Consider the following 51248-nt stretch of genomic DNA (forward strand, 5'->3'; position numbering starts at 1 on the left):
CCACTTAGGCCATGGAGCCAGTTTATGTGCACTGAAACAACGGAAAAGTGTCGGTACTACCATGGGATTTTCTCCTTTGGAGGGAATGCCAATGAGTAGCCGTTGCGGTAACCTTGATCCTGCCGTATTGCTTTATCTGATGCGTGAGGAACGGATGGACATCGAATCGATTTCGGATTTGCTCCACCACCATTCTGGATTGCTGGGATTGTCCGGTATCAGCGGAGATATGCGCGAACTGTTGGCGAGTGATGAGCCACGTGCGCAACAGACAGTGCGTTATTTTGTCTGGCAGGTGAGTCGCCAAATTGGCGCATTGACTGCGATACTCGGTGGACTCGATGCTTTGGTGTTTACCGCTGGCATAGGAGAGCATGCTCCAGTGGTGCGTTCGCAGATTTGTCGGCAGTCGTCTTGGCTCGGTATGGAGCTCGATGAAGCAGCAAATTCAGCAAACCTTGCCTGTATCAGTGCTCCAGCCAGTCGTGTCAAGGTCTGGGTTTTGCCCACGGACGAAGAACGCATGATCGCGCACCATACTTATAAATTACTAGCAGATCAGCGGGTGATTACCAACGAAAAAGAGGGCCTCAATGATGACAAATAATGATTTTACCCTTGCTCAGTTACCCCCCCTATCCCCGGAAGAACTCGACAAAATCGACGCCTATTGGCGTGCCGCCAATTATTTGTCGGTCGGCCAGATTTACTTAATGGACAACCCTTTGTTGAGCGAACCACTGGAGCTGAGCCATATCAAGCCGCGGCTGCTGGGCCATTGGGGAACGACACCCGGTCTCAATTTTATTTATGCGCACCTGAACCGTGTCATCAAACAGCATGACTTGAACATGATCTATATCGCTGGTCCGGGTCATGGTGGACCGGCACTGGTAGCCAATACTTACTTGGAAGGAACTTACTCGGAGCATTATCCCGATGTATCGCAAGATAGCGAAGGCATGAAGGAGTTATTTCGTCAGTTTTCCTTTCCAGGCGGCATCGGCAGCCATGCTACACCGGAAATTCCGGGATCGATCCATGAAGGAGGAGAATTGGGCTATGCGCTGTCGCATGCATTTGGTGCGGTGTTTGACAATCCGGATTTGATTGCCGCATGTGTGATTGGGGACGGTGAAGCCGAAACTGGCCCACTCGCAACTGCTTGGCACTCGAATAAATTTCTCAACCCCCTTCATGATGGTGCGGTACTGCCAATTTTGCATCTCAATGGCTATAAGATCGCCAATCCAACCGTGTTGGCGCGAATCAGCCGGGAAGAATTGCTTCAGCTTTTTCAAGGCTATGGTTATCAACCTTATGTGGTCGAAGGCGATACTGTACCCGATATGCATCAGAAAATGGCAGGTTTGCTCGATCGGGTCGTGGACGAGATTCGCGCGATTCAAGCGGGTGCGCGTCAACAGGGGCTGGCGCGGCGACCGCGCTGGCCAATGATTGTTTTGTGTTCTCCCAAAGGTTGGACGGGGCCAAAGGAAGTGGATGGAAAGAAAATCGAAGGCACGTGGCGCTCTCATCAAGTGCCCTTGGCGAATCTTGCTAAGCAACCAGATCATGTGCAACAGCTTGAGCAATGGTTGAAGAGTTATCGTCCCGAGGAGTTGTTCGATGAAAATGGCCGCTTAATAGAAGCGTTGCGTGCACTCGCACCCGCCGGTGAGAGGCGTATGGGCGCCAATCCGCATGCCAATGGTGGGTTACTGCTGAAACAGTTGCGTTTGCCCGATTTCCGTGACTATGCGATCGATATGACGCAGCCAGGACAGGTAACGGCAGAGGCGACCCGCATCATGGGGCGTTTCTTGCGGGATGTCATGCGGGCGAATATGCAGACCAAGAATTTTCGTGTTTTCGGACCGGATGAGACCGCCTCCAATCGCCTCGATGATATATTTGATGTGACGCCGCGCACCTGGCTTGCCGATACGTTACCGGATGACGAACACCTGGCCGCCGATGGGCGTGTCATGGAAATACTGAGCGAGCATACCTGTCAGGGTTGGCTGGAAGGCTATTTGCTGACAGGCCGACACGGTTTGTTTTCTTGCTATGAAGCGTTTATCCATATCGTGGATTCCATGTTCAATCAGCATGCAAAATGGCTCAAAGTGAGCAAGGAAGTCCCTTGGCGCAGATCGATTGCGTCACTGAACTACCTGCTGACTTCCCATGTATGGCGCCAAGATCACAATGGGTTTTCGCATCAAGACCCTGGATTCATCGATCATGTCGTCAATAAAAAAGCAAGCATCATCCGTATTTATCTGCCGCCCGATGCGAATAGTCTGCTGTATGTCACGGATAAATGCCTGCGCAGCCGTGATTTCGTCAATGTGATCGTCTCAGGTAAGCAACCTCAGGTGCAGTGGCTGGATATGGATGCTGCCATCAAGCATTGCACGGCAGGGATCGGCATATGGGATTGGGCCAGTAATGATCAAAGCATTGAACCGGATGTGGTCATTGCTTGTGCGGGGGATGTGCCTACCATCGAAGCATTGGCTGCGGTCAGCATTCTGTGGGATCATGTGCCCGATCTCAGAATACGCTTGATCAATGTCGTCGATCTGATGACACTCCAACATGAGGATGAGCACCCACAAGGCTTATCCAACCGAGATTTCGATACGCTGTTTACCACCGATAAACCGATTATTTTCGCTTATCACGGCTATCCGTGGCTGATCCATCGGCTAACCTACCGTCGCACCAATCATCGCAACCTTCATGTGCGCGGTTATAAGGAGGAAGGCACTACGACGACGCCATTCGATATGGCAGTACGAAACGATTTAGACCGCTTTCATTTGGTGGATGATGTCATTGACCGGGTGCCTAAACTGGGTTACACCGCAGCCTATTTAAAACAGATCATGCGCGATAAGCTGGTAGAACACCGCGAATATATCAATACGCATGGCCAGGATATGCCCGAGATTCGCAACTGGAAATGGACGCATCACTGAATGTTATTTGCTTAATGGACAAGAATCATCGGCCGTCGTTGTTGCATAAAAGGAAGCGATATGCAAATTAAAGTGCTTTCTCAAAAAATGGAAGAAGATACGATCGCATCCTGGCCGATCCGTTTGACGGTGGGCGGGATAGTTTTGATGATAGCGGTAGGATTGCTTTATGCCATTTGGTCTTTGTCCCCTGACTATGCTGAATTGAAGTGGACGCTGGCGGCATCGATGCATGAAAGCGGGGTGAGTCACCCTGTCACAGCGGTTCTGATGAATTTCAGAGGTTACGATACGTTGCTGGAAATGGGCGTATTGCTGCTTGCAGTGATGGGAACATGGTCGCTGACGCCGATCAAGGCAGCACCAGAAACCCATCCTCCCGGTCTTGTGCAGGATGGGTTGCTCCGCCTGCTGATTCCGCTCATCACTTTGGTGGCGGGGTATGTGTTGTGGGCAGGGGCATATGCACCTGGTGGTGCTTTTCAGGCAGGGGCATTGTTGACAGCAGCGGGCATTTTGCTGCTGTTGTCCGATTGGCAGTTGCCAGCTTCATTGTTGCCCTGGCTGCTGCGATTGTTGCTGGTTAGCGGAGTGGCCGTGTTTATCGGTGCTGCGCTCAGTATGCTATGGCTAAATACTTATTTACTGGCTTATCCACCGCAATGGGCGGGTAGCATTATCTTGTTGATCGAGCTATGTGCGACCGTGTCTATTAGTGCGATATTGGTTGCGCTATTTCTGGGTGGTAGGCCTGACGAACCTGGCAGCACTATATGAGTTCAACCTTCTTTTTTGCGTTGGCGGGTATTGGCTTGTTTGTTTTGGGGCTATACGGTTTGATCATTTATGCGCATTTATTGAGAAAGATCCTGGCGATCAACATTATGGGAAGCGGGGTGTTTCTAGTTCTGGCTGGATTGGCGCACCGGCTTCCCGATGGTACGGCTGATCCCATCTCTCATGCCATGATTATCACGGGCATTGTAGTGGCAGTGGCAGCAACAGCCTTGGCATTGGTTTTGATGTTGCAAGTCCAGCATACCACCGGCCAGGCAGTATTACCGGAAAAACAAAAATACTAGTGCTTTCCTCAACTGCTCTTATCTGGGGTGTCGCCCTCATTCTGCTTCCGCTGTCAGGCGCCCTGCTGACCTTCTTGTTTCGTGCCGTGGCGACGCCAATTGGCATCTGCGTTGCATTGGCGATTAACTTATGTACAGTCCGCTTGGCTTGGCTAATTTCTACGCAGGAAGTACCGCGCTATCCGTTAGGGGGCTGGGGCGCGCCATTGGGAATCGACCTTTACGTAGACGGTTTGAGTATGACATTGCTGATCATGAGCGCGGTCGTTGGGCTCGCGATTAGTTGCTATGCGCCGTCTTACTTTCGTTCCGCCCGGCATAAGCTGATTTATTTCTGGCCATTGTGGCTGTTCTTGTGGACGGCACTAAATGCGTTGTTTCTTTCTGCTGATATTTTTAATCTTTATGTAACCTTAGAGCTACTTAGCCTGGCAGCAGTCGCTTTGGCCGCCTTGGCGGGCAGTGCTGACGCTTTGACCGGTGCCATGCGTTATTTGTTGGTCAGTCTACTGGGTTCTTTGTGCTATTTGCTCGGCGTTGCGCTGCTTTATCATGCTTATGCGACAGTCGATATCGCATTGCTGGCCGAGCGCGTCGTGGCTTCCCCGATCACCTCCGCAGCGTTTGGTCTCATGATGGCCGGTTTGCTGCTTAAAACCGCACTTTTCCCCCTCCACTTCTGGCTACCGCCTGCGCATGCCAGCGCTGCTGCGCCGGTCAGTGCGTTACTCTCCGCATTGGTGGTGAAAGCATCCTATTATTTATTGTTACGTCTATGGCTGGAAGTATTCGGCAATGTCAATGTAGGCATCGACGTTATATTGGGTGTGTTTGGCGCTGCGGCGGTGCTGTGGGGTTCGCTGCAAGCATTGCGTCAGTCCCGATTGAAACTGTTGATTGCGTATTCGACAGTGGCGCAACTGGGTTATTTGTTTGTAGTTTTTCCACTTGCGGCAGTCAATGCCAATGCTTGGCAGGGAGCACTCTATTTGGCGCTATCACATGCCTTCGCCAAGGCTGCGATGTTCTTGGCTGCTGGCAATATGCTGTTATTTTGTGGCCATGATCGCATTATCGATTTGGACCGGGTAGTGCAGCGCTTGCCACTGAGTCTCAGCGCATTTGCGCTTGCGGGTGTCAGCATCATTGGATTGCCACCGAGCGGTGGATTCATCGGTAAATGGTTGCTGCTGGAGGTGGCGGTGGCGCACGCACTTTGGGGCTGGGCTGTGGTGATCGTGGTCGGCGGAATATTAGCGGCAGCTTATGTATTCAGAGTAGTAGGTCACGCGTTTACTCCGGCAAAAAATACACACGAGGTGCACGCAGTGCCTGCGGTCATGGAATGGGTCGCTTTGGTGCTGGCCACGAGCTCGATCTTACTGGGGTTGAGTGCAGCCCAAACGCTTATGCTATTTGAAGTGGGTGATCCATTCAGGATCCTGTCTGGGGAGGCGCCGTCATGATTTGGCAAAGCTCGCTACCCCTGCTGGTTCTATGCAGTTCGCTACTGCCTGGCCTGATCATTTTTGCATTGCCCGAATCGAGTGTGCGTATTCGTACAACGCTGAATTTATTTGGCGCTGTGACCAAGCTGGCGCTGGTGGCTTGGATGGTTTGGGATGTTTATCAGGGACATCAATTTGAAACACGGCTGCAATTTCTTCCCAACCTTGACTTCACCCTGCAGATGGGACCATTGTCCGTGCTTTTTGTTACGCTGTCCGCGCTGCTATGGCTGGTAACAACGATTTATGCTATCGGTTATTTGGAGGGTTCTCCACATCGTAGCCGTTTTTTCGGGTTTTTTAGTCTGTGTGTGACCGCGACCGCTGGGGTGGCAATGGCGGGTAATTTACTCACATTTCTGCTTTTTTACGAAATGCTGACGCTCGTGACCTATCCCCTTGTGGTTCATCGTGGAACAGAGGCGGCCCGCCAGGCTGGACATACCTATCTCCGTTACACGCTGCCCGGCGGTGTCCTGTTATTGATCGGCACGGTCTGGCTATACACCGTGACGGGCACCTTGGAGTTTACTTCGCGTGGATTTTTGCAGACTGTAGATGAATCGCAGCATCCAGCGCTGATCGCAATCTTTTTTCTTCTTGTCATGGGATTTGGGGTAAAAGCCGCTTTGATTCCCCTGCATGGCTGGCTTCCGCAAGCGATGGTTGCACCTGCACCCGTAAGTGCGCTATTGCACGCGGTTGCGGTCGTGAAGGCTGGTGCATTTGGAGTAATTCGGATCGTTTACGACGTCTATGGCGCGGAGTTTGCATCACAGCTGGGGGTGACGCAACCGCTTGCGATTCTGGCGGCCATCACTATTCTCTATGGATCGCTGCGCGCTTTGTTCCAGGATGATCTCAAGCGCAGACTGGCATACTCCACGATCAGTCAGGTTTCCTATATTACGTTAGGCGTGGCCATCGTTGGGCCAATTGCGACGATCGGTGGCTTGGTTCATCTGGTACATCAGGGATTAATGAAGATTACGTTATTTTTCTGCGCAGGTAATTTGGCCGAAACCCTTGGCATCCATAAAATCAGTGAGATGCGAGGTGTGGGTAAACGTATGCCCCTTACTATGGCTGCTTTTACCGTAGGCGCGCTGGGCATGATCGGTATACCGCCTATTGCCGGTTTCATCAGTAAATGGTATCTGGGGTTAGGCGCACTCGAGGTAGGGCAGAGTTGGGTCGTTCTCGTGCTGATCGCCAGCACATTGCTCAATGCTGCTTATTTTCTGCCTGTGCTTTATATCGTTTGGTTTTGTGAGCCGGATCACCCATGGTGTGAGAATCGACACTTCGATAACAGCGAAACAAATTGGACGCTGTTGTTGCCGGCGCTCGCTACCGCTGGAATGGCCGTGGCTGCGGGTTTGTTGGCATCACTTCCTTATACGCCGTTGGAATGGGTTCGCTTCATTACCCATAATCAGTTTTATCAATGATGAGTTTTACGATACTGTTCTGGCTTGTATTGACATTGACATGGCCATTAATGCTGGTAGGCATGACCACGTGCACGGCCACGCGGGCATGGGGTTGTCGGTTGTCACCTTGGGCCGCCGTACCAGCGGTGATACTGGCCGTTTTTATTGGGCCAAGTGAGACCTTTTATTTTTCTTGGCTTTTGCTTGGAACCGAGCTCGGCCTGGATGATACCGGCCACATTTTTCTCCTATTGACCGCATTGCTCTGGTGGTTAGCGGCCGTGTATGCAAAAGGCTATCTACCTTTGATTGAACAAGCGCGCTTCTTTTCTTTTTTTAATGTGGCGATGCTCGGAAATGTCGGCTTGATATTGGCTCAGGATATGCTGAGCTTTTATCTGTTTTTCACCTTGATGAGTTTTGCTTCCTACGGTCTTGTCGTTCATGAGCGGCATGCCGCTGCCAGTTACGCAGGTAAAATCTATATTATTCTTGTTATCGTAGGTGAAGTTGCTTTGTTTGCCGCATTGGCATGGGCCGCTGTCATCGCTGAAACGCTATCTTTTGAGTTCGCCCGTCCGGTGATCGCACAATCCAGTCTGCTCGATTGGGTGATTTCGCTCGCGTTGATTGGCTTTGGCATCAAAGCAGGTGTTATCATTTTGCATGTATGGCTGCCACTCGCACATCCGGTCGCACCGACACCCGCGAGTGCGGTCTTGTCGGGCAGCATGATCAAAGCAGGCTTGCTTGGTTGGTTGAAACTGCTGCCGCTTGGCGAAGCTTTGATGCATTCCTGGGGAGGGCTGTTCATCACGCTAGGCTTGATTGCGGCTTTTTATGCAGTCGCTGTAGGGCTTATGCAGCACGACGCGAAGACATTATTGGCCTACTCCAGTATCAGTCAGATGGGTGTGCTGACTGCGGCGGTAGGATTGGGGTTGATGGTGCCTGCGGCATGGCCGGGTATTTTGGCTACCATACTCGTGTACACGCTACACCATGGTCTGGCCAAAGGCTCGCTTTTCTTGGGTGTCGGGGTATTGGGGAAGTGCAGCGGTCATTGGCGGCGGCTGGCCTGGGTTGGATTGTGGCTTCCTGCTTTGGCGCTTGCGGGCGCACCTTTTACCAGCGGCATGGTGGCGAAAACCTTGTTGAAAATGCAAACTCTGCATGCCCCTGATATCTGGAGTGCAGTTTTTCAGACATTGCTTCCCTGTAGCGCGATTGCTACTGCGCTTCTTCTTGGCAAATTTCTATTCATGCTATCTCAACCGGTTTCTACCAGAAAAACAGAACCGCTCAGTGTGCCCACGCTGATGGTGCCCTGGGTGGTTTTGCTCATGCTGGTCGCTTCACTGCCCTGGTGGCCATTAGCAAGCGAAACTGATCTTTGGTCAGGTGATATTTTGCTCGATAGTTTGTGGCCAGTGATGCTGGCTGGCTTGATCATGCTGGTTTCGGTAACCCGCAATCAGTGGTTACCGCGGCGATTCGCCATTAATTCACCTACATTCGGTGGGCAGATTTTCAGTCTAAGGATACCGCCGGGAGATATATTGGCACCCATTGAATGGATCATTCATTACATTCTCAATGGCGCCCGCCGCTTGTGTTGTGATGAGCTACCCCACCGGTACCAATCTTTGCAGTCCTTTTTGCAGCGGATTCGTACGACAATCGAATGGCAGCACCTGATCGAGCGTTTGGAATGGCAGCTATGCAGATGGCCGACCGCACTCATGGGGTTCCTGGTGCTTGGCCTGATTCTTGGGTGGGGAAAAATGAGTTTTTGAAAGGTCAGAGAAACGAAGTTTCACTCCAATGGAGTTTTATTTTATTGTGACGATCTATCGTTAATTTCTAGGTTTGAACAACAGCCTATTTTTATTGTCTTTAGCTGAATTTCACAAGGGAAAGTTGAAAATGACCGGTTACCCCAGCCGCATAAATTACGAGTGACCCATTTTAGAATTAGCCATATTTATTTCATTAAAAAAATGCTTGATTCCCTGAAAATGCAGCCTATAATTCGTACCCTTTAACAACATTACAGCATGATTAATATTAAGCGTAAGGAGGTCATCATGAAAAGCAAAGCGAATTCTTTTGTGCATGTTGATTTGGTTCATGTCCACATCCCTGAAACGTAGCGACCTTTGAAAGGAGTTAATGATGAAAGTGCGTTCCGCCACTGTACAAAAGAGAATTGAAAGCGAAGTTATCTTTGACACTCATCCAGAGATCAGCTTAGATCTCTCCCGTGTTGAAGAAGCCCTCAAGAAAGGATACAGCCGTCCTTTTTTGCTAGTCGACAGTAATATTATCCGCAATAAAATCCGTCGGTTCAAAGCGGCCATGCCGCGCGTCCACCCGCATTATGCCGCCAAGGCCAATCCTGATCCACGAGTTTTGAGAACATTGATCGAAGAAGGTGCTGGATTTGAAATTGCGTCGATCGCTGAACTTGATCTGTTGCTTAGCATGGGTGTTCCTGCAGCAGAAATTTATTATAGCAATCCGATGAAATCACGTGCTTATCTCGAATATGCCGCTGCAAAAGGTGTGGAATGGTATGTTCTGGATAGTATTGAAGAGCTTCATAAAATCGTCAGCATCAAGTCAGATGCAAAATTATATTTGCGTATCGATACACCCAATATTGGCAGCGATTGGCCATTGGCCGGTAAATTTGGTACGCATCTTGCTGATATCAAAGAGATTATCGATGAGGCAGCGCATATCGGCGCAGATCTGGCAGGTGTAACTTTTCATGTGGGATCACAATGCCGTAATCCACAAAACTGGCGAGTAGGCATCGAGCGTGCTAAAAATGTTTTCGCAGATATGAGGCAGGCTGGCTTGAGGCCTCGCTTGCTCAATATTGGTGGTGGCTATCCTGTACGCCATGTCAAACCCATTCCTTCTATCGAAGTGATCGCTGAAGTTGTCAATGCGGCTATTGCTGATCTTCCTGCAGATATTCGTGTCATGGCAGAACCTGGCCGCTATCTAGTATCCGATTCAGCCTGTTTTGTTTGCAGGGTGGTAGGGACGGCTACTCGCAATGGGAAACGCTGGATGTATTGGGATGCGGGTATCTTTGGCGGAATTATTGAAGTGAGCGAAGGCCTGCGTTATGAGATCCTGACAAATCGTCAAGGTAACAAGATACCGTGGTCTATTGCAGGCCCAACTTGTGATTCTGTCGACGTGCTGATGCATGATGAGCCTTTGCCTGATGATATCCAGGAAGGCGATTTCATCTTTATTCCAAACGCAGGTGCTTATACTACTGCGTATGCTAGTAATTTCAATGGCTTTCCATTACCCGATGTGATTGTACTATAGGGTGTGTGCCTTTCACGAATGATTAATCAAGCATGGTGATGCTGTCGATCCCTACCAAACTGGGCTTGTTGGAAATCTCGTTATTTTCAACAAGCTCAGTATTTATCAGCGTAGAACCCTAAATCCGCTTAGGTAGGTATCGTCCGATGCCTGAGTACGCTAATCCATAGCGCACTGCTTCAGCCTGTTACAATGACAGGTCGCACCCTACACGTTTTAATCACATGGCTTTAGAAAATCATACTCCCATGATGCAGCAGTATTTGCGCATCAAAGCGCAACATACGGATAAACTTTTGTTCTATCGAATGGGGGATTTTTACGAGCTGTTCTTTGAAGACGCTGAAAAAGCGGCCAAGCTGCTCGATATCACCTTGACCCAGCGGGGGTCTTCCGCGGGAAAGCCCATCAAAATGGCAGGTGTTCCGTATCATGCTGCAGATCAATATCTGGCAAAATTAGTCAAGCTGGGTGAATCGGTCGCGATCTGTGAACAGGTAGGCGATCCTGCAAAAAGCAAAGGGCCGGTAGAACGCAAAGTTATACGAATTATCACGCCAGGCACACTGACAGATGCCGCCTTACTGGATGACAAGCGCGATTGTATCGTACTGGCGATTTCACTACAAAAATCGGTATTAGGCTTGGCTTGGCTTAATCTGGCTGCAGGTCAGTTTCGTCTGCTGGAAACTTCCCCCGCTAATCTGATGAGCGAGTTGGAACGACTGAAGCCTGCTGAGATTCTTTTGCCTGAATCGCTCGAAAACCTGCCTGCTTCAACGGAATCGAGTATCTATAAGCGGTTGCCAGCATGGCAATTCGATTATGATAATGCTGTTCGTCATCTGACTCGATTGATGGGTACCCACGATCTTTCCGCTTTTGGCTGTAATGAAATGCATGCAGCCTTGCAGGCCGCTGGTGCGGTGCTCGAATATGTTCGTCTCACGCAAGCGACCGATATTGTGCATATCAAGTCGCTTCAAGTCGAACACAATGAGAACTATCTCCGTATGGATGCAGCTACACGGCGCAATCTGGAAATTTCAGAGACTCTGCGGGGAGAATCTTCACCGACATTGATGTCATTGCTAGATACGTGTTCAACCAGCATGGGTAGTCGTTTGCTACGGCACTGGTTGCATCATCCCCTGCGAGATTACACGGCGCTTCGACATCGCCTCGATAGTGTCGCTCAGTTGATTGAAGCGCCTGGTTCAGCAGCGCCTTATAAGGCGATCAAGGAGCAACTTAAGCATATCGCCGATATTGAGCGTATCAGTGCGCGTATTGCGCTTAAATCTGCGCGGCCGCGTGATCTTTCCAGCTTGCGTGATAGTTTGCTTTATTTTCCCGCCATTACACTCAAGGTGGTTGATCTTTCGAGTATGCACCTTACGAGACTGGCGGAAGCCATGCGGCCAGAGAATGAACTGGTGACAATGCTGCAGCGTGCGTTACTACCCGAGCCAGGAGTTTTGTTGCGTGAGGGAGGGGTTATCGCTGACGGATACGATGCCGAGTTGGATGAATTACGTGCACTGCAAAATAACTGCGGTGAATTTCTGTTGCAATTGGAAGCAAAGGAAAAAGCGCGCACCGGAATTCCTAATCTGAAAGTCGAATATAACCGTGTGCACGGTTTTTATATCGAAATCACGCATGTGCATAGCGATAAAATTCCACCGGATTATCGTAGACGGCAAACGCTCAAAAATGCCGAACGCTATGTGACGCCAGAATTGCAAGCTTTTGAAAATAAATCCTTGTCTGCCAGAGATCAAGCGCTTGCCAGGGAAAAACATTTATACGAAATGCTGCTTGACCACCTTCTTGGCTATATCGATCACTTACAGAGGATGGCGCAAAGTGTTGCAGAGTTAGACGTGCTCAGCACTTTTGCGGAGCGGGCCCAGTCACTTAACTATACTGCGCCGATTTTTACCGATGAGCCTGTTATAGCTATCCAAGCGGGTCGTCATCCGGTCGTGGAAAGCCAAGTCGATCATTATATTGCCAACGATGCGCAGCTCGGGTCGTGGGACGGCCGTGCTCGGCAAATGCTAATCATCACCGGCCCTAATATGGGCGGGAAGTCTACTTATATGCGGCAAGTTGCTTTGATTGTATTACTTGCGCATTGCGGGAGCTATGTGCCGGCCAGTAGCGTGCGTCTTGGTCCCATCGATCAGATTTTTACCCGTATCGGTGCATCCGATGATTTGGCGGGGGGGCGTTCCACTTTCATGGTCGAAATGACAGAGATTGCCAATATTCTACGCCACGCCACCGCACAAAGCCTGGTGCTGGTCGATGAAATTGGACGAGGGACATCCACATTCGACGGCTTGGCGCTGGCGTTTGCGATAGCGCGCTATTTGCTCACTAAAATTCAAAGCTATACACTCTTTGCTACCCACTATTTCGAACTGACCCGACTGGCAGAAGAATTCGGGCAAGCAGTCAATGTCCATTTGGGTGCGGTCGAATACAAGCAACATATCGTATTCTTACACACGGTAAACGAGGGGCCCGCTAGTCAGAGCTATGGTTTACATGTCGCTGCATTGGCCGGTGTACCGAACCCGGTCATCAAAGCGGCTAAGAAGATTTTAGTCCAACTGGAACGAGATAGTGCCATGAAGAACCCTCAACCCGATTTATTCATGGAGCTGCCTAGGGTTACATCCGATCCATTACCTGAGACAACGCACCCTATCTTTGCCTATCTAAGTCAGCTTGTGCCCGATGAACTTACGCCTAAGCAAGCGTTGGAACAGCTCTATACGTTACGATCGATGCTGGATAAGGATTGATCTCCTGCTGAACGTTGTCAAAAAATCATCGTGAATACTCCTAGCGCAAGGCAGAACACGCGTAGGAACAAAATATATCGAATAAGCAAGCGTGGAATGAGCATCACCCAACCCAATGATTGGGGTATGTTTTCATATTTGTAATTTTTTTAAAACGTTTCAGTGATCGTGACCATGTGGTCCGTGGACATGACCGTGCGATACTTCATCAGCTGTAGCCGCTCGGACTGCCATGACAGTACATTCGAATTGTAAGGCCATACCCGCCAGCGGATGGTTGCCATCGACGACTACAATGTCATCGGTTACATCGGTTACCGTATAAATCATTATATCCTCGGAATTTTCCTCTCCACCCTCAAACTGCATGCCTATTTCCACATTTTCGGGAAATGCGTTGCGGGGTTCGATACGCAGTAATTCACTATCGTATTCCCCAAAGGTTTCTTCTGGCTCCATCGCTATGGACAAGGCGTATCCTGCTTCTTTGCCTTGTAGTGCAGCTTCTACTGCGGGAAACATTCCACCATAGCCGCCATGTAGGTAGCTGACCGGTGAAGTCGATTCATCGACAATTTCACCCTGCAAGTTGGACAATTTATAATATTGGAGTGATACCACAGTATCTTTTTCTATACGCATATGTTTATGCCTTTTATTGAATTACATTGAAAACGAAGTATACGGCTGTTTGTATACTTCCACGATCAGGTCAGATTAAACTGACCGGCCAAGCAGCGCAACGGTGATGGTTGCGATGCCCAGTATAAGATTAAACCCGATCAACCAGCGAATTCTCCCTAGCGCGTCACCGGCACTTGGCCATTCTTCCTTTGCGATATGGTTTCTAAGTTTGCTGAATACTGAGAAAACAACATAAAAGAAAATCAGCGTCATCAGTAGGCCTATCGCAAGCATGAGGTGAATGGACAAACCGACATTGGCAAATCCCCCCATTTGCATGATCATATAAAACCCACTTGCCAGGATAAGGCCCACTGCTAGAAATACCCAAGGGAAGAAACGGCTAAATACTTCCTGCCACAGTTTCAATCTCAGCGCAGGCTCGAGCAATTGCACCGCGACTGGACGTAAAATCATGTAGGCAAAAAACATCCCGCCTATCCAAACGACTACACCGAGCAAATGGAGCAATAAAGGTATTTTCATCATATTTGTTACTCAGAAAATGGAAATCAGAAATTAGTTCATTTCGTGGCTAAAGCACTGATGGGCGCGAAGCTACGCCGATGAATTTCAGTAATACCGTATTGTCGTAGGGCTTGCATATGGGCTTTCGTCGGATACCCTTTATGGCGGTCTAGGCCATACGCCGGGTAGCACTGGTGTAATCGCAACATCTCTGCATCACGCGCGGTCTTTGCCAATATCGAGGCTGCCGAAATTTCTGGAACCAGACTATCACCTTTAACAATGGTTTTGACGGGGTAATGTAATTGGGGCGATTGATTACCATCGACCAGAACGAGCGAAGGTGCTAGCGGCAATTTTTCGACCGCCCGTTTCATGGCGAGTAAGCTTGCTTGCAGGATATTCATTTGATCTATTTCGGCGACAGAGGCAAACGCAATAGACCAAGCTTTGGCGTGACGAGTGATGCATTCTGCCAGTAAGGTACGTTTGCGTTCGTTTAGCTTTTTGGAATCGGCCAATCCTGTAATTGAGCAATTTGAACCCAGAATGACACAAGCTGCAAAAACAGGACCGGCAAGGGGTCCTCTCCCTGCTTCGTCCACGCCACAAATCCAAGTGGTTTCAGTCATGGGCTCAATACACCATGAATACATAAAAATGATAAATTTTGCCGCGTACCTGTTGCTATCAGATATTTCTAGCAGTACACATGAGCTCAGCTTCGGTTACGAGTTGGTCATCCACTTCGGCCCGTGCTGCGTATTTCCAGACGCCTTTTATTTGCCGGGTGATGTTTACTTTCAATACGAGTTGGTCACCTGCCGCAACTGGTTTCTTGAAGCGAACGCCGTCGATCCCAACAAAATAATAAACTTGTGCATCATTTTTTGCTGCATTTTCTGTTTTGAGTGTGAGCAAAGCGGCCGCTTGCGCCAAAGCTTCGATGATCAGGACACCCGGCATGACGGGATAATGGGGGAAATGCCCCACAAAATAGGGTTCATTGATCGATACGTTTTTGATGGCCACGATTTGTTTGCCGGGCTCATAAGAGACGACCCGATCAACCAGAATGAATGGATAGCGGTGCGGTAAATATTTTAAAATTTCATAAATGTCCATGGCGTTCACGCTTTTCTCCCTTTTGCCTGGATAATAGATGGATTTTTTGCATAAAGCCTTCGTGTGGCCGTTTCGATGAAGAAATTGAATAGGGGCTAAATAGTACAGGATCTGGCTATTTCCCGGTAGCCTGCGATGGTTCGCCCATAGCTTTAATGACTTGATTCGTGATATCGATGCGCTGACTACGATAAACCGAATCTTGTAGCTGCAAGATCAAATCATAATCTTCTTTTTCTGCAATATGTTTGATGGTTTTGTTTACCTGCTCTAGGATTAAACTATATTCCTCATTCTGGCGCATGCTCAAATCTTCTCGCATTTGCTGTTGCGCACGCTGATATTGACGGCTGAGGTGTGCAAGCTCTCGCTCCTTCACACGCCTTTCCTCGACCGTTAGATTTTGATCATTTTGCTCCAATTGATTTTGTAGGAGCTGGATTTCAGCTGCCATCTTCTTGATACGCTCATCATAAGCCTGAAATTCTTTTTCTATTTTCTTTTGTGCAAGAAGAGCCGGCGCAGATTCACGTAGAATCTTTTCGGTATTGACAACACCAATTTTGATTTCTCGTGCGAACAAGTTGAACGATGTAACAGTCAGCATTATCAAGATAGCTAACATATTGAACCAGTGCTCACGGTATAATTTGCTGCCCAACAATTTCTCCTGATTAGTTATACGGGAATCAGAACGTTTGTCCCAACTGGAACTGGAATCTTTGTATATCGTCACCCTTCCCTGCGTTCAGTGGCTGGGCAATACTGAACCGGAGCGGACCCATCGGAGAAATCCACGTGACGGCCAACCCGGTCGAGTATCGCAAAAAATCGATGCTTAAATCTGACCAGTCATTGAAAACATTGCCGCCATCAAAAAAGGCGGCCAAGCGGACAGTTTTGTTATCTTTCATGAAAGGGGCTGGGAACAAAAGCTCCACACTCCCCACAACACGCTTACTTCCCCCAACGACCGTTCCGCGTCTGCCTACTATTGGATTGCCATTGACGTCCAATAAGGGATCTCGCGGACCTAACGAGTTGATATTGTAACCACGGACTGAATTGAAGCCGCCAGCAAAGAAATTTTTAAAGAAGGGGAGCGATTCTCCTGAATAACCATCCCCAATACCGATTTCCCCATCGAGCATCAAAGTGAAAATTCTCGAAATAGGCAAAAACCATTTTTGATCATAACTGACCTTGTAGTAGGTTAATTCGGCAAAAGGTAGGCTAAATTCTCCATGCAATCGATGCGTGGTGCCGGAGGTGGTCCAGATGGCACTGTCACGGCGGTCACGTGCCCAGCTGAGCGTAAGAGGGAGGTTGGTCGTCACATCACCATGAGCCTTGATGCCTTTTTCTGGGTTTCCATCGACAAAGTCTTTATAGCGCTGGGGGCTGTTGTTTCTTAGATCGATTCCGGTACGTTCAGCACCGAACCCAAGCGAAACGATATCGTTCTCTGCGATAGGAATGCCAAAACGCATTGTGGCGCCGGCAGTATCGGTGTTGAAAATCCCTACACTTGGCAATGAACGGGTGTTGATGTCCCGCCGAAAAATGTCAAAACCAAGACTGATGCCATTGATCGTCCAGTAAGGGTTGGTAAACGACGCCGAGAAGATTTTATTAACGCTCCCTGTGTTGACTGAAACACTCAGGAAATTACCGGTACCGAATATGTTATTTTGAGAAACCGAACCATTCAGAATAATGCCTTCCAAATCCGAGTAACCCGCACCAAACATGATGGCCCCAGTCGGTTTTTCAGTCACATGGATATTGATATCGACTTGATCGGGTGCATTCGCGACAGGTGGCGTTTCTACATTCACGCTGGTGAAGAAATCCAATCGATCTACACGCTGTTTGGATCGATTGATTTGCGACGTCGAATGCCATGCACCTTCCATCTGACGGAACTCTCTACGAATTACTTCGTCTCGTGTACGATCATTACCGCTGATATTAATACGCCTCACGTAAGCTCGTCTGCCGGGATCAACATAGAACGTAAATGCAGTTTCTCTGCTATCTTTATCGATTTCCGGTGAAGCGTTGACATTGGCAAATGCGTAACCTTCATCTCCTAGCCGGTCGGTGATGAGTTTGATGGATTCTGTGAGTTTTTCCCGATTGAAGATCCCACCGGGTTCAAGTTTGATGAGTTTACGTAATTCGTCTTCAGGCAACAGGAGATTCCCTGCGAGTTTTATATCTGATACGGTGTATTGTGGCCCTTCGGTGATATTGATAGTAATGTAAATATCCTTCATATCGGGCGTGATGGAGACTTGAGTCGAATCGATTGCGAATTCCAGGTAACCGCGGTCGAGATAGTAGGATCTTAACGTTTCCAGATCAGCAGACAATTTTTGTTTGGAGTATTGGTCGTCCTTGGTAAACCAAGTCAGCAACCCGGGTGTTTTTAGTACGAACAGACCAATCAGGTCTTTATCATCAAATGCCTCATTACCGACAATATTGATTTGGCGAATACGCGTGGTTTTACCTTCTTCGATATCGAAATTTATCCCGATACGGTTGCGTTCCAATGGGGTAGTGGTGGTGGTAATTTTGACTGCGTATTTACCGCGGCTGATATATTGCCGTTTCAGTTCTTGCTCGGCTTTTTCCAGCAAGGAGCGGCTAAAAATACGCGATTCGGCCAATCCTGCTTGCTTTAGACCTTCTTTTAGTTTGTCTTTTTCGAATTCTTTAGCGCCATTGATATTTATCTGAGCAATGGCTGGACGTTCTTGAACTTGAACAATTAGGAGACCGTTTTGCGCTTTGAGTTTGACATCTTGAAAGAAACCCGTTGCATACAGTGTTTTAATAGCAGAGGTAGCCTTTGTTTCATCTAATACATCACCAACTTTTATGGGGAGATAGCTAAAGACAGTACCGGCCTCGGTACGTTGTATCCCTTCAACTCTAATATCTTTTACGATGAATGGCTCGATTGCGCCACAAGTGAGTGAATAAAAGAAACAATAAAGTATGACAAGATACTTGAACTTCATGCTTAACCAGAAATAAGCCGATAAATATCGTTGTATATCGCAAAAACCATTAGAGTGAACAGCATTGCGATGCCGATCTGCTGACCGATCGCCATCGTTTTTTCTGACAATGGCGAACCCTTGATGATTTCAATGACATAATACATTAAGTGCCCCCCATCCAATACCGGGATGGGTAAGAGGTTCAGAACTGCAAGGCTGATACTGATCAAGGCCAGGAAACTCAAATAGGCAATGATCCCCATCTGAGCCGACTGACCTGCATAATCTGCAATCGTAATGGGGCCACTCACATTTTTTAGAGAAACTTCTCCCATTACCATTTTGCCAAGCATGCGAAAAGTGAAAATCGTCATTTCCCAGGTTTTATCGAATGCTTTTAGCAATGCAGCGCCCGGCGGATAAGTCACGTTGACGTGCAGCTTATTTAAGACTTCATGATCAATTTTTGGGGCGATGCCGATCCTGCCAATTTCTGAATTACCCTCGTTGGCGCTATCAGGTGTAATGGGGATTTCCATGATATTGCCGTTACGCAAAATTTCCAGGATGAGCGGTTGCCCGGGATGAGCGCGTATAATTGTAACGAGTTCTTCCCAGCGCTCGATCTCTTTATGATCGATGGAAAGAATTTCATCTCCTGCCATTAATCCAGCGCGCTCACCAGCGCTGCCAGCCATGACCTGACCTACCACAGGCGACATGAACGGCTGGTAGACGGCCAAGCCAATTTTCTCGAGGAAGTGTGCATCCAGATCATCGGCATGCATATCACTCAAATTCATTTTCCGCCAGAAAATCTCGCCACGTTCATTGATAGTTTCTACCATGACTTCGGGGTTGCGATCTACTGCGTGCGATAATAATACCCAGCGTGCATCCTGCCATGTCGCTACAGGTTCATTCTCGATTTTTACAATCGTTTCCCCTTCCTGGAAGGCGGCCATGGCGGCAGGAGTCGATGGTTTTATCGGACCGAGCATCGGCTTGATGCCGCTGACGCCTGATATGAAAAGTAACCAGTAGAGCAAGATCGCAAGCAGGAAATTAGCGAGCGGGCCTGCTGCAACAATGGCGAAACGTTTTGACACGGATTGTCGATTGAAGGCACGAGCTAAGTCTTCGGGGGGAACTTCCTCTTCACGCTCGTCCAGCATTTTGACATAGCCACCCAAGGGAAGCGCTGCAACGACCCATTCAGTTTGATCTTTGCCTAAGTTTTTCTTGAATAAGGGTTGTCCAAAACCAATCGAGAACCGTAACACCTTTACGCCGCACCATCGTGCTACTAGGTAATGTCCAAATTCATGGAAAGTAATTAATACTCCTAAAGCAACGATAAAAGCTAGAATCGTAAAAAGTATCGACATATCAATTAAAAAGGATGGAAATAATCATCGACAGATTCATCAAATGTTGGGTTGCGAAAAAACTTTTCATTCATTGTTCTCTATTTTATTAGCAAAAAATCTTGCCATGTTAAACCTGGCAAGCCATCAGCCAATCCCGCGCAGTTTCGCGAGCCAATGTATCGGCTGCTATGACATCTTCCAGGGTATTTACTTCATTTCTACTGATACGTTGCATGACTTGCTCAATCATGGCTGGAATTGCGGTAAAGGGCATTTTGCCCGCAAGAAACGATTCAACGGCGATTTCATTGGCAGCGTTGAGTACGGCTGGCATGTTTCCACCAGCAGAGAGTGCGCCATAAGCAAGTCTCAAGCAAGGAAATCGTGCAAAATCAGGTGCTTCAAAATTTAATTGCGCGATCTCGAAAATATCTAATGATTTTACGCCACTTTCTATTCTCTCGGGGTAGCTGAGCGCATGTGCGATAGGGGTACGCATGTCAGGATTGCCCAATTGAGCGAGTACTGAGCCATCGATGTATTCAACCATCGAATGGATGACGCTTTGAGGATGAATGACGACCTGAATGTCATCTGGCGCAGCATCGAATAACCAGTGTGCTTCGATCACTTCCAATCCTTTATTCATCATCGTGGCAGAATCGACCGAAATTTTCCTTCCCATGACCCAGTTAGGGTGCGCACAAGCTTGCTCTGGCGTGACATGTTGAAATTCCGATAATGCGAGACGACGGAAAGGTCCACCCGATGCTGTTAACAGAATGCGGCGGACCCCCACCGATGTAAGATCATCATTAAAATGCTGAGGCAGTGATTGGTAAATGGCATTATGCTCACTGTCAATTGGCAATAAGGTTGCGTGATGATGCTTTACGATATCCATGAAAATATGCCCTGCCATGACTAACGTTTCTTTGTTGGCCAATAAAACGGTTTTTCCAGATCGGGCTGCGGCAATCGTCGGGCGAATGCCCGCGGCACCCACAATCGCTGCCATGACCGTATCGACTTCTGGTAAGGAAGCCACTTTCTCTAATGAGTCAATGCCTGATAATACTTCAGTACCCATTCCAGCCGTCTTGATTTTCTTGCTCAATCTTTCAGCGCTGACGGCATCGAGCATGACGGCATAACGGGGATGAAAACGCTGGCATTGCGTGAAAATTTTATCTACGTTTTGATGTGCGGTCAGCGCTGTGACATGGAATCGATCAGGGTGACGCGCGACGACATCCAGGGTATTTTCACCAATACTTCCGGTAGATCCTAGGATGGTGAGTTGACGGATAGCTGTCATAGTTCTAATGAATTAATAATGAGAAAAACCAAGATCGCGACCGGTAATGTCGAGGTAAGCGCATCGATGCGGTCGAGTATACCACCGTGACCTGGCAAAATATTGCCACTATCTTTGACGCCTGCATGGCGTTTCATCAGCGATTCGAACAGATCGCCAACGATGCCAAGCGCCGTGAGGATAAGTGATAATAGGATTAGCCCGATTACTGAAAAACCATACGCTTTATCTGCCATCAGCCCCCATATCAAAGCATAGCAGAAAACGGCAACTAAGGCGCCAGCTACACCCTCCCATGTTTTCCCAGGGCTAATGGATGGCGCAAGCTTATGCTTGCCAAACGCACGTCCGGTAAAATAAGCAGCGCTATCCGATATCCAGACCACACTCATCAATCCGAGCAACAACCAAGGATCGATAGCGCGCAATTGATACAATGCCATGCAGGTAGGCAATAGCACCAGCCAGCCGCTGAACATGAGCAAGCTAGGACATTTAATGGGCTGTGCTGTTGCTAGCAAAATCGGTGCGGCGATCACCCAAAAAAGGCAGGACAGGGCGTAGAGCCAAAGCATGCCAGAATGGTTTGGGGTATGCACCACGACTTCGCTCAGCCACAGCAGTAATTCTCCACCGAGCAAAGTTGTGATAATCAAATACAGAATGGACTGTCTCGTGGTGAAGCTGCCAAGCTTGCACCACTCGTGTGCAGCGGTTACGGTCAGTGCAAGCAGTAATATTCCCCAGAATATGGAGGGAAAATAAAATAAAGCGGACAGAAAGAAGACGATGAGAATAGCCGCAGTGAGAATTCTGGTTTTAAGCATGAAAAGAGGGTATCCCGCTGGCTAGAAAAAATGTTGCTAATTTTTTTTCTTGGCAGCAATATTAGTTATTCCTTCTTCTACAGTTCTATTCTGGAGCTGTTCACTGATTTGGCCAAAGCGGCGCTCACGCTGTTGATAAGATTTTATCGCTAAATCAAGCGCGTGCGCATCGAAATCTGGCCAAAGCGTATCGGTGAAATATAACTCTGCATAAGCGAGCTGCCACAGCAGAAAATTGCTAATACGATATTCACCTCCTGTTCGAATGAATAAATCCGGATCAGGTGCATAATTCATGGCTAGATATTTGGAAAGATCCGCTTCGTTGAGATTTTCGATTGAGTGATGCGCATTTGCCATCATTTTCTGGGCAGCTTGCATTATATCCCAGCGTCCACCATAGTTTGCTGCGACCGTAAATATCAATCGTGTATTATCGGCGGTGAGTTCCTCTCCTTGACGAATAAATGCCACGGTCTTTGCATCAAATTTGGATAAATCGCCAATGACTTTGAAGCGAATCCCATTTTCATTGAGTTTGGTGACTTCTTGTTCGAGAGTACTGAAAAAAAGTTGCATCAGAAAAGTAACTTCCTCATTTGGGCGGCGCCAATTTTCACTGCTAAAGGCAAACAACGTGAGATAGCCTACGCCTTGTTCCATGCAGGCTTTAATGACGCCCCTGACTGCTTCGACACCTTGTTTGTGTCCGGCAACACGAGGCAAATAACGTTTCTTCGCCCACCGACCATTGCCATCCATGATAATGGCGATATGTCTGGGGATGATGCTTTTTTCTGAAATATCGCGCGATGAACTCGAGCCCTGTGGCATAGATCTACACAGCCATCAATTCAGCTTCTTTGGCTTGTAACAATTTTTCAACTTCGGCAATATAGCGATCGGTCAATTTTTGTATCTCTTCTTGACCTCTTCGATCATCATCTTCAGAGATTTGCTTGTCTTTTAGCAGTTCTTTCAGCTGAGCATTGGCGTCTCTTCTAACATTGCGCATAGCTACCCGTGCTGCTTCAGCTTCATTTTTGACGATCTTTGCAAGTTCGCGTCTGCGTTCTTCAGTCAGCGGAGGCATTGGGACGCGCACCATCTCACCCACCGTCATTGGGTTCAATCCTAAATCCGAGTCACGAATGGCTTTTTCGATTGCACTCACCATTTTTTTTTCCCAGGGGACCACACCTAGGGTGCGTGCGTCAGGCAAGCTGACATTCGCGACTTGATTGATGGGAGTGGGTGTTCCATAGTAATCGACCATGACATGATCTAATAATCCCGTATGAGGACGTCCACTTCGGATTTTACTAAAATCTATTTTAAGCGCATCTAGGCTTTTCTGCATTTTTTGCTCGGCAGCTTTCTTTATATCAGCGATCATATATACTCATCGTCCTCTCTGAATTATCAACTACTCACTGAAGTACCTTCATTTTCCCCCATAATGACCCTTCTAAGTGCACCTGATTTAAAAATACTGAATACATTGATGGGCATTTTTTGATCGCGGCATAGTGTAAGGGCGGTGGCGTCCATGACTTGCAAATTTTTCGCAATGGCTTCATCAAAGGACAAGTGTTGATAACGCGTTGCATTGGCATCAATCTTGGGATCACTGGAATAGATTCCGTCCACTTTAGTGGCTTTCAGTACGATATCTGCATTGATTTCCATTCCACGCAATGCTGCCGCCGTATCAGTCGTAAAGAAAGGATTGCCCGTTCCTGCCGCAAAAATGACTATTTTACCTTCTTCTAGATATCTTATCGCTTTATTGCGGATATAGGGCTCAACTATTTGCTCGATACGCAAAGCGGATTGTACTCGGGAAATCAAACCATTCCGCTTCATCGCGTCTTGTAGAGCAAGCGCGTTCATGATGGTGGCTAGCATCCCCATATAATCCGCTGTCACACGATCCATGCCGTCACCCGCAGATTTCATGCCTCGAAAAATATTCCCTCCGCCTACCACGACAGCCACTTCGATACCGAGTTGCGTCACTGCCGCAACTTCTATCACGATATGTTCTACAATATTTCGATTAATACCATACTTGTCGTCACCCATCAGGGCCTCGCCTGAAAGCTTCAACAGAATACGTTTATAAGCAGAGGGCATAAAAAAGAATCGGTTAATTACGATACTTTATTTTCTTTGATCTGACTGACTTGAGCCATGACCTCTGCCGCAAAATCGTCAGATCGTTTTTCGATACCCTCTCCTACCACAAAAAGTGTGAAGCCATTTACTGCAGCAGATTTGGCGGTAAGTAATTTCTCTACCGTTTGATCGGGATCTTTAACGAAAGGTTGGCCTAACAGGGTGACTTCTGCCAAGTATTTGGAAATCCGGCCTTCTACCATTTTTTCAATGATATTGGCTGGTTTCCCGCTTTCGGCCGCCTGTGCAGTAAAGATCTGACGCTCATGCGCTAGCAAGTCGGCGGGTATCTCATCACCGGAGACACACAGTGGCTTGCTGGCTGCGATATGCATTGCGAGATCTTTGCCAAGAGATTCATCCCCTCCCGTGTAATCGATCATGACCCCAATTTTTTGGCCATGCAGATACATCGCAAGGTGGCCTTTGGCCGTATAGCAAGCACATCGTCTGATACTGATATTTTCGCCGAGTTTCATCACGAGTGCCTGGCGGGATGCTTCGACCGTGTTACCTGTTGGCAGCGTCATATCTCCTAATGCATCTACCTCGGCAACGTTGTTTGTCGCTATTAGCTGTGCCAAAGTTTTTGCAAAAATAATGAAATCATCATTTTTAGCAACGAAATCGGTTTCACAATTCAGTTCAACCAGCGCACCTTTTTTTCGGTCATCGGAAATAAAGGCACCTATGACGCCTTCGGCAGCGATTCGTCCTGCCGCTTTACTGGCTTTGGCGCCGCTTTTTATCCGCAAGAGATCTTCGGCTGCCTTCATATCGCCATTCGTTTCAACCAGGGCCTTTTTACACTCCATCATTCCCAGGCTGGTCAGTTCGCGTAATTCTTTTACCATGCTCGCGGTAATTTCCGCCATATTCACTCCAAGTACTGAAATCTTACAAAATTGATCAACGTGTGAAGAAAACCTTACGGTTTATCCACTTTTCCTGATACCCGTCTTTCGGTTTCATTTGCTTTCGGCGGCAGCATTACTCATTTCAATGATTTCCTGAATGGATTGATTGCGGCCTTCCAGTATGGCGTCAGCAGCTGCGCGCGCATAAAGCCGGATGGCCTGACCAGAGTCATCGTTGCCTGGAATAACATAATCTACGCCTGCTGGATTATGATTGGTATCGACCACCCCTACAATTGGGATTCCGAGCTTATTGGCTTCAGTGATCGTGCCTTTCTGGTAACCGACGTCTATTACAAACATTGCATCTGGCAATCCTTTCATTTCTTTGATGCCACCGAGACTGCCGTTGAGTTTGTCGAGTTCGCGTTGAAAGTCAAGCGCTTCTTTTTTGACGAATTTTTCAAGTAGACCATCCTGCACCATCGCTTCCATCTCTTGCAGACGTTTAACTGATTGTTTGATGGTTTTGAAATTGGTGAGCATTCCACCTAACCATCGCTGGTTTACGTAAGGGGACCCGCAGCGCGTGGCTTCTTCTCGAATGATATCGCGTGCTTGGCGTTTCGTACCTACAAACAGGATAGTACCGTTGTTTGCTGAAAGTCTGCGTAGGTACTTCATTGCTTCGTCAAACATTATCAATGTTTTTTCCAGATTGATAATGTGGATTTTATTGCGTTGCCCAAAAATGTACGGTGCCATTTTTGGATTCCAAAAACGGGTTTGGTGCCCAAAATGCACCCCTGCTTCCAACATTTGACGCATATTGACTGACATATCTTTTCCTTTAGGGTTAAACCGCCACTCGCCGCTACCTATCTTGCTTACCTAGCACCCTATTAAGGATGGCGAGTGTGTGTATTTTTTAATTGAGAAACATTCAGGATCGCTTATGAATAATCCTGATCGCGACGAGGATTATAACATGCTCAGATGCTAGCTCAACAAAAGCCGTTGCGACTGTAATGACCTGGCCTAGTCGCCGGTTTTTGTTATTTGAACCGGTGTGATTGATGAGAAGAGCCGCAGATTTTGCGATTTAGCTGGTAAATGTCATTTAATTCAATATGTCTGTTATTAACGGTGATCATGCCTTCTTCTTGTAATTTGGACAAAGATCGGCTGACTGTTTCAAGTTTGAGTCCGAGATAGCTGCCAATTTCTTCACGCGTCATTCTGAGAATGAAGTTTTTGGGAGAATAGCCACGCTTGGCGAAACGTTCAGATAAATTGAGTAAGAAAGCTGCTAATCGCTCTTCCGCTTTTCTGTTGCCTAGCAACATCATGGTGGTGTGATCCTTGACAATTTCCCGGCTCATGATTTTATGAAAATGATGCATTAATAACGGAATTTTCAAGCTAAGCTCTTCCAGTTTCTCGAAAGGTACCTCGCAAACTTCGCTGTCCTCCAATGCCACGGTGTCGCAGGTATGTATTTCTGCGCTGATAGCATCTAATCCTAATAATTCACCCGTCATATAGAAGCCAGTGACTTGCTGATGGCCATCCACATCAAGTACGTAAGATTTAAAAAAACCGTTTCGCACAGCATACAGTGATTTGAAAGCGAGTCCGGCGTGAAACAAGTATTCACCACGCTGGATTCTGTATTTTCGCTCGATTAACTTGCTAAGCGTCTCAATTTCCCGATCATCGAGGCCGACCGGCAAGCACAGTTCTCGTAAGCTACAAGTCGAACATTTCGATGTGGATCTCGATGCAAGGTAATTTCTGGGCTGTGTGGACAAAATAGCTTCCTGTTAAATACCAATTATCGATCAGGCAAAACGTTTAATACGCTCATTTATCAAAAAAATAGCCGCATAAGCTTATTCTTCGAAAATCCTTATGCGGCGTGGGGATAAACCATGATGACAGCTCGTGATTTACTTTGCTGCATCTACAAATTGATCGCTCCCGTGTTATTTGGTTTCGCTATTTTCCAAAATATACTGAGCAAGCCCTTCGACTGAGTCGCCCATGAGATTGGGAAAGGCGGGCATTGAAAAGCCTTTGCCGTTTCTGATTCTGTCGATGATGGCTTCTGTATTAGCCATGCTCGGGCTCAGCGCCATGACTTTGCCATTGACGGGAGTATGGCATTTCGCACAAGCCTCCTTGAAAATGATCTCAGGCGTTGCGCTAGCCTCAGGCATATATTTATCCCTTGAACAACCGCTCAATACGATTAGCGCACAAACCATCAACAAAGGTATTTTTCTCATTCTTTTATACTCCAGGTTATTTCTTAATTAAATCGAATACAGGATACACCGGGACACAGTTTATCATAATGAGCATGCAAAATATCTTGCAATCAACCGCCCTGCTTATTAGCGGCGCTAATAAGCAGGCAAATAATAAACTAACACTCAATCGTGCTGATCTTTACTGCTTTGGCGCTGAGGAGCTGTAGAATTAGTCTGTGATTCAGGTAATTTTGCCAGCGATGGCAGCTCGAGATGAAGTGCCGCTTTGCATAACATATGCGCACTTACCGGTGCGGTAATGAATAGAAACAGGGTGACCAGCACTTCATGCAGGCTGATGCTGTCTTCATGGAAGGTGAAGTAAAGCGTTGAAGCAACCAAGAGGCTGCCTACACCTAAAGTGGTTGCTTTGGTCGGACCGTGAATCCGAGTATAAAAATCCTGAAGTCTGGCTAATCCGAGCGATCCAATGAAGGTGAAGATTGCACCGGTCAGAATGAGGGCGGAAATGAAAAATTCAAGCATAATTTTATTCTATGATATCGCCACGTAACAAATACTTGCAGGCCGCGACCGTGCCTACAAAACCCATCACAGCAATGAGTAAGGCAACCTCAAAATACAGTGCACTGGAAAGATGGATGCCTAATAATACCAATAACGCAATCGTATTGATGTAGAGCGTATCAAGCGCAAGGATTCGATCAGGAAGACTTGGGCCGCGCAGCAAACGCCAAAAGCTCAATGCCACTGAGGCGGTGACTAGCATCAACGCGATAAAAAGCGCATAGCTCAGCATTGTTCAAAAATCTCCTTCAGTGGTTTTTCGTAGCGGAATTTGATCGTCGTAACGAGTTCGTCTGTATTGTTTAAATGGAGTGCATGCACCAATAAATAGCTGCGGTCGTCTGAGAGCCGCGCAGAAACGGTACCTGGCGTCAGTGAAATGACGTTCGCGAGAAAACTGATTGCTAAGTCTGATTTGAGTTCCAACGGTATGGAAACAAACGCAGGCTTGAGATTGCCGGGGCGGCCAAGGATAAGTCTTGCGACTGTGAAATTGGCCAATACGATATCGATTAGTATGATGCATATAAAATGGAGTAAACGGACAGGGTGATGAATGCGCACTTCCTCTGGCCAAAATTGCGTAGTAATGAGTGGGATCATCCAGCCCAGCAGCAAACCCAGCACAATTTGTCCAGGGTGAAGGCTGTTGACGAGTAACAACCATATGCCTGCCAGGGTTAAAGTGAGCAGTGGATGGGGCAACAGACGACGCATCACGCTAATTTCTCCCAGTGAGGAGCACTGCCTCGATGTAGCGCGAGGGCTGCAAAAGTTGTTCGGCAGTAAAATGAAGGAATTGCGTAATCGTTCCACCCCAGATTACCAGAATCATACATAGGCTAAGCAGGCTGATAATGGGTAACAGTTCTTGATAAATTGTAGTGATACTTGCTGTATTTGAGAGAGGATTTGGTGGTTGCGCGCGATAAAACAACAGACTACCCGTGCGCGCAAGCGCGATCAAGCTTAGCAAGCTCGTTATCAAGACGACACTCATAACCCAAGGCAGCGCGCTGTGTGCAAGGGAAGCATGCAAAATCATGAATTTTCCAATAAAACCGGATAGTGGGGGCAACCCTGCAAGTAGCATAGCGGCTACAAAGAAAAGACCGCCCAATAGGCGTGCATGTGGAATGACTGGACCCACATCTAATCGATCTTCCCATTCGGCGCGGCGGATTGCGATCGAATTGGCTAACAGAAAGAAAGCTGCGGTCGCAAAGGTTGAATGTGGCAGATAAAAAAGCCCCGCAGCAATGCTTGCTTGTGTGTTCAGGCCAAATGCGGTCAACAGTGTGCCAACGGACGCCACCACTAAAAAGGCGATTTGTTGCCGTAAGTGTGTACTGGCAACTACTCCCAACATGCCCACCAACAATGTAATCAGTGCCAGCGGAAGTAGCCAGCCCTCGATCAAATGGGCGCTCAATCCTGCTTCTGCACCAAAGATAAGCGTATAAATTCGCAAGATGCTATAAGCACCTACTTTGGTCATGATCGCAAACAGTGCTGCAATGGGTGCGGATGTATGGGCATAAGCCGAGGGTAGCCATAAATGCAATGGCACAAGCGCCGCCTTAAGTGCGAATACGCTGAATAGCAATAATCCTGCAACTTGAACTAAGGCGACATCTTCAGCCGGAAGGTGCGCCAGCTTGATAGCTAAATCGGCCATGTTGAGCGTGCCCAGTGTGCCATACAGAATACCGACTGCAAATAAGAACAGCGTGGAGCCAACCAAGTTGATGACGACAAAATGTAAACCCGCTTTTGTGCGTAAACGCCCGCCACCATGAAGGAGCAAACTATAGGATGCGATCAACAGGATTTCGAAAAATACGAACAGATTGAATAAATCGCCCGTCAAGAAAGCGCCATTCAACCCGAATAACTGTAGTTGAAAAAGGACATGAAAATGCCTGCCAGCCTGTTCCGTAATGGGAATGGCGTAAAACATCGCAAACAAGGAAAGGAGTGCGGTGATTAGCAACATCCAGGCGGCTAACCGATCAGCTACCAGAATAATGCCATAAGGTGCTGACCAGTCACCTAATGCATAAACCAGAATATCACCATGACTGACAGCTGATAGAATCTGGAAAGCCAGAAAAATTTGAGTGACGATAGAGATAATGCTTAATCCACGCTCAAGCAACTGATTGCGCTGTCGTAACAACAAAAGTATGATGCCCGCCGCAAGCGGCAATAGAACCGGAAAAATGATGAGATGTGTCATCATGGCTTATGGATTCCGTCTACGTGGTCGTTGCCCAATTCTTTATATGTCTTGAGTGCCAGCACGATTACAAAAGCAGTCATGGCAAAGCTAATCACAATAGCAGTCAGCACCAATGCCTGGGGCAATGGATCGGTATAGCCATTCGTGCCATCCACAATAATGGGCGGGGTGCCGATCACAAGTCGTCCCATGACAAGTAAAAACAAATTGGCAGCATAAGACAGCAAGGTGAGTCCCAGTACAACCGGGAAAGTGCGCCCGCGGAGCGACAAATAAACGCCACATGCGGTGAGCACACCAATAATCAGTGAAATAAGTGCTTCCATTAATGTATTTTATGACGAATTTTTGTATTGTGGCTCGAATTGTGTACCAACCCAAGGTTGACAATGATGAGCAAAGTAACGCCCACCACCACTAAATATACGCCCAAATCGAACACCATGGCTGAAGCGAGTTCGAATTCGCCGACTAATGGCCAATCAAGATGACCAAATGTGGAAGTCAGGAAAGGGTAGCCGAATAACCAGCTTCCTAGTCCTGTTGTCGCTGCAAACATCAGGCCGATCGCAATGATAGTATGCATGTCAAACGGGAACCGTGTTTGCGTCCAGGTGGTGCCATTCGCTAGATATTGTGTAATAAAGGCAACTGCCGTGATAAGCCCCGCAATAAATCCACCCCCTGGCAGATTGTGTCCACGTAACAGGATAAAAATAGCCACCAGCAAGGCCAGTGGTAACACAATGCGTGTGAGTGAAGCCATGATCAAAGGATGCTTGTCTTCGTCCCAAGAACGCTTGAAGGTATCATGGCTTGGTCCTTTCAGCTGAAGGTGCTCGAGCATTGCATAAATGCCCAATCCAGCCAATGCCATTACCGTAATTTCGCCTAGCGTATCATAGCCACGGAAATCGACCAGAATCACGTTAACTACATTGTGGCCGCCTCCCCCCGGTACACTTTGTGTCAAAAAATAATCAGCGATTGTTTCATAAGGTCGCGTCAGTACGGCCCAGGCCAACGATGCGATTCCACCGCCAGCCAGTACTGCCAGCAATACGTCACGGCCGCGCCGAAACGGCTTCGATTCTACGGGTGTGTACTGAGGTAAGAAATACAGTGCCAACAAGATCAATACAATCGTGACAACTTCTACCGAGAGTTGCGTGAGCGCAAGATCGGGTGCTGAGAATTTGGCAAAAATCAAAGCTACGCCCAGGCCAACGGTGCCGATCATGATCAAAGAAACAAAACGTTGTCGGTGAAGGATTGCGGTACCCATAGCCGCTGCGATGATAATAAGGGCGACCACGAAACTTACACCGTCGATCGGTAGCTGCTCGCGCTCGCCTATGAGTGCGGTATTCCCTGTCATGAAACTTGCCGTGCCAAGCAAAACCGCAAATAAAATCAAACAGAAAACCATTCTTTGCAAGGAGTCAATGTGAAGCAGGCGGGTAAACGATCGAGAAACAAAAAACATGCCTTCTAGCAGGAAATGGTAAAACTCTTTCATGCCAGGCCTCTCGCGTGCATGTGTTCGCAAGGACAAAAAAGCGCTGAATCCAAAATAGACACCCACGCCCCCTAGCAAAGCAATGACGCTCATCCAGAAAGCAGGATTGAATCCGTGCCAAATGGCAAGATCATATTCTGGGAGGGGTGCCTGCAGAACGGCGCCGGATGCGATCGAGAGTATTGGAGCGACCGTCAGTGCGGGTAGCATTCCTACCAGTAAGCACAGCGCTACCAATATTTCTACCGGAATTTTCATCCAACGAGGGGGCTCATGTGGAGTTTTGGGTAAATCGACTGGTGGGCCATCAAAAAAAACGTTGTGAATGAATCGCAACGAATAGGCCACGGCGAAAATACCCGCCAAGGTAGCGCCTGCCGGCATCAACCATCCCCATGTCTGATCCATGCCATGCAAGGTTTCCATAAAAAACATCTCTTTGGATAGGAACCCGTTCAGCAGAGGAACGCCTGCCATTGCAGCGGCGGCAACGATGGCCAGCATCGCAGTATGCGGCATGAAAGCCCACAGCCCTCTGAGCCGTCGCATGTCACGTGTACCCGCTTCATGATCGATAATACCTGCTGCCATGAACAAAGAGGCTTTGAAAGTAGCGTGATTGATGATATGAAAGACGCCTGCAACGGCAGCCATCGGCGTGCCGATACCAAACAACAGCGTCACCAATCCGAGGTGACTGATCGTAGAATAAGCGAGCAGACCTTTAAGGTCATGTTTCCACAAAGCGATGTAAGCACCGACTAGCAGGGTAAGGAGGCCAGTTACACTGACCAACCAAAACCATTCCGCTGTCCCTGATAACGCAGGAAACAGTCGCGCCAGCAAAAATACGCCCGCCTTGACCATGGTGGCGGAATGCAAGTAGGCCGATACCGGGGTGGGTGCGGCCATCGCGTTGGGCAGCCAGAAATGAAAGGGAAATTGTGCTGATTTCGTGAACGCTCCCAGTAGCACCAGGATCAACATCGGTTGATAAAGTGAGTGGTTACGGATGATTTCACCTGACTGTAGGATAACGGAGAGTTCATAACTACCGGTGATTTCTCCAAGCAACAGGCAACCTCCTAGTAATGCCAATCCGCCTGCACCTGTGATCGTCAGCGCCATGCGCGCACCACTGCGTGATTCGTGGCGATGCTGCCAGTAACTGATCAGCAAGAAGGAAGAAAGACTCGTCAATTCCCAAAAAATCAGGAGTTGAATGATATTCTCAGAGAGCACGATACCCAGCATGGAGCCCATGAATAGCAGCAAATAGGCGTAAAAGCGCCCCATGTCATCCTGGGTGGACAAGTAGTAGCGTGCATACAGAATGATAAGCAGGCCGATGACCAGTATCAGCAGTGCAAATAACAACCCTAGGCCATCCAGCCGGAAGACCAGATCGAGCCCGATCAAAGGCATCCAGCTCAAACGCTGAATAAGGACTTCTCCAGAGAATACATCGATCAAGCCGGGGATAAGCAATGAAATGGCGCATAGCGCAACAACCCCTGCGGCCCAAGCAGCATGCAATCGGCCAAATTTAGAGACACCCGCTGCAATCGGTGCCCCTATAAATGGCAATAAAACGATGATTAACAAATTCATGAGAATGGTAACTTTATCGGTTAGGCAGTGAAGCAGCCAATCACTTCACTGGCTTCTATTTTTTTAGCGTCAGCAAATTGTCATGATTTCAAAATTTTTGGGCGGGAACACCCGTATCCCTGACCGGTACGCGCCAGATAAATATCGCCAGCACGATTGCCAGTGAAAACAACATGAGCTTAAGCCAATATGATGACACGATTAGAATAGAACTGCCAAACGACAAAGCCATCATCAAATAAGCCCAGCGTTTGACACGGCGAGGTATGCTGCGATGGGCAGACCATTCGTAAATGATGGGGCCCGCAATACGGTGGTTGAGTAAGTAGACATGGAAACGTTCAGAGCTTCGCGCAAAACATCCTGCTGCGAGCAAGATGAAGGGTGTAGTAGGGAGAATGGGGAGGAAAATTCCAAGAATTCCCATTAGTAATGCCGTGAGGCCGATCCCAAAGTAGATCCAGCGCATCATGAGGGAGTTATGCAGTCTCAGGACATGGACACTTTCTTCGTTCTGATTCGTTTGTTCGTTGATTTGCATCGGCAATGATCGGGTTGTTAAGGACTGAAGAAATTAATATCAAATAAATAGACAACAAGAAATAAAGAAACGATCCTGGAATGAGCAGGTAAATCTTGCGTTCTTTGTTGCGCTATTTAGGGTTACTAAAATCGGAAGCATTATCTGCCTATCCGCCGTGATGCAATCATGATTGCATGATAACGCGTATAATACGCGAAGGAATTTATTTTTGATCATCCTTTCAATCATTTGTCTTTTGAGGTTTTTATGCTTAAAACAAACGTTTTATTGAGCCTAGGTGTTCTTCTGCTGGGCTTTTTGTTATTACCTTTAAATGTTATCGCCTATAAGGAGCATGCCGTGCAACCCCATGCAGCAACGTCAGAAGTCACCGAGCTACAAAAAATTGATGTTAAAGTAGGGGCTGGCGAGGAGGCCGAGGTGGGGAAAACAGTGAGTGTTCATTATACGGGCTGGTTATATGATGAAAATGCTGCTGACAAAAAAGGTAGAAAATTTGATAGCTCACGTGATCGCGGTGATCCCTTTTCGTTTTGGCTGGGGTCGGGACGCGTTATCAAAGGGTGGGATCAGGGCGTATTGGGAATGAAAGTCGGCGGACAACGTACATTAATTATTCCACCTCATATGGCTTACGGCGCGCACGGTGCGGGTAATGTAATCCCACCCAATGCTGCGCTGATTTTCGATGTTGAATTGATCGGCTTGCAGTAAGGCTAACAGTATATTTTTGACTGGCCGTTTTTAGTTAAACGCTACCATCGGGGTGCAGACAGCGCTTCCTGCACCCGGTAACAGATGCTTTAAGCGTTATTAGCTTCCAGCAAGCTCGTTTTCGAGGATGAGGTAGCATGGAAACTTCTTCAGTTTCACCCAAGGTCAAACGTCATTTCGTGACACGCAAGCGTCTTGCAATCAGCTTGGGTGTTATCATCCTGGCCATCGCAATATTTGGGTTGCTTGGCTATTATTGGCTACCTGGCTATGCCAAGACCCAGATAGAAACCATTTTATCCGGCAAACTGAATCGATCGGTCACCATTGATTCTATTGCTATTCAGCCCTATACCTTGGAGTTGACCGTTCTCGGTTTTCAAATAGCGGAGAAAAATGACGCTGGCAGCACTTTTTTTGCGTTCGATCGTTTGTATATTGATGTGAGCATCGAATCAGTCAGGCATCTTGCACCAGTTGTCAGGGCGGTTACTTTGACGACTCCACGATTGCGCCTTGTGCGTGAAGACACGCACCGTTTCAATATTTCCGATCTGATCGAACAATTCAAATCCCAGCCAGAAGATCCGGTTGAAGAGTCATCACGCGAAGCGCTTTTTTCAGTCAGTAACATCAGTATTCAAGGCGGTGCTATCGAGTTTGAGGATCGACTCAAAAATAGCCGGCAGGATATCGAAGCGATCAATCTAAACATACCTTTTATTACCAATTTTGAGAGTGCGCAAATTCATTGGGTTGAACCGCATCTCAGCGCTCATGTCAATGGCGCTCCCTTGGCGTTGGAAGGCAAACTACGCCCTTTTGCCGATAGGCGAGAAGCCACCCTGTCCCTTAAGTTTAACGATATCGATTTGACCGATATCGATGAGTATTCGCCGATTCCGAGAGGCATACGCTTGCTTGCGGGGAGTGCTGACAGTGATTTATTGCTGACTTTTGCGCAAGCCGTGAATGAGGCGCCCAGTATTCACTTGTCCGGTCAAGTTGCGCTTAAAGAGCTGATTGTTGAAAATAAAGCAGTCAAGGCGCCCTATCGAATGATGCTGAATCGGTTTGATGTGACATTGCAGGAAGCGGTGTTGACCGAACCCAGGCCGATACAAACAGCGATAAAACTGGCGGGGTTGACGCTCGCCCAGCTCGATGAAGCAGAATCGTCGATTCAGCTTCCCGAATTGGACATAGAAGTGATCAGCGTGGATCGAGCACAGCAACATATCGCATTTGGTCCAGTTATTCTGGACGGAGTCAATGCACGGGTGCGTCGTCAAGCCGATGGTCGACTCGATTTGCTCGATTTATTCGCTCCGGTAGCGGTGTCTGTGGATCATTCCATGAGCACGGTATCTCCTCCATCGAGTGGTTACAAACAGCTTCCTTCAACAATGATTCCGCTGCCGGACAAAAAGCCAATTCAAGCGACCAACCTTCCGCGCAAAACCTTTCCGTTAGATGATACGCCTTCGGCGCAGGCAGCGGTTCCCCTCCCAAATCACAAGCCTTCGATAACAAGCGCCAATCTGCAAACCACAGAATCTGAGCAGGGCGAAAAGATCGTTTCAGATGATAGGGTTGAAGCTGAGAATAGCAAAGCTTGGACGGTCCATATTGATCAGATGATATTGAAAGGAGGTGCACTCCACTTCGAGGATCACACGCTTGCCAAGCCTGTGCCCATGACAATCGAGTCACTGGACCTAACCATTGATAATATCAATCTGAGTGGAAGCGAGCCACTGGATCTCAGTCTCAAGGCAAATGTGAATCAGCGAGGCAGTATTGAGGCGCGGGGTGCATTTTCTTGGGCGCCTTTGATGGCTGATTTCGCATTTGATCTCAAGCAGATCGATTTAGTCCCGTTGCAAGGCTGGGGGAGTGACCAATTGAATGCGCTTATCAGCCGTGGTGACCTGTCTTTCCAGGGCAACGTCAATCTGGAGGGGGAGCCGCTCAAGGTGACGCTGAGTGGTAAGAGTCAGTTGACTGACTTTAACGTGCTCGATAAAACAGCCCGAGCAAATGAATTATTGCGCTGGAAAAGTATCGGGCTCGCGGGTATCCAGTTTGTCAATGAGCCATTGCGCGTTGCAGTGGCGTCCGTTGATCTTGCTGATTTTTATGCGCGTGTGATTTTACTGCCGAATAAAAAGCTTAATCTTCATAGCCTCGTTCGCCAGGAAGAGGTTGCGCCAACAGAAGCCGCTGCTTCGACTGAGCCGGCCAGCCAACCCAATCAGACTGATTCTTCTGCTAAAGCACCGTTACCCGTTTATATTGATAAAGTCGTTTTGCGCAATGGCCGCATCAATTTTGCCGATCAATTCATCAAGCCTCACTATCGTGCTAATCTGACCGGCCTCAAAGGGCAAATCGGGCCTCTTCATCCAGGAAAATCAGGGAAAATCGATCTTCGGGGATCGTTCGACCGTTCAGCGCCGTTACATATCTCAGGGACGATCGAGCCTTTCAGCGGAGAACTTTTTCTTGATATCATGTCAACCGTGTCAGGGATTGATTTGCCTACGTTTAGCCCTTATTCGGGGAGATATCTTGGCTATGTCATCGAAAAAGGAAAACTCTCTTTTGATGTTAATTATCATGTCGAGAAAGGCGAGTTGAAAGCAAAAAACAATATCTTTCTCGATCAACTTGATTTGGGAGAGGAAATAGAAAGCCCTGATGCAGCGTCATTACCCATAAAGCTTGCTATCTCGTTGCTCAAGAATCGGCGGGGTGAAATCGATATCCGCTTGCCGCTCAGCGGATCAATCAACGATCCTCAATTCAGTATCACGGGAATTATCTGGGAAGCATTCGTAAATCTGATCACCAAAGCCATTACGGCGCCGTTTGCTTTACTAGGGTCGTTGCTGGATGAAGGCGAGCAGTTATCAGAAGTTACGTTCCCGGTGGGCTATGCCACTATTGAGCCTGAGGCGGAGAAACGTTTGCAGGTGCTGTCAGAAGCCTTGAATGATCGCCCTGCACTCAAACTGGAAATAACGGGGTTTGCGGATCCGGCCAACGACCATGATGCGCTGAAAAAGGCTTTACTCGAGCGCATGATCAAAACGCAGAAAGTTTCTGAAAGCGTCAAAAAAGGCCAGGCTGTAGGCCCTGTCGATGAGATTGTGCTGGACGAAGAGGAATATGAGCGATACCTCACCATGGTATATAAAGAAACTGATTTCGAGAAACCCAAGAATTTCATAGGGTTGACTAAAAGCTTGCCAGTAGCTGAAATGGAGCAACTCATTCTTACGCATATCCAGGTTGGCGATAATGAACTGCATGCGCTAGCTCAGAACAGAGCGGGGAATGTGCTTCAATGGCTTGTCGAGCAAGGTGGAGTGTCAAGCGAGCGTGTGTTCGTATTAGGAACAAAAGTAGAAATCTCGACTACTGAACAGCCTAATAGTCGTGTTGTGTTTTCCGTCCAATAGCTTGATTGATACGCTTTGCACCTCAAAATTCGGCATTTATGCCTTCTCCCGCTACAAGGCTGGATGAGGGATGATAAAAATCGAATCTTGAGGTGCGTGAATCGATTAAAGGCAATGAGCCTTTAAACCTGGTTTCTGAAGGACGAGGTGGTGTGTTCGGTTTTACGAGTGAGGGGTGAAGCGCAACGACGCGGAATGGTACTCTATTCCAAGGAATTGCAGCGGAGCCATGTGTGCATAACATCGAGCAATCCACCCCGAAGCGGTAACACCAGAAAGATGAGTGTGAAAATGAATCATTCTATTCATAATGTTAGCATCAGAAATTAGTGATCAACCGAATCTAAGGCTGTCCGTAGTAGATCAACCTATTTTCGGTCAGCCTTAGGTTAAACCTTCGATATTTTCGATTTTAATCTCTCGAAGAGAAGTCTCCAGCACTAAAACTAAATGGTTGTTATCCGCGTCGCACTCGATGTGCCCATCGATACCCTATTTGACTATATAGCACCTGACGCCGTCTTGCAGGATGTTGGTTTTCGTGTACGTGTGCCCTTTGGTAAGCGCTTCATGATAGGCATCATTATGGCAGTCAGTCACGATACTCAGATTTCGTCGGACAAACTCAAGCAGGCAGAAACAATCCTGCGCGATATTGCCCTACCCCCGGTACTCATTGATTTGTTTGAATTCTGTAGTCGCTATTATCACTACCCGATTGGCATGGTCGTCATGAATGGATTGCCATCCCGCATGCGTAACGTTCGACCCCTTGCACGCTCATCTCATAAACTTTCTCTTTTCCGACTGACTGATTTAGGCCGCACGATTGCTCCCTCATCCCTCTCTGCTCGATATAAGGTGAAACAACGTTTGCTTACCTGGCTCAACGAAGTGGGCACCATCAATCAAATAGAGGCCAGGAAAATCTCCCCACGCGCTCCAAAAATATTACAAGAAATGCAAACCCAAGGATGGCTAAAGCCTGTATCAGGCACAGGGGAGCCCCCCCTTGAGATATCGCCCTTCTGTGCTGTTCCTCTCACAACCGAACAGACCATCGCGATTAGCGCCATACAAACAGAAATCAATCAATTCAACACTTGGTTGCTCCATGGAATAACAGGTAGCGGCAAAACTGAAGTTTATCTCCAAGTGACTTCACTGTTACTCGCACGAGGTAAACAAGTGCTTATCTTGGTACCGGAAATCAACCTGACTCCGCAACTCGAAGCGATTTTCCGATCGCGCTTTCCGTCGACATGTTTGATCAGCCTGCATAGTAAACTTACTCCGTCTGAGCGCATGGAGGGTTGGTTGCAGTCACAGCGTGGCGAGGCAAGTATCGTACTCGGAACACGCCTGGCCATCTTTACACCATTGCCCAAGCTGGGATTGATCATCGTAGACGAGGAGCATGATCAGTCATTCAAACAACAAGATGGATTACGTTATTCGGCTCGCGATGTCGCTATTTTCCGCGCAAAACAAGCCAACATTCCCATCATTCTGGGTTCCGCCACCCCATCGTTGGAAAGCTACCATAACGCGATAACCGGCCGATTCCGCTTGTTGCGCATGAGCACGCGCGCGGTGAAAAATGCTGTGCTCCCACCGATTCACTATATCGATACCCGCACCCATCCGCTCACAGAAGGATTGTCTGAGCCCCTTCTTACTGCGCTCGATAATTGCTTGAATCTACAACGGCAAAGCATGGTTTTTATCAATCGCCGGGGCTATGCACCCGTCCTATTATGTAAATCCTGCGCTTGGCTTGCGAGTTGTCCACGCTGTGCCAGCCGTCTTGTGGTGCACCTAAAACAAAAAGCTTTGTGCTGCCATTATTGCGGCCATAATGAAGCCTTGCCGATCGCCTGTCCGCAATGCGGCGATCAGGATCTCATGCCATTCGGTCATGGAACTCAACGGATTGAAACCGCATTAGAACGTTTTTTTCCCAATGCACGCATTTTACGTGTCGATCGAGATACGATCCGTCGCAAAGGGGACTGGCAAACGATCCTGGATACCATCCATGATCGAAAAGTCGATATCTTGGTGGGTACTCAGCTCTTAGCAAAGGGCCATAATTTCCCTCACTTATCCCTGGTAGGCGTACTCAATGCAGACGCTTCTCTCTATAGCACCGACTTTCGCGCAGAAGAACGACTGTTTGCCCAACTCATGCAGGTTGCAGGAAGAACAGGCCGCACTGAAATAGCTGGCGAAGTCCTCATTCAAACGGAATTCCCTGACCATCCTTTATATGGAGCCTTAAGACAACACGATTATGACGCGTACGCCCGCTTATTATTAAAAGAAAGGGAAATCACCCTCTTCCCTCCTTTTTCCTACCAAGCGTTACTCAATGCAGAAGCACCGGAAATGACGATGGCACTGGCTTTTCTTAATGACGCAAACGCACTTGCAAAGCCCAAGAATTCAATCGAAATTTTCGACCCGGTCCCGGCGCAAATGACACGACTCAAAGGACTTGAGCGCGCGCACTTACTCGTTCAATCTCCCTCACGCAAAAGGTTGCAATTTTTTCTCAGCGAATGGTATACAAAACTGCGTCAAATCCCCAACCGGAAAGTACGATGGGCGCTAGATGTCGATCCGCTCGAATTTTGATCAATAACCGGACAAAGGTTGGCAGCTCATTTCAAAAAATTTGGCAGAAGAACTGACTTCCATCAAAATTTTCCTAACCGGTGCGGGAATCGCTAAATTCAATGCTTCATCAATGGTCACCCAGGCTTGTTCTTCCAATGTGTTATTGGACCGATCAATCACTTGCAACAAGCATGTCGATATCCTCAATTTAAAATGTGTGAAAACGTGATCAATAACAGGTAAATCTGCAATGAATGCTGCATTGATCCCCCAATACTGGATACAGCACAGTTGAAGATCGATGCTAGCCGGTAGTTGAGGCAAGCACCACAACCCACCCCAGATACCAGTATCAGGTCGTTTTTCCAGCAAGATACTATTTTGATCGATCATGAGCAAAAATGTGGCTTCCCGATTGGGTAAAGGTTTCCTGGGCTTTGGTGCAGGCAGTTTTGCTGTACGATTTTCCCTAAATGCCACACAATCAGACCGCAACGGGCATACTCGACATTGGGGTTGGTGGCGCGTGCAAACAAGAGCGCCCAGATCCATCAGCGCCTGAGTGTAAGTAGCCATACAATCATGAGTATTTTCCTGTGGCAACAAGGATTCTGCCTTTTCCCATAACAATATTTCTGTTTTCTTTTCGCCAGGGTAGCCGTTGATACCGAAATAGCGGGTCAGCACGCGTTTGACGTTCCCATCCAATATTGCGCAGCGTTCTCCATATGCAAAAGCAGCAATGGCAGCCGCCGTCGAACGGCCGATACCTGGCAGTTGTTCGATTGCTGCCGCATTGGATGGAAATCGCCCCTGGTAGTGCGCCACCATCAAGCAGGCCGCTTTATGTATGTTCCGCCCGCGCGTGTAGTAGCCAAGTCCGCTCCATAACGCCAATACTGCATCTAAAGAAGCCCGGGCAAGGGTTTCAATATCAGGAAATATCCCTATGAAGCGCTGGTAGTAAGGAATCACCGTCGCGACCTGGGTTTGCTGCAGCATAATCTCTGCAATCCAGATTGCATATGGATCGCGTGTGTTTTGCCAAGGAAGATCATGCCGCCCATGCCGTCGCTGCCAATGGATCAGTGTATTTGCAAAAGTAGACACAAAATGCAGTAACGATCTTATTCTATTGGAATAGGTTAACCTAAAACCCCTGATTGATCGCTAATTTTTTGATGTTAACATTATGAATATTCTAATTTTTAGAATCATTTTACACCTAGCAGTTTGATGCTTCCGCTTCGGAGTGGATTGCTCAATGTCATGAGCAAATGGCTTCGTTGCAATTTCTTGGAATAGAGCCGACCATTCCGTGTCGTTGTCCCTCACCCTGCACTCGTAAAACCGAGCATACCCCCCCGTTCAGCAGAACTCTAGGCTTTAGCCTTGCAATCGCAATGCCGCTGAAAATCTAAGGCGCAAGAAAGCTGAAAAATGGCGAGAGCTCAAGAAGGCGCTCGCCAAAAACTAAAAGTTCAAGATAGTTTTATGTAATCGTGCTTCATTAATTGGATACGCGATATAACGTGACAGGCGCTTCGCCTTGTCTTGTTAGGATTGCAGTCTGGCCAGAGGCATTAATGTTGAAAGTAACAGGTTTGTCAGCACCGCCCGAGAGGCCCACACAGCCATTCGTATCGTAAATAAAACTTCTCGCATTCAGAATATTGGAGGTGGCATCATAGTTATAGGAGGCGAATTCAATGCCAGGATTGCCGCATTCGCTGGCTTCGGCATGGAAGGTGTCGCCAGTGGGGTCGACTAGCATCAATCTATTATTAGGGAAAAATAGGATTAATTTAGTTTTTACGCTCTGATTATCGAGTGCCCATGCGCCAATAATACCATTAGCTTGATTGTCCATTCTGGCATAGCGTTTTTCTTTGATCTCAGTTGGAATAGGTTCGTCATCGGAGCTGAGTTCGAGTGGGCGCGCAATGTGAAAGAGTTCACCAAATAAACTGCTTTTTTCTCTTTCTCTTTGTGCCACGACGATATCAGAAATGATGAGCTCGTGGCCGTCCGTATGAATGCGCCAGGTAGGGCGCGGGTGAGAAAGCCCCGCTCGAAGATTGGTGTCTACCGAAGGTGAGCTGTCGAGCTTGAAGCCACGGGCATCCAATTCCGATGCACTGGCAATACCGAATTCCACACCAGCTTTGAAGATCGTGCCGCCGCCGCATACGCGGTTCTCGTCGCAGGAGTCATCGGCGGTCGCCTCGCCTTGCAAGTATTCGCCACTCCCATCTGCTGCAATACGTATAATGCTCGCACTACTGTCATCGTATTTCACCCAGACGTGCTGGCTAAGGAGATTGACGCCCTGAGCGAGGAAATTTGCGTGCGCTTCCTCCGCTGAAACCATCTGACCAGGTATGCTGGCCGCTTCGCGCGCTGCCTGCAGGACTACCGAATTCGCAAATACGGTGGGGTCACTTTCAAGACTCATGTTGGATTTAATAGTTGATGCGGCTTCTGCAGGAATGAGTATCCCCGTCGAGAGATCGTTGTCCGAGTCGAGTGATTGGAGAAGGGTGGATAAATTTCTCAGTTTATTTTCATTCTCGCCCGCGAGCTCTATCGGAGTCGTCATTCCTGTTCCCTTGATTTCTCCAATGACCAGTCCACCCAGCTGAAACTTGATATTATCGCCATGATTATAATGATAAACACCTTGTGCGTCCGTAGTTCCGGTTGTGCCTGAAGATGTGGTATAGGCGATACCCGCAACGGGGCCAGCATCCATCAATATGCCCGTTGTAGGGCCTTTGAGCTGAGTTTTGCTAGTAACTTTGTTAGATTCCTGCTGCTCACCACAGGAGGCTAGCCCCAGCATGAGTGTCGTGAAAAGTAATGCTCTTATTTTTTTGTTTTGCTGATTCAATTTCATTGAGATAGTTCTTCCAATTTATGTTTAATCAATTCATGCGATTAACGCACTGCACCAAGATTGTAATCTTATGAAATAAGAGGATAATGTAGCCTTTCCTTTGAGGATGTAAGACTATTAGATCTAGAATCTAACAGCAAAACCCTATCAGAAAATATAAAGATTCACCCCCTAGTCTATAAGGTGTAAGTATAGTCGTAATTTTCTGTTTCACTGATTTTTTTGAATTTCTGTGTAGCTGATTTGTCAACAGAATATTAAAACCTGTTTAACATCACATTAATAAACGATTTTGTATGTCGAGCCTAGCGCAAGTATCACGATTGACCGAAAATCCTCAGCAACTTCCTATTGATTGGTATTTAAATCCTCAAATATTTGAATTAGAAAAACAGCATCTGTTCGATAATGGACCAGCTTATATTGGGCATGAATTGATGGTGCCCAATGTGGGTGATTACTATGTCATAGAATGGTTAAACGATGCGCGTGTGTTGGTTCGTAATGAAAATGGAATCGAACTGTTGTCGAACGTCTGTCGTCATCGACAAGCCCTGTTGCTGAAAGGTCGCGGTAATGCACGGAATATTGTCTGTCCTATCCATCGCTGGACTTATGCAATGGATGGTAAATTACTTGGGGCGCCTCACTTCAGCCAAAATCCATGTCTTGATCTGGGTAAGACACCCTTGCAAAATTGGAACGGATTACTCTTTTCGGGCAGGCGCAATGTTGCGCGAGATATGGCAAATCTAAGTGTTCTCAAGAACTTTGATTTTTCTGGGCACATGCTCGATCGCGTTCAGATCGATCACTACGCTTGTAATTGGAAAACTTTTATCGAGGTTTATTTAGAAGACTATCATGTCGATCCCTTTCATCCTGGCCTTGGACATTTTGTAGATACCAATCAGCTTGATTGGGAATTTGGAGATTGGTATAGCGTTCAAGTCGTTGGCGTCAATCCTCAATTCGAGCGAGGAGGTACGCCTGTTTATGACAAATGGCAAAAGCAGGTTTTGCAATACAACAATGATCAAAAACCACCTTATGGCGCAATATGGTTGCTTTATTATCCTAATATCATGCTTGAATGGTATCCCCATACCCTGATCATTAGTACAATCTTACCGACTGGGGTAGAAAGTTGCGTCAATGTGGTTGAATTTTATTATCCCGAAGAGATTGCCCTATTCGAACGTGAATTTGTTGACGCAGAGCAAACGGCCTACCGAGAAACCGCTTTGGAAGATGGCGAAATTTGTAAATTGATGACTTTGGGGCGTCGTGCGTTGTATCAACAAGCAATTAATGAATTTGGCCCTTATCAAATGCCGATGGAAGCAGGCATGGCGCATTTCCATAATTTTCTGCAAAGAGAGATAGGCTCTTATCTGCGTTAGCCATAGGCCAATTTATTTAATTAGTTCGATTAATTCATTGCAGATGCATTCACTTTGGATGCTTGTAGCGGGATTGATGTTTGCCTGTATGGGGATGCTGGTCAAACTAGGCGCAGCCTATTTTTCTAGCATCGAACTGGTTTTTTATCGCTCTCTGGTTGGTTTGTTCGTCACATATCTGGTGATGCGCGCTTGTCGTGTTTCGATTGCTACTGCACACTGGAAGATTCATTGCTGGCGTGGATTATTTGGTTTGGGTGGTTTGTTATTATTTTTTTATTGCATCACTCAACTTCCTTTGGCGACAGCGATTTCGCTGAACAACACTTGGCCATTATTTTTGGCGTTATTGACCATTCTTATTTTGAAAGAGTATTTTCATCCGAGCTTGGTATTAGTGTTATTGCTTGGATTTATAGGCGTTGTTTTATTGTTGAGGCCGACCCTGAATGAAGATCAATGGTTGCCGGGGTTATTAGGCATAGTTTCAGGTATTTTTGCAAGCTTCGCGCATCTCAATCTTAAGCAACTTGGGATGCTGGGGGAGTCCGAATGGCGGGTGGTATTTTATTTCACATTGATCAGTACGTTGCTTACTGGAACCTGGTTGTCGTTAACCACTTTTAGTTCGGTTACATTGAGTAATATAGGATTGCTGTTGGGGGTAGGTGTAACCGCAACTCTTGCGCAGCTAGCGCTTACCCGTGCCTACCGATTAGGAAAAACGATAGTTGTGAGTGCGCTTGCGTATAGTACGGTATTATTTGCGGGACTCGGGGATGTTTTTTTCTGGAATGAGACTTTGCCAATACCTGCTTGGATCGGTATGGGGATGATCATTTTGGGGGGTATATTAAGCTTGAGAATGGCGCCTGTTAGTATTCGCGGCCAATAAAGTTCGGCAATTTGTCAGGGCGAACATCAATTATTTTTCTAGGATATACACATGATTACTATTCAAAAAATCAATAATTTAATTGTCGTGGCCGTCATTGGAGAATTTACTTTAAGCGACTATAAAGAATTTGAAGACCAGGTGTTATATCAGTTTCATTTTGAAGGAAAGGCAAATCTTTTATTCGATTGGCGCGATATGGTGGACTACACGCTGGATGTTGCATGGGAGGAAATTAAATTTATGCGTGAACATGGCAGTGAATTTAATCGGGTAGCGGTTGTTACAGATAGCCAGTGGCAGGCATGGAGTGCTTGGGTGTCCAATCTTTTTATTGATGCAGATGTAATGGTCTTTTCTGATTACGATGAAGCAATGCAATGGGCGTCTGGCGACTAGATCGTGAGCCGTTAACTTGATTCATATAGAAACGAGTGGAAAATTTATATGGATGAGTTTGTATTCGCGCGAGTTCTGCACGTGCTGGGCGTGGTGTTTTGGATTGGCGGTGTGGCAATGGTGACGACGGTATTACTTCCAACTGTAGCGAAAATGAAATCGATCGAGGAGCGCGTCGAATTTTTTGAGTTACTCGAGAGCCGTTTTGCTAGGCAAGCACGATTAACGACTTTACTTGTTGGGGTGAGCGGCTTTTACATGGTGCATATCCTTGATGCATGGAGTCGATTTACCGAACTTCAGTATTGGTGGATGCATGCAATGGTGCTGGTGTGGGGCGTTTTTACGTTAATGCTGTTCGTGCTGGAGCCTTGGGTGTTGCATCAATGGTTTGCGTCACGCGCGCGAAATAAGCCCGTGCAAACATTTGCATTGATACAGCGGCTACATTGGTTTTTGTTGAGTATCAGCCTCATTACGATTGCAGGGGCTGTTGCCGGTAGCCATGGCTGGTTCTGGCTAAGGTAGGTGAGATGAGTAGCTATATATTTTTGAAATTAATTCATGTCTCTAGTGTTATATTGAGTTATTCGCTGTTTATGACGCGCGGTATCTGGATGATGCGGGGGTCAGCGCAATTACAGCGGCGCTGGGTAAAAATCATGCCGCATATCGTCGATACGGTTTTATTGGCAAGTGCAATTTCGCTTGCTATTTTGATAAAACAGTACCCGTTGGCGGATGCTTGGTTAACAGCAAAAGTTATAGGCTTGCTTGTCTATATTGGATTGGGGATGGTCGCACTACGATTTGGCAAGACTCGCATCACAAAGATCAGCGCTTGGGTCATGGCTCAGATCGTGTTTTTTTATATCGTAATGGTTGCGTTGACAAAGAGTCCAGCGATAGTACTATGAATAAGCCCATTGTAATGATTTATTCTGATTAAAAATCACCTCTGATTCCTGCAATCAACGCTCTGCCAGGTAATGGTGCAAAATTTTTCAAGAAGGAAGTATGAACACGCATTTCTTCGTTGAGAAGATTCCTTCCTTGAACAAACAATCTGATTCCGTTTGTTTTTGTCTCTTTTATTCGATAGCTTGCTTCAAGATTGAGCAGTGTATAGCCCGGGGTTTCGGTTTCTAGTTCGGCGAGTTTAGTTTGACGGAGAACGTGGATGGCCGTGATATTCGCTGTCCAGGGTTCTTTTTTGTAGTTCAATTCTAGCCCAAAGCGTTGAGGAGTAGTGCGTGGCACATTGCCGTTTTTGTTGTCTAATTTGGCGCGCACATAATCCGTAAATAGGCGCAGATCCAAATTATCGGGTCTAAGTGTAAGAATAACTTCCGCTTCTGCACCATAAAATGTTGCATGAGTCTGGGCTATGCTTAAGGCTTGAAATTCGCCTCCGGGGTTTAGCATACCGTCATCGTCCACGCGATCAGCGATTCCATCACCGTCAATGTCGACATTCTTGAAAAAGATATAGTTATTGAATCGGTTGTAGAAAGCATTGACTTTCCACTTTATGAACCCCATGGATTTGCTAAGCGATAGATCAATATTATTGGTGGCTTCTTTGTGCAAAGTGCTATCACCCATTTGAAATGTTCCGGTGGCATGATGAGCACCATTGACATAGAGTTCTTCTAACGCAGGTGCACGTTGGCCATGTGTGGCTGTTAAACCTAAATTATAATCTTGTATAAAATTCCAGAAAGCACCGGCTGAGCCATTAAACAAGCCAAATGCACGTGCGCGATCTACATCATTTTGTGGATTGCGCGTCGCATATTCATAGCGCCCGCCAAACTCAAATCGGAATTTATCCCAATTACGCTCTTCAATTAGAAAAAGCCCAGTCGAGCGAGATTTTGTAATCGGCACAATGGCTTCCTCACCTAGTGCTGAAAAAGTGCGATCTTGAAACTGTATGCCAAACAAGCCTTTCAAGCTGGCGATGGGTGCATGTAAAAATTCAGTTCGTGTTTCCAGTTCACGATTCTTGAAACGAGTCCCCAATTCACCATTTGCTTCAATCTCGTCATGCTTGTAATCATTGTAGCCCATGCGCATTTTTATTTTTTCAAGGCCTGTCACAGGCTGATCTAATTCACCCATTATGTTATATCGAGCCTGGGTTAAATCGATAGTAGGTCTTTCTAGCGTAGGGATGCCATACTTGCTTTCCAGCAAAGAAAGTGACCCACCGAGAAAACCTTTCTCGCCTATGTAGGATCCGCCTAATGATAAACCCTGAGAATCGACCGCACTGTTTCGGACCACGTTTTTTCTCTGGTGTGCGTTTTCGTGGGTATCTGTGTGGCCATTTGCTTGGCCGTGATCATGATGATCCTCGCTTTCATGGCGGTTATTTGCTTGCTTGTTTTGTATTTGTAATGGGGTGTCTGTGAAAGCATGTCCGGGAATATTGTAATCGTCCGTTTTTCGCTTGAATGCACCGATACTCCATGATGTTTGGCCGAAGCTGCGATTCAAGTTAAACGATCCGGTTCTTTCTTCGGTAGCGGAATTTCCACGCACTTCAAAATTACCATTCAGCGATTTGAATACTTGATTGGGAATACGTTGCGTTACAGCATTTACCACCCCTCCAGTGGCGCCTCCTCCATAAAGAAGAGTCGCGGGGCCTCTTAGAATTTCTACTTGTGAAGCATTAAGCGTTTCGATGGTGACAGCATGATCTGGGCTGAGAGAAGAAATATCCAGTGTGCCGATACCATTCTCCAGCACTTGTATGCGTGGTCCGTCTAAAGCCCGAATAATAGGGCGTCCAGCGCCTGGTCCGAATGAACTTGAAGCGACGCCGAGTTCGGTTGACAGCGTGTCGCCAAGCGTAACTTCGCGTTTTCTTCTTAGGTTGTCCCCGTGTAGCACCGTGGTAGGTTGTGTCATGTTAAGCTCGCTGCGATCTTGAAAGGGTGTGGAAGTGATCACAATTTCTCGAAGCTTGATAGCTTTGCTCTTTTCTTCTGCTTGAGCAATGGGATAGCAGAAAGTAATGAGAATGCCAACAATGAGTCTGGATAACCTGATTTTCCTGCAAGGAAATCCGATTTTTGGTGGATTAAGGAGCTGTGGCATATGATTATTGGTTTGTTGTGGCCTTAAGGTGGCGGCATCACAAATGCAATTTAGTTGCGTTGGTTGGGTATATGGCTTGCTGTTTTTTGTTTGAGTATTGATTCAAAAATTGTTTATCGCGCGGTAAATGCCATCACATCGTAACCATATGCGTTTTATCATGCCTCATAAATACGAAGGAGAATTTAACTACCGAGCGCAACGGGCGTTTTTAGGTACATTCGGCACAGAACCCTTTAACAGTCAATTCGATATCATGAAGCAAATAGCCAATGGGTAAAGAGGGGTTTGGTTTGAGCTTGAACTCGTCTAGGCACGTTACTTTCGTGCATCGTGTGCAGATAAAGTGAGCATGATGGTGTGAATGAAGATCTGTATTGACACGGAAACGCCAGACACGATCATCACCAGCTATTTTGTGTATTAAATTTTTTTTGGTCATCCATTCAAGTACCCGATATAGCGTAACTCGATCCAGTTGCTCTTTTACGTTTAATCGCTCTTCAATTTCACGGTGTGTAAGTGGGTGATGTTCCTCTAACAACAAACAAAGCGTTCGGATTCTATGGTATGTGGCTCGATCACCGGTTTGCTTCACGAGTTCTTTTGCTTTTTCAAAGAAATTATTTTTCAAGACAACTATCTTCCCTATCTGCCATATAATCAAGTGCAACTTGGTTGCATTTGATTATAGTTTGGCCAGTGAGCATTCTGCAATGGAAAATTTTATTCTATGGCATGGGAAGGATTTGATCCGTGTATTTTGGTTGTAATGATTATCTTCCGCACTTAATCAGGTTTTCCTCAATTTTTTGTTATACAATCACGGGCAAATATGCTGGGCAAAGTCGCTGAGCAGATTACATGTTAGATAAAAATTAAGTTTAAGAATCAAAATCTGGAGAAAGTATGAGAAAGGCTTCACTTAACAAATGGATCGTACAATCATGTGCTGCAGTAGCACTGTTGTTGACAGCATTTTCGCTTCATGCACAGCTGATGCTTGCCCATGAAGGGCACCATGCCGGCCATGGTGGGTGTCAGGTCAAATCGGGAGATTTTCCTGTAACAGTTAGTATTTATGAAGTACCAGAAGGTGATATTCCTCCAATGCATTCGTATTGCGATCACGTGCCCAATGTTGGGAAGATCAATGTAACGATCGAGCTTCCAGCCGATGCACGCGAGATACCTCTAGCCGTGCGGCTCGTAAAAGAAGGTCATGGGAACCATGGGGGGCATGATGGGGCCGCTCACGATAAGACGGCAGCTGCAAGCGTTGCCAGCGAATCCGATGATCATAAAATGGCTCATGACGGACATGGTGACCATGATGGTCACAATGAACGTGCTAATCATGATGATCATGCTGGCCATGATGAAAAGCACGGGGAGCATAAGGACGCTGCACATCATGACGTCGGTGAACATGCCGGTTTTTATATGCCGCCAACGACCCATTCTTCTGGCATCATTGTTGTTGCGGCCGAAGTAACCGAACTCGGTGAATATGCGGTATTACTAGAGAAAGTGGAAGGCGAAACGACTCGTACAGCGGTTCGCGTGCCCATTCATGTTGGCAAGGGTGGTGGTCATGGAGGTCATGGTTCAGGCTTCGGGTTGTTTGAAGTCTTGCTATTGCTCGGTGCAGCAGGAGGATTGGGTTTTTATTTTCTGAAACGCAAGAAAGCCTGATAAAAATATTTTAGGTCAATTTTAGATTAATTTTGGCTCCAAAAACCTTGACATGGCTATGGATAAGAAAGTAGGCTTGTTAAGTGATTTTGAGGAGTAGAAGAAGTAGAGGGGATTATGCCTAGATGCTCGGGAGAGGATGAGTGGGAAGGGTATAAGAATCAATAACAACATAAGATAGAAAGGAGAGAGAATAATGGAAGCCAGGAGTTGGCTGAAGGGGCTGATGACGGTATGCGGTGTTCTGTTTGCGGGCGTATTGCAAGCGAACATATCGACGGTAC

General features: G+C 47.2%; 45 protein-coding genes (1 of these 45 only partly in view). 18 read left to right on the forward strand and 27 right to left on the reverse strand.

The annotated features are described in order from the left end of the window. The 9 genes from C8R30_RS08505 to mutS all read left to right on the forward strand — a co-directional run. Positions 1 to 607, forward strand: the end of a protein-coding gene (locus C8R30_RS08505; protein ID WP_107789943.1) for an acetate/propionate family kinase. It extends 614 nt beyond the left edge of the window; 607 of the gene's 1221 nt are visible here — the last part of the coding sequence; the start codon falls outside the window, past its left edge; it ends in the stop codon at positions 605 to 607. Beyond that, on the forward strand, positions 594 to 2987 hold the full coding sequence (locus C8R30_RS08510; RefSeq protein WP_239654212.1) for a phosphoketolase family protein: 2394 nt from the start codon (positions 594 to 596) through the stop codon (positions 2985 to 2987). Before C8R30_RS08505 ends, C8R30_RS08510 begins: the two co-directional genes overlap by 14 nt. A gap of 60 nt (positions 2988 to 3047) precedes the next feature. Further along, positions 3048 to 3764 (forward strand): MnhB domain-containing protein, encoded by a 717-nt coding sequence (locus tag C8R30_RS08515; RefSeq protein ID WP_204800077.1) that lies wholly within the window; start codon positions 3048 to 3050, stop codon positions 3762 to 3764. After that, complete coding sequence (locus C8R30_RS08520) at positions 3761 to 4069, forward strand: NADH-quinone oxidoreductase subunit K (RefSeq protein WP_090667914.1); 309 nt, start codon at positions 3761 to 3763, stop codon at positions 4067 to 4069. Before C8R30_RS08515 ends, C8R30_RS08520 begins: the two co-directional genes overlap by 4 nt. Next, complete coding sequence (locus C8R30_RS08525; protein ID WP_090667911.1) at positions 4069 to 5535, forward strand: complex I subunit 5 family protein; 1467 nt, start codon at positions 4069 to 4071, stop codon at positions 5533 to 5535. The genes C8R30_RS08520 and C8R30_RS08525 overlap by 1 nt, the downstream gene beginning before the upstream one ends. Next, the gene (locus tag C8R30_RS08530; RefSeq protein WP_090667908.1) at positions 5532 to 7028 is read left to right on the forward strand and encodes a complex I subunit 5 family protein; all 1497 of its coding nucleotides are present in this window, start codon (positions 5532 to 5534) and stop codon (positions 7026 to 7028) included. The genes C8R30_RS08525 and C8R30_RS08530 overlap by 4 nt, the downstream gene beginning before the upstream one ends. Continuing rightward, positions 7025 to 8806: a complex I subunit 5 family protein gene (locus C8R30_RS08535; RefSeq protein WP_090667906.1), complete on the forward strand. Its 1782-nt coding sequence runs from the start codon at positions 7025 to 7027 to the stop codon at positions 8804 to 8806. Before C8R30_RS08530 ends, C8R30_RS08535 begins: the two co-directional genes overlap by 4 nt. 379 nt (positions 8807 to 9185) lie before the next feature. Further along, positions 9186 to 10361: a type III PLP-dependent enzyme gene (locus C8R30_RS08545; protein WP_090667901.1), complete on the forward strand. Its 1176-nt coding sequence runs from the start codon at positions 9186 to 9188 to the stop codon at positions 10359 to 10361. Between the two features lie 224 nt (positions 10362 to 10585). Next, the gene (gene mutS, locus C8R30_RS08550; RefSeq protein WP_258191971.1) at positions 10586 to 13177 is read left to right on the forward strand and encodes a DNA mismatch repair protein MutS; all 2592 of its coding nucleotides are present in this window, start codon (positions 10586 to 10588) and stop codon (positions 13175 to 13177) included. A 159-nt stretch (positions 13178 to 13336) separates the two neighbouring features. Here mutS and C8R30_RS08555 read toward each other — a convergent pair whose 3' ends face one another. The 23 genes from C8R30_RS08555 to C8R30_RS08665 all read right to left on the reverse strand — a co-directional run bounded on the left by C8R30_RS08555 (position 13337) and on the right by C8R30_RS08665 (position 33768). Beyond that, positions 13337 to 13819: an FKBP-type peptidyl-prolyl cis-trans isomerase gene (locus C8R30_RS08555; RefSeq protein WP_090667895.1), complete on the reverse strand. Its 483-nt coding sequence runs from the start codon at positions 13817 to 13819 to the stop codon at positions 13337 to 13339. 75 nt (positions 13820 to 13894) lie between these two features. After that, entirely contained in the window at positions 13895 to 14350 is a 456-nt protein-coding gene (locus C8R30_RS08560; RefSeq protein ID WP_338061123.1) for a CopD family protein, read from the reverse strand. Positions 14351 to 14385: 35 nt separating this feature from the next. After that, positions 14386 to 14961 carry a ribonuclease HII gene (gene rnhB / locus C8R30_RS08565; protein ID WP_090667892.1) on the reverse strand — a complete coding sequence of 192 codons (576 nt, stop codon included), beginning with the start codon at positions 14959 to 14961 and terminating at the stop codon, positions 14386 to 14388. A gap of 58 nt (positions 14962 to 15019) precedes the next feature. Continuing rightward, positions 15020 to 15454 (reverse strand): 3-hydroxyacyl-ACP dehydratase FabZ, encoded by a 435-nt coding sequence (gene fabZ / locus C8R30_RS08570; protein WP_090667889.1) that lies wholly within the window; start codon positions 15452 to 15454, stop codon positions 15020 to 15022. A 115-nt stretch (positions 15455 to 15569) separates the two neighbouring features. Next, the gene (locus C8R30_RS08575; protein ID WP_239654213.1) at positions 15570 to 16115 is read right to left on the reverse strand and encodes an OmpH/Skp family outer membrane protein; all 546 of its coding nucleotides are present in this window, start codon (positions 16113 to 16115) and stop codon (positions 15570 to 15572) included. A gap of 28 nt (positions 16116 to 16143) precedes the next feature. Further along, entirely contained in the window at positions 16144 to 18483 is a 2340-nt protein-coding gene (bamA, locus tag C8R30_RS08580; protein WP_090667885.1) for an outer membrane protein assembly factor BamA, read from the reverse strand. A gap of 2 nt (positions 18484 to 18485) precedes the next feature. Next, positions 18486 to 19853: an RIP metalloprotease RseP gene (gene rseP / locus C8R30_RS08585; protein WP_090667882.1), complete on the reverse strand. Its 1368-nt coding sequence runs from the start codon at positions 19851 to 19853 to the stop codon at positions 18486 to 18488. A gap of 109 nt (positions 19854 to 19962) precedes the next feature. Beyond that, the gene (gene ispC, locus C8R30_RS08590) at positions 19963 to 21153 is read right to left on the reverse strand and encodes a 1-deoxy-D-xylulose-5-phosphate reductoisomerase (protein WP_107783089.1); all 1191 of its coding nucleotides are present in this window, start codon (positions 21151 to 21153) and stop codon (positions 19963 to 19965) included. After that, positions 21150 to 21980 carry a phosphatidate cytidylyltransferase gene (locus tag C8R30_RS08595; RefSeq protein ID WP_107789944.1) on the reverse strand — a complete coding sequence of 277 codons (831 nt, stop codon included), beginning with the start codon at positions 21978 to 21980 and terminating at the stop codon, positions 21150 to 21152. Before C8R30_RS08595 ends, ispC begins: the two co-directional genes overlap by 4 nt. A gap of 36 nt (positions 21981 to 22016) precedes the next feature. Continuing rightward, positions 22017 to 22814 (reverse strand): isoprenyl transferase, encoded by a 798-nt coding sequence (locus C8R30_RS08600; RefSeq protein WP_090667876.1) that lies wholly within the window; start codon positions 22812 to 22814, stop codon positions 22017 to 22019. 4 nt (positions 22815 to 22818) lie between these two features. Next, positions 22819 to 23376, reverse strand: a complete 558-nt coding sequence (frr, locus tag C8R30_RS08605) for a ribosome recycling factor (RefSeq protein WP_090667873.1) — start codon at positions 23374 to 23376, stop codon at positions 22819 to 22821. A 26-nt stretch (positions 23377 to 23402) separates the two neighbouring features. Next, positions 23403 to 24116 (reverse strand): UMP kinase, encoded by a 714-nt coding sequence (gene pyrH / locus C8R30_RS08610; RefSeq protein WP_107789945.1) that lies wholly within the window; start codon positions 24114 to 24116, stop codon positions 23403 to 23405. 17 nt (positions 24117 to 24133) lie between these two features. Next, positions 24134 to 25033: a translation elongation factor Ts gene (tsf, locus tag C8R30_RS08615; RefSeq protein WP_107789946.1), complete on the reverse strand. Its 900-nt coding sequence runs from the start codon at positions 25031 to 25033 to the stop codon at positions 24134 to 24136. 93 nt (positions 25034 to 25126) lie between these two features. Then, positions 25127 to 25855 (reverse strand): 30S ribosomal protein S2, encoded by a 729-nt coding sequence (gene rpsB, locus C8R30_RS08620; RefSeq protein ID WP_090667865.1) that lies wholly within the window; start codon positions 25853 to 25855, stop codon positions 25127 to 25129. Positions 25856 to 26070: 215 nt separating this feature from the next. Next, entirely contained in the window at positions 26071 to 26826 is a 756-nt protein-coding gene (fnr, locus tag C8R30_RS08625) for a fumarate/nitrate reduction transcriptional regulator Fnr (protein WP_107789947.1), read from the reverse strand. Between the two features lie 174 nt (positions 26827 to 27000). Further along, positions 27001 to 27303 (reverse strand): c-type cytochrome, encoded by a 303-nt coding sequence (locus C8R30_RS08630; RefSeq protein ID WP_090667859.1) that lies wholly within the window; start codon positions 27301 to 27303, stop codon positions 27001 to 27003. Positions 27304 to 27450: 147 nt separating this feature from the next. After that, positions 27451 to 27813 (reverse strand): Na+/H+ antiporter subunit G, encoded by a 363-nt coding sequence (locus C8R30_RS08635; protein WP_090667857.1) that lies wholly within the window; start codon positions 27811 to 27813, stop codon positions 27451 to 27453. A 4-nt stretch (positions 27814 to 27817) separates the two neighbouring features. Next, positions 27818 to 28087: a K+/H+ antiporter subunit F gene (locus C8R30_RS08640; RefSeq protein ID WP_090667854.1), complete on the reverse strand. Its 270-nt coding sequence runs from the start codon at positions 28085 to 28087 to the stop codon at positions 27818 to 27820. After that, a complete protein-coding gene (locus tag C8R30_RS08645; RefSeq protein ID WP_107789954.1) occupies positions 28081 to 28572 on the reverse strand; it encodes a Na+/H+ antiporter subunit E in 492 nt (163 codons plus the stop codon). Before C8R30_RS08645 ends, C8R30_RS08640 begins: the two co-directional genes overlap by 7 nt. 4 nt (positions 28573 to 28576) lie before the next feature. After that, positions 28577 to 30097 (reverse strand): monovalent cation/H+ antiporter subunit D, encoded by a 1521-nt coding sequence (locus tag C8R30_RS08650; RefSeq protein ID WP_219908840.1) that lies wholly within the window; start codon positions 30095 to 30097, stop codon positions 28577 to 28579. Then, positions 30094 to 30423 carry a Na+/H+ antiporter subunit C gene (locus tag C8R30_RS08655; RefSeq protein WP_090667851.1) on the reverse strand — a complete coding sequence of 110 codons (330 nt, stop codon included), beginning with the start codon at positions 30421 to 30423 and terminating at the stop codon, positions 30094 to 30096. Before C8R30_RS08655 ends, C8R30_RS08650 begins: the two co-directional genes overlap by 4 nt. Next, entirely contained in the window at positions 30423 to 33227 is a 2805-nt protein-coding gene (locus C8R30_RS08660) for a monovalent cation/H+ antiporter subunit A (RefSeq protein ID WP_107789948.1), read from the reverse strand. The genes C8R30_RS08655 and C8R30_RS08660 overlap by 1 nt, the downstream gene beginning before the upstream one ends. A gap of 88 nt (positions 33228 to 33315) precedes the next feature. After that, positions 33316 to 33768 carry a YbaN family protein gene (locus C8R30_RS08665; protein WP_090667846.1) on the reverse strand — a complete coding sequence of 151 codons (453 nt, stop codon included), beginning with the start codon at positions 33766 to 33768 and terminating at the stop codon, positions 33316 to 33318. A gap of 249 nt (positions 33769 to 34017) precedes the next feature. Between C8R30_RS08665 and C8R30_RS08670 the strand changes: the two genes are divergently transcribed. The 3 genes from C8R30_RS08670 to C8R30_RS08680 all read left to right on the forward strand — a co-directional run bounded on the left by C8R30_RS08670 (position 34018) and on the right by C8R30_RS08680 (position 40586). After that, complete coding sequence (locus tag C8R30_RS08670) at positions 34018 to 34485, forward strand: FKBP-type peptidyl-prolyl cis-trans isomerase (RefSeq protein ID WP_090667841.1); 468 nt, start codon at positions 34018 to 34020, stop codon at positions 34483 to 34485. Positions 34486 to 34622: 137 nt separating this feature from the next. Beyond that, positions 34623 to 37949: a DUF748 domain-containing protein gene (locus C8R30_RS08675; protein ID WP_107789949.1), complete on the forward strand. Its 3327-nt coding sequence runs from the start codon at positions 34623 to 34625 to the stop codon at positions 37947 to 37949. Positions 37950 to 38399: 450 nt separating this feature from the next. Further along, positions 38400 to 40586 carry a primosomal protein N' gene (locus C8R30_RS08680; RefSeq protein WP_107783095.1) on the forward strand — a complete coding sequence of 729 codons (2187 nt, stop codon included), beginning with the start codon at positions 38400 to 38402 and terminating at the stop codon, positions 40584 to 40586. Here the strand turns inward: C8R30_RS08680 and mutY are convergent, their stop codons facing one another. Both mutY and C8R30_RS08690 read right to left on the reverse strand, forming a co-directional pair. Continuing rightward, positions 40587 to 41678, reverse strand: coding sequence for an A/G-specific adenine glycosylase (gene mutY, locus C8R30_RS08685; protein ID WP_090667832.1), 1092 nt, complete (start codon positions 41676 to 41678; stop codon positions 40587 to 40589). It lies immediately after the preceding gene. A gap of 400 nt (positions 41679 to 42078) precedes the next feature. Then, positions 42079 to 43464: an adhesin gene (locus tag C8R30_RS08690; RefSeq protein ID WP_107789950.1), complete on the reverse strand. Its 1386-nt coding sequence runs from the start codon at positions 43462 to 43464 to the stop codon at positions 42079 to 42081. A gap of 296 nt (positions 43465 to 43760) precedes the next feature. On the opposite strand from C8R30_RS08690, the gene C8R30_RS08695 reads away from it, so the two are divergent. The 5 genes from C8R30_RS08695 to C8R30_RS08715 are packed head-to-tail and all read left to right on the forward strand — an operon-like array spanning position 43761 to position 47078. Beyond that, positions 43761 to 44867: an aromatic ring-hydroxylating oxygenase subunit alpha gene (locus tag C8R30_RS08695; protein ID WP_107783097.1), complete on the forward strand. Its 1107-nt coding sequence runs from the start codon at positions 43761 to 43763 to the stop codon at positions 44865 to 44867. A 43-nt stretch (positions 44868 to 44910) separates the two neighbouring features. Beyond that, a complete protein-coding gene (locus C8R30_RS08700) occupies positions 44911 to 45762 on the forward strand; it encodes a DMT family transporter (RefSeq protein WP_258191972.1) in 852 nt (283 codons plus the stop codon). Between the two features lie 51 nt (positions 45763 to 45813). Continuing rightward, positions 45814 to 46161, forward strand: coding sequence for a SpoIIAA family protein (locus C8R30_RS08705; RefSeq protein ID WP_090667821.1), 348 nt, complete (start codon positions 45814 to 45816; stop codon positions 46159 to 46161). Positions 46162 to 46209: 48 nt separating this feature from the next. Beyond that, a complete protein-coding gene (locus tag C8R30_RS08710) occupies positions 46210 to 46689 on the forward strand; it encodes a hypothetical protein (RefSeq protein WP_090667819.1) in 480 nt (159 codons plus the stop codon). 5 nt (positions 46690 to 46694) lie between these two features. Next, positions 46695 to 47078, forward strand: coding sequence for a SirB2 family protein (locus C8R30_RS08715; protein ID WP_090667816.1), 384 nt, complete (start codon positions 46695 to 46697; stop codon positions 47076 to 47078). Positions 47079 to 47106: 28 nt separating this feature from the next. Here the strand turns inward: C8R30_RS08715 and C8R30_RS08720 are convergent, their stop codons facing one another. Together C8R30_RS08720 and C8R30_RS08725 are read right to left on the reverse strand one after the other, a co-directional pair. After that, complete coding sequence (locus C8R30_RS08720; protein ID WP_107789952.1) at positions 47107 to 49269, reverse strand: TonB-dependent receptor; 2163 nt, start codon at positions 49267 to 49269, stop codon at positions 47107 to 47109. Positions 49270 to 49480: 211 nt separating this feature from the next. Continuing rightward, complete coding sequence (locus tag C8R30_RS08725) at positions 49481 to 49903, reverse strand: Fur family transcriptional regulator (RefSeq protein WP_090667812.1); 423 nt, start codon at positions 49901 to 49903, stop codon at positions 49481 to 49483. Positions 49904 to 50178: 275 nt separating this feature from the next. On the opposite strand from C8R30_RS08725, the gene C8R30_RS08730 reads away from it, so the two are divergent. Continuing rightward, positions 50179 to 50964, forward strand: a complete 786-nt coding sequence (locus C8R30_RS08730) for a hypothetical protein (protein WP_107783100.1) — start codon at positions 50179 to 50181, stop codon at positions 50962 to 50964. Positions 50965 to 51248 lie beyond the last annotated feature (284 nt).

Source organism: Nitrosomonas nitrosa (genome assembly GCF_003051105.1).
GTDB lineage: Bacteria > Pseudomonadota > Gammaproteobacteria > Burkholderiales > Nitrosomonadaceae > Nitrosomonas > Nitrosomonas nitrosa.

What these genes read in the sequence shown, in the direction of transcription:
- C8R30_RS08510 (WP_239654212.1), top strand. Translation starts at nt 594, where the DNA reads ATGATGACAAATAATGATTTTACCCTTGCTCAGTTACCCCCCCTATCC.
- rnhB (WP_090667892.1), bottom strand. Translation starts at nt 14,961, where the DNA reads ATGACTGAAACCACTTGGATTTGTGGCGTGGACGAAGCAGGGAGAGGA.
- C8R30_RS08535 (WP_090667906.1), top strand. Translation starts at nt 7,025, where the DNA reads ATGATGAGTTTTACGATACTGTTCTGGCTTGTATTGACATTGACATGG.
- rseP (WP_090667882.1), bottom strand. Translation starts at nt 19,853, where the DNA reads ATGTCGATACTTTTTACGATTCTAGCTTTTATCGTTGCTTTAGGAGTA.
- C8R30_RS08595 (WP_107789944.1), bottom strand. Translation starts at nt 21,980, where the DNA reads ATGCTTAAAACCAGAATTCTCACTGCGGCTATTCTCATCGTCTTCTTT.
- C8R30_RS08655 (WP_090667851.1), bottom strand. Translation starts at nt 30,423, where the DNA reads ATGGAAGCACTTATTTCACTGATTATTGGTGTGCTCACCGCATGTGGC.
- C8R30_RS08555 (WP_090667895.1), bottom strand. Translation starts at nt 13,819, where the DNA reads ATGCGTATAGAAAAAGATACTGTGGTATCACTCCAATATTATAAATTG.
- C8R30_RS08695 (WP_107783097.1), top strand. Translation starts at nt 43,761, where the DNA reads ATGTCGAGCCTAGCGCAAGTATCACGATTGACCGAAAATCCTCAGCAA.
- pyrH (WP_107789945.1), bottom strand. Translation starts at nt 24,116, where the DNA reads ATGCCCTCTGCTTATAAACGTATTCTGTTGAAGCTTTCAGGCGAGGCC.
- C8R30_RS08660 (WP_107789948.1), bottom strand. Translation starts at nt 33,227, where the DNA reads ATGAATTTGTTAATCATCGTTTTATTGCCATTTATAGGGGCACCGATT.
- C8R30_RS08640 (WP_090667854.1), bottom strand. Translation starts at nt 28,087, where the DNA reads ATGCTGAGCTATGCGCTTTTTATCGCGTTGATGCTAGTCACCGCCTCA.
- C8R30_RS08665 (WP_090667846.1), bottom strand. Translation starts at nt 33,768, where the DNA reads ATGCAAATCAACGAACAAACGAATCAGAACGAAGAAAGTGTCCATGTC.
- fabZ (WP_090667889.1), bottom strand. Translation starts at nt 15,454, where the DNA reads ATGGACATTTATGAAATTTTAAAATATTTACCGCACCGCTATCCATTC.
- C8R30_RS08680 (WP_107783095.1), top strand. Translation starts at nt 38,400, where the DNA reads ATGGTTGTTATCCGCGTCGCACTCGATGTGCCCATCGATACCCTATTT.
- bamA (WP_090667885.1), bottom strand. Translation starts at nt 18,483, where the DNA reads ATGAAGTTCAAGTATCTTGTCATACTTTATTGTTTCTTTTATTCACTC.
- C8R30_RS08560 (WP_338061123.1), bottom strand. Translation starts at nt 14,350, where the DNA reads ATGATGAAAATACCTTTATTGCTCCATTTGCTCGGTGTAGTCGTTTGG.
- C8R30_RS08715 (WP_090667816.1), top strand. Translation starts at nt 46,695, where the DNA reads ATGAGTAGCTATATATTTTTGAAATTAATTCATGTCTCTAGTGTTATA.
- C8R30_RS08530 (WP_090667908.1), top strand. Translation starts at nt 5,532, where the DNA reads ATGATTTGGCAAAGCTCGCTACCCCTGCTGGTTCTATGCAGTTCGCTA.
- C8R30_RS08730 (WP_107783100.1), top strand. Translation starts at nt 50,179, where the DNA reads ATGAGAAAGGCTTCACTTAACAAATGGATCGTACAATCATGTGCTGCA.
- C8R30_RS08630 (WP_090667859.1), bottom strand. Translation starts at nt 27,303, where the DNA reads ATGAGAAAAATACCTTTGTTGATGGTTTGTGCGCTAATCGTATTGAGC.
- C8R30_RS08690 (WP_107789950.1), bottom strand. Translation starts at nt 43,464, where the DNA reads ATGAAATTGAATCAGCAAAACAAAAAAATAAGAGCATTACTTTTCACG.
- C8R30_RS08515 (WP_204800077.1), top strand. Translation starts at nt 3,048, where the DNA reads ATGCAAATTAAAGTGCTTTCTCAAAAAATGGAAGAAGATACGATCGCA.
- C8R30_RS08545 (WP_090667901.1), top strand. Translation starts at nt 9,186, where the DNA reads ATGAAAGTGCGTTCCGCCACTGTACAAAAGAGAATTGAAAGCGAAGTT.
- C8R30_RS08705 (WP_090667821.1), top strand. Translation starts at nt 45,814, where the DNA reads ATGATTACTATTCAAAAAATCAATAATTTAATTGTCGTGGCCGTCATT.
- C8R30_RS08650 (WP_219908840.1), bottom strand. Translation starts at nt 30,097, where the DNA reads ATGATGACACATCTCATCATTTTTCCGGTTCTATTGCCGCTTGCGGCG.
- C8R30_RS08635 (WP_090667857.1), bottom strand. Translation starts at nt 27,813, where the DNA reads ATGCTTGAATTTTTCATTTCCGCCCTCATTCTGACCGGTGCAATCTTC.
- mutS (WP_258191971.1), top strand. Translation starts at nt 10,586, where the DNA reads ATGGCTTTAGAAAATCATACTCCCATGATGCAGCAGTATTTGCGCATC.
- tsf (WP_107789946.1), bottom strand. Translation starts at nt 25,033, where the DNA reads ATGGCGGAAATTACCGCGAGCATGGTAAAAGAATTACGCGAACTGACC.
- C8R30_RS08520 (WP_090667914.1), top strand. Translation starts at nt 3,761, where the DNA reads ATGAGTTCAACCTTCTTTTTTGCGTTGGCGGGTATTGGCTTGTTTGTT.
- C8R30_RS08700 (WP_258191972.1), top strand. Translation starts at nt 44,911, where the DNA reads ATGCATTCACTTTGGATGCTTGTAGCGGGATTGATGTTTGCCTGTATG.
- C8R30_RS08670 (WP_090667841.1), top strand. Translation starts at nt 34,018, where the DNA reads ATGCTTAAAACAAACGTTTTATTGAGCCTAGGTGTTCTTCTGCTGGGC.
- C8R30_RS08600 (WP_090667876.1), bottom strand. Translation starts at nt 22,814, where the DNA reads ATGCCACAGGGCTCGAGTTCATCGCGCGATATTTCAGAAAAAAGCATC.
- C8R30_RS08645 (WP_107789954.1), bottom strand. Translation starts at nt 28,572, where the DNA reads ATGCGTCGTCTGTTGCCCCATCCACTGCTCACTTTAACCCTGGCAGGC.
- frr (WP_090667873.1), bottom strand. Translation starts at nt 23,376, where the DNA reads ATGATCGCTGATATAAAGAAAGCTGCCGAGCAAAAAATGCAGAAAAGC.
- rpsB (WP_090667865.1), bottom strand. Translation starts at nt 25,855, where the DNA reads ATGTCAGTCAATATGCGTCAAATGTTGGAAGCAGGGGTGCATTTTGGG.
- C8R30_RS08710 (WP_090667819.1), top strand. Translation starts at nt 46,210, where the DNA reads ATGGATGAGTTTGTATTCGCGCGAGTTCTGCACGTGCTGGGCGTGGTG.
- C8R30_RS08720 (WP_107789952.1), bottom strand. Translation starts at nt 49,269, where the DNA reads ATGCCACAGCTCCTTAATCCACCAAAAATCGGATTTCCTTGCAGGAAA.
- ispC (WP_107783089.1), bottom strand. Translation starts at nt 21,153, where the DNA reads ATGACAGCTATCCGTCAACTCACCATCCTAGGATCTACCGGAAGTATT.
- C8R30_RS08675 (WP_107789949.1), top strand. Translation starts at nt 34,623, where the DNA reads ATGGAAACTTCTTCAGTTTCACCCAAGGTCAAACGTCATTTCGTGACA.